We start from the raw sequence: 55,788 nt of genomic DNA, 5'->3' as shown, positions 1-55,788 counted from the left end.
GCGCCCATTCGGTGGCCAGCGCAGGCTCGAAGGCGCCGGTGACGTCACGGATGATGAGCGGCTCGTACATCTGGTGGCGGATGGTATGCGTCGGCCCCTCGTTCTGGGCGTGCGGATCGAGCGTGAGCGCGTCGCCCGCGCGGGCCCAGCGCAGAGTTTCTGCCGAGGCGAGCGTCGTCGTCGACAAGAGCGCCGCGAGCGCCAGAAGGCCTTTCGAATTGGTCATGGATATCTCCCTGGTTGTCATTCTCCCCTCCGTTCACGCGGGGGTGATGTGGCAGCACATCATGTGCCCGCCCCTGTGCCAAGTCCCTTCACGGAAAAACTATGCAGCGGGCGGTGGCTGACGTCGCGGCGGCTTGGGTGTATCCGCGCAATCTGGCCCGGAGGAACGGGTCAGGGGCCTAGCGCAGGCTGTCGCGCGCAATGGCCACAACAAGGCGGCCTGTTGCAGCGGTCCGGGCGGAGGCGATGCTGGCAGCGGTCGGCGCGCCAACGATCGGCGCCTCAACGGCAAAGCCGCGGGCAACTTCGCGGCCGGCCTCCTCGGGCGCCACGTAATACTGCCCGGCAATGCGGAAGGTGCCGCGCTGCGTGGCGTGGAAGTCTTCCACCCGCACGTCCACCCGCGCATCTGCCCGGTCACGGAAGGGCCAGGGCTCGGGCGCCACGATCCGGCTCGTCACCACGCCCAGCTCGCGCGCAAGCTGGAGCGTCATCGCCCGCGCCGGCTCGTCCGACCAGAGCGCCCCGATCGGCACCACCGTGCCATCCGCCGCGGCAATCACGATCTCTTCCGTGGTGGCATAGGTGGGCATGGTCACCAGCGCCACCTCGACGCTGCGATAGCGGATACTCACGCGCTCGGTGGGCGCGGTGGGTGCGGCCACACCGGCAGGGGCCACGCGAATATCGGCCCCCGAGCAGGCGGCGAGGGCAACAGCGGCCAGCAGAATGGCAAGCAAACGGGTCATGTGTCAGCGTCCGATCAGAATGGAATTCGGGTTTCGCGAAATCTGCCGCGCCAGCCGCTCCAGCGCCGCCGCCGCCGCCTCGATCTGGCGCAGGGTGGCCGAAAGCTCGCGTCCGGCATCGCCATCGCGGGAAAAGTTGTCAACCGCCGCGCCAGCCTGTCCGGCCAGCCGGTTCAGCCGCGCCGAAAGCTCGGGCAGGGATTCGGTGGCTTTCGACACCGCCTCGGCGGCCCCGCGAGCGGAGGCCAGCGTGGCATTCGCGTTTTCCACCAGGCCGCCTTCGCGCAGACTGGCGAGCGTGCTGCGCAACTCGGTCAGGGTTGCGTTCAGCTCCTCGGGCAGCGCGCGGGCGCTGTCCTGGTTGAGCACCGCCTCGGCGGCCGAGATCAGCTCTTCGGCGCGGGTGGCCAGATCCTGCAACGAGAGCTTTTCGGCCTCGCTCAGAACCGAACTCGCCTGTTTGGCCAGCCCCGGCACGGTATCGGCTGCGGCCCCCACGGCGGCGATGGTCTCGGTCAGCTGCGCGACGAGCGCCTTTTCCTCGATATCGGCCACGATGGCGTTGATCCGGTTGGCGGTGTCCTGAAGGCTGGCCGAAAGCGCCGCGATCTCGCCGGGAAGCGCACCGATTTCCTCGGATTCCACCAGCGCGCGGGTGCTGGCGACCGTCTTGCGCAACTCGGCGAGGGTTTCGGCGACCTCGCCGGGAATGGCCTGTGTTTCCTCGCTGGACACCAGCGTGGTGGAAGCATCGAGAAAGTCGATAACGCTCGCCATCACCTCTTCCACCGGCAAATCGTCGATCCGTTGGAGCAAGTCCTGCACGGTCGTCGTCACATCCGTCACGTTCGGCGCGGTGGTGGGGATCTGGGGGAACGGGTCGGCACTTCTGTCAAGCGCCGCCGGGTCCGCATCCGGGGCCAGGAAGAGATCGACCTGAAGCTCGTTGGTCAGCAGCGCCACATTGGCGAGCCGCGCCCTGAGGCCCTCGTTCACCCGGCGCTCGATGAAGTCGACGAAGGCCGCATCGTCTTCCGCATCGTCGCCTCCATTGAACCCGATCCGACTGGGCACCAACCGCAGGGTTGTCAGCAGGCGCACCCGGCCATCGCCAAAGCGGGCCTCATCGGTGACCCCGGCGATGGTTGTCACCTCGCCGATCTGCAACCCACCCAGCTGAACCGCCGAACCAACCCGCAGGCCGGGCAGGTTCTGGTCGAAGATGGCAAGAAACTCGACACCGCCGGTTTCATTGTCGATCAGGAAGCTTTGCCGGGCCGCCTGCTCATCGGCAAAAAGCGAAAACTCGCGCCCATCCTCGATCGACACGCCCCCCGATCCGAGCGTCTCGAAGGCGACGCCGCCGGCAAGCAGCGAGGCCAGCGAAGAGAAATCCACAGTCGCACCTGCAGCCCCGAGCGAGAAACTGATGCCGGACACGTCCCAGAACCGCGTGGTCGAAGAAATCAGCTGATCGTGCGGAGAGAAGATCACCGCGTCAGCCACGATGGTTTGCCCGTCCCCACCGATGGTGGCCTCGCCGATCTGCCCGACCCTGACGCCCCGAAACAGGATCGGCGTGGCCGTGGGTGGCAGGCCTGTGCTGGAGCTGAGCTTGATGATTGTGCCCTTCTGGCCGCCCGAAAGCAGAGGGGCTTTGGCCAGGGCCTCGAACTGCGAGGCCGGCACACCGGCCTCTCCGTCCCAGTCGCCCTCGATGTAGACCCCGGAGAGCACCGTATCGAGGCCGGTGACACCCTGCGTGGTCACCTCCGGGCGCACCAGCCAGAACTGCGCCTGCTGATCCACGAAGGGCGCAATCTCCTGATCCACCCGGATGCTGACGATCACCTGGTCCAGCGCATCGGAAAACCGCACCTCCTCCACCTGTCCCACGGCGATATCGCGGTAGCGCAGCTCGGTTTCATCGGCATGCACGCCGTTGGCGCTGGGGAAGGCCACCTCGATGAGCACGCCCTGATTGGCGTAGTTCTGCCACGCCACGCCCACGGCGATCAGCAGCGCCAGAACGGGCACCATCCAGACAAACGACAGCCTGCGCGCCCCGCCGCCGGGCTGCACCTGCAATTCGCTGAAGCCGTCGGTCATGAGGCGCCCTGCCCTGCCCGGCTGGGCAGATAATCCCAGATCAGCCGAGGGTCGAAGGATTTTGCAGAGAACATCGTAAAGATCACCGAGAGTGCAAACGCGAGGGCCGCCGGGCCGGGTTGAATGGAGGCCACCACGGAGAGTTGCACCAGCGCACTCAGAATCGCAACCACGAACACGTCGATCATGGACCAGCGCCCAATAAATTCAATGACTTCAAACAAGTGCATCCGCGCCACGGGTGTCTTCTGCGATCGCATACGCACCGACAGGGCAAGGTAGCCGATGGCGATGAACTTGATGACAGGGATGAAGACGGAGGCAATGAGCACGATCAGGGCGATGCCGAGATCGCCGTGCCGGGCGATCTCGATGGCGCCGCCGATGATGGTGTCATCCGAGCGGCTGGTGAGCGTTTCGGTGACAAGCATCGGGTAGAGGTTGGCCGGGATGTAGCAGACAAGCCCGGCCAGCCACCACGCCCAGACCCTCTGAAGGCTCATCGGCTCGCGCGACGTCAGCGGCATGCCGCAGCGCCCGCAGCTTTCCGTCTGCATCGGCCAGACCCGGGCACAGGTGCGGCATGTCACGAGGCCTGCCTGGCGTGCGGTTGTCATGGCCGCACCGTCGGTGCGGGCGCGGTCCCGCGTCCCGGTTCTTGCTCGGCCTCATCCAGCGCCGCCCAGATCGACCAGCTGCACAGCGAGCGATCGACCAGCAGCACGAAAGCCGAGAGCACGATGAACATCCAGAACGCGGGGCCGAAATTGAGCCGCGCAAGATCGGCCACCTTCACCAGGGCCACCGCGCAGCCGATGGCAAAGATCTCCGTCATCGCCCAGGGCTTCATCTGCTGCGTCACCCGAAAGGCCCAGCGGGCCCCCGGATAGGCCCGGTGCTGCAAGGCGAGCGGCGCGAGGGCGTAGGCCAGGAAGACGGCGCGCAACAGCGGCACCAGCAGGATCATCGCAACCGAGGTGACGGAAACGACAACAAGCGCCCCCGACCCGAAGCTGGTTGCCACGTCGAGCAGCGAGACGCGGTTGACGATCCCGGCGGCGTGGATTTCGAGGAAGGGATGAAACACCGCCGCCACCACGAGGATCAGGTTGGCCACCGAGAGCGCCAGCGCGCGATTGTAGGCAGCCGCACGCGGCGCGATCAGCACGGTATGGCACCGGCTGCAAATCGCCCGCTCCCCATCCGCAACGTGCTTTGCATGATGAAGCAGGTCGCAGTTGGGGCAACCGATCAACTCGGCGCGGGGAACGTCTTGTGGGCTGGCCATTCGGCTACGGGGCCTTCCTGAAGGTGCACCCGACGGTAGCCCCCGCGCCCGGGGGTCACAAGGCCTGTCGCGCCGCATCGTGGCACCCCGAACGGCATCGCCACCTCAGAAATCCCAGTCTTCATCCTCGGTCGCCACCGTCTTGCCGATCACGTAGCTGGAGCCGGAGCCGGAAAAGAAATCGTGGTTCTCGTCCGAGCCGGGCGACAGCGCGGCCATGATGGCGGGGTTCACCCGGCAGGCCTCGTCGGGGAAGAGCGCCTCGAAACCGAGATTTTGCAGCGCCTTGTTGGCGTTGTAGTGCAAGAACGCCTTCACATCCTCGGTCAGCCCCAGCCCGTCGTAGAGCTGCTCGGTGTAGCGGGCCTCGATGTCGTAAAGGTCGAAGAGCAGGGCAAAGGCAAAGTCCTTCAGCTCGGTGCGCTCCGCCTCGGGCAGCCGCTCCATCGCCCGCTGGAACTTGTAGCCGATGTAATAGCCGTGGATCGCCTCGTCGCGGATGATGAGGCGAATGAGGTCGGCGGTGTTGGTCAGCCGCGCGCGGGACGACCAGTGCATCGGCAGGTAGAAGCCGGAGTAGAAGAGGAAGCTCTCGAGGAAGACCGAGGCGATCTTCTTGCGCAGCGGGTTTGAGGCAGCGTCATACTCGTCGAGGATCAGCCGCGACTTGGCTTGCAGGTGCTCGTTTTCCGCCGACCAGCGAAACGCCTCGTCCACTTCCGATGTCTGGCACAGGGTCGAGAACACTGACGAATAGGACCGCGCATGGACCGCCTCCATGAAGGCGATGTTGGTCAGCACCGCCTCTTCGTGCGGGGTTTGCGCATCGGGCATCAGCGCGGGCGCGCCCACGGTGTTCTGGATCGTATCCAGCAGGGTGAGGCCGGTGAACACGCGGATGGTGAGTTGCCGCTCTTCATCGGTGAGTTGCGACCAGCTCTGGATGTCGTTCGAGAGTGGCACCTTCTCGGGAAGCCAGAAATTGGCGGTGAGCCGGTTCCAGATTTCCAAATCCTTGTCGTCCTGCAGCCGGTTCCAGTTGATCGCGGCGGGCACGGGGCGGGCGGTGGTGACGGTGTCTTTCATGGCGGCGGTCCTTTGGCGGAACGTTGATCGTTGGAGAAGAATTTTCACGAAAATTCTTCGGGCCCGAAAAATCTTTGTGAAGATTTTTCCTCCTCAGAGGGTGCAAGACACGCAGCCCTCGACTTCGGTGCCCTCCAGCGCGGCCTGGCGCAGGCGGATGTAGTAAATCGTCTTGATCCCCTTCTTCCAGGCGTAGATCTGGGCGCGGTTGATATCGCGCGTGCTGGCCTCGGCGGGGAAGAACAGCGTGAGCGAAAGCCCCTGATCCACATGCTCGGTGGCCGCGGCATAGGTGTCGATGATCGCCTCGGGGCCGATCTCATAGGCATCGCGGTAGAACTCCAGGTTCTCCCCGGTCATGTAGGGCGCGGGGTAGTAGACCCGGCCAATCTTGCCCTCCTTGCGGATCTCCACCTTCGCGGTGATCGGGTGGATCGAAGAGGTGGCGTAGTTGATGTAGCTGATCGAGCCGGTGGGCGGCACGGCCTGAAGGTTGCGGTTGTAGAGCCCGTGCTCCATCACGTCCGCCTTCAGCGCGGCCCAATCCTTCTTGGTGGGCAGGGTGATGCCGAACTTCTTGAACAGCTCCTTCACCTCGGCGCTCTCGGGCCGCCAGCTCCGCGAAGTATACTTCGCGAAGAAGCTGCCATCGGCATAGGTCGTTTTATCAAAGCCCTTGAACCGGCTGCCCTTTTCCTGCGCCAGCGCGCAGGAGGCAGAGAGCGCGTGGTAGAGCACGGCGGCAAAATAGACGGAGGTGAACTCCACGCCCCCGGGCGAACCGTAGTGAATGCGCTCGCGGGCGAGGAAGCCGTGCAGGTTCATTTGCCCGAGGCCAATGGCATGGCCCTCGTCGTTGCCCTTGCGGATCGAGGGCACGGAATCGATGGCGCTCATCTCGCTCACCGCATTCAGCGCCCGGATCGCGGTGCCGACCGAGGCACCAAGGTCGCCGCCGTCCATCGCCCGGGCGATGTTCATCGAGCCGAGGTTGCAGGAAATATCGGTGCCCATCTGCGCATAGCTCAGATCGTCGTTGAACGCCGAGGGTTCGTTGACCTGAAGGATCTCGGAGCAGAGGTTCGACATGGCGATGCGGCCCGCGATCGGATTGGCCTTGTTCACCGTGTCCTCGAACATGATGTAGGGGTAGCCGCTCTCAAACTGGATCTCGGCCAGCGTCTGGAAGAAGGCGCGGGCGTTGATCTTCTTCTTCCGGATCTTCGGGTTGTCGACCATCTCCTCGTATTTCTCCGTGACGGAAATCTCGGAGAAGGCGCAGCCATAGACGCGCTCCACGTCATGGGGCGAGAAGAGGTACATGTCCTCGTTCTTCTTCGCCAGTTCGAAGGTCACATCGGGGATGACCACGCCGAGGCTGAGCGTCTTGATCCGGATCTTCTCGTCGGCGTTCTCGCGCTTGGTGTCGAGAAAGCGCAGGATGTCGGGGTGGTGTGCGTTTAGATACACCGCCCCCGCCCCCTGCCGCGCGCCGAGCTGGTTGGCATAGCTGAAGGAATCCTCCAGCAGCTTCATCACCGGGATCACGCCCGACGACTGGTTCTCGATGCCCTTGATCGGGGCGCCGTACTCGCGGATGTTGGTCAGCATCAGTGCCACGCCACCGCCACGCTTGGAGAGTTGCAGCGCCGAGTTGATGCCACGCCCGATGCTCTCCATGTTGTCTTCAAGCCGCAGCAGGAAGCAAGAAACGAACTCGCCCCGCGCTTTCTTGCCCGCGTTCAGAAAGGTCGGCGTGGCGGGCTGGAAGCGGCCCGAGAGGATCTCTTCCATCAGCTGCATCGCCAGCGCCTCATCGCCGCGGGCCAGCGCCAGCGCGTTCATCACCACACGGTCCTCGTAGCGCTCGAGATAACGCTGCCCGTCCCGCGTTTTCAGCGTGTAGGAGGTGTAATATTTGAACGCGCCGAGAAAGGTCGGGAAGCGGAACTTATTGGCAAAGGCCGCATCCCATATCGCCCGCTGGAAGTTCTTTGAATACTGGTCCAGCACGCCCGCTTCGTAATAGCCCTCGTCCACCAGGTAGCCCAGCTTCTCGTCGAGCGAGTGGAAGAACACCGTATTCTGGTTGACGTGCTGCAAGAAATACTGCCGCGCCGCCATCCGGTCGGCCTCGAACTGGATGTTCCCCTGCGCGTCGTAGAGGTTCAGCATCGCGTTCAGCGCGTGGTAGTCGAGGCCCTGCGTCAGGCTGGCGTCAAGCATTGTGTTCCCCAGAATTTTCCAAGCCCGGCGCGGATGCGGGCGATGTCGGTTTCGGTGCCTGCCAGCTCGAAACGGTAGAGCAGCGGCACGTTGCACTTGGCGGCAATCACCTCGCCCGCGCGGGCGAAGGTGGCGCCGAAATTGCGGTTGCCCCCGGCGATCACGCCGCGCAGGAGCGCCCGGTTCTCAGCCCGGTTCAAGAAGGCGATGACCGGCTTGGCCACCGCGCCCCGGCCTTCGCCGTCGGCATAGGTCGGGGTGATGAGCACGAAGGGTGCGGTGATCTCAGGCACCGGCGCCGTCGCGCTCAGGGGCAGGCGCGTGGCGGGGAGGCCCAGCTTTTCCACCAGCCGGGCGGTGTTGCCCGACCCGCTGGAGAAATAAACCAGATGCCCCCGCGCCGCGCCCATCGGCTCAGGAGAGCCGGCCGATCATGTCGGGACGGAACCCGGCCCAATGGTCGTCACCGGCGACGACGACGGGGGCCTGCCGGTAGCCGAGGCCCTGCACCATCTCCATCGCGTCGTCATCTTCGGTGAGGTCGATCACATCGAAGGGCAGGCCGCGGGCCTCCAGCGCGCGGGTGGTTGCGGTGCACTGCACGCAGGCGGGTTTGGAATAGACGGTGATGGTCATGGTTTTTTTGTCCCCATTGGTTTTGCCTGTTGTCTGGCGAAGGGGACACGAAGACGGGGCTCTGCCTGATGCCCGCCTGCGCGCCCGGGCCCTCCGCCGCGGTCGTCGTTCTTGCTTCGGCAGGTCTCCTGACTTCGCGGCTCGAGCGTCGGCGGTTCGCCTTCCCGGTGTTGCCTCACACCAGTGGCCTGAACCCTGACTTGCCGCTTACAGTTGCGGGGGCAGTGCCGGATTTGCACCGGCTTCCCTCTTCGCCCCCGAGTCACCCCTGGGGAACCAAAGCACCCCCATATAGGGCAGCGGGCCGGGAGGGTGTCAATATGTAGTAGAAGCTTGCCAAAAATTTTCTGTGGATGAGTCCTCAGCGCGGCCTTTTTGCCGCCCCCTCTGCAACGCCCGCAAGTTGCACCGCCCCAATGGCCGGTCGTGCGCGGCATCGCTTGTCGGGCCTTGCGTAACGGGCAAAACAGGGGCCGCCCGGACCCAGCCATACCGCACTCTGCGACCTAGGTAGAATGGGCGCGGCGCGTGCCGCTGGCTAGGCTCCGCGCATGGGAGGATCAGCCGCACTCAGGGCCGTTGCGCTGCTGCTGGCAGCGGTCATCACCGCCGTGGCCGCACGGGCGGAGCCGCTGGCGCGCGACGAGATCGTGGCCATGGTGGCACCCCCGATGGAGCTGGGCGAGCAACTCAACGACAAGGGCGTGTGGCAATTGCTCAACTCCGGCGGCGCCGAGGCCGGCTATGTCTTCGAGACCGAGCCGATGGCCCCCCTGCCCGGCTTCTCAGGCGCGCCGATCAACATGCTGGTCGTGCTCGACCTCGAGGGCACCTACCTCGACGTGCGGCTGATCTCGCACAACGAGCCGATCTTCGTGAGCGGGCTGGGCGAAGCGCCCTTCCGCAAGTTCTTCGAGCAGTATCGCGGCCTCTCGATCTCCGACACCCTCGTGGTCGGCACCCCCTACGGCGAGGGCAGCGACGGTTCGGCGCTGGTCTATCTCGACGGGGTGACGAAGGCGACGGCCTCGGTGCGCATCGCCCACGAAAGCCTGCTGGCCGCCGTCCATCAGGTCGCCCGCGAGAAGATGCAGGGCGTGGCCGCCGCCCCCGCGGGCTACCCCGACCCCTCCGTGCAGGAAGACCTGAGCTGGGATGACCTCATGGCCGAGGGGCTGGTGACGCGCCTCACGGTGACGAACAGCGAGGTCGACGCCGCCTTTGCCGGCACCATCTGGGCCACCGATGACCCCGAAGCCCAGGCCAACCCCGATGGCATCTACCTCGACCTCTGGCTGGTGGACCTTGGCCCCCCCTCGGTGGCTGCCGCCGTGCTCGACGAAAGCTCGCAGGCGGCGTTGGCCGAGTTTCTCACGATCTCCGACAACGACGAGCCGATCCTCGTGGTCGACACCGGGCGGCACGGGCTGGTCTCGGAAGAGTTCGTCCGCAACACCGCCCCCGACTGGCTGTCGGCCACCCAAGACGGGCTGCCTGTGGCGCTGCGCGACAGCGACCTCTTCTTCAGCCTCGCCGAAGATGTGCCCGAAGAGGTGAAGGACGGCGCGCAGATGATCCTGCGGACCGACCGCCGCGTGGGCTTCGATCCGTCGCGCCCCTGGCAGATGGAGGTGAAGTCCACCCGCGCCCACGGCGTGTTCCGCCCCGAGATCGGCAGCCAGACGCTGGTGGCCGAGGTCACGCCGGTGGAGCGATTCTTCACACGGCCCACGCCGCCCGTCCAACGTTCCCCCTTCCGCATCGCCGTCGACAATCGGCTGACGGACCTTGCCCTGCTCGGTGCCTTCCTCGCCGCGCTCTTCTTCCTGCTCGGCCCCGGCATGCGCCGCTTCGCGGGCTGGCGCTGGTTCACCCCGGCCCGGCTCGCAATCCTCGCCCTCGTCACCGGCTTCATCGGCTGGTGGGGGCAGGGGCAGCTCTCCATCGTCACCGTGCTGGGCGTCATCCGCACGGCGTGGGAGGGCGGCAGCTATGTCTTCCTGGCCTATGACCCCTTCGGTCTCGCCGTCTGGGCCGCCGCGATCCTCGGCTTCTTCTTCTGGGGCCGGGGCCTGTTCTGCGGTTGGCTCTGCCCCTTCGGCGCGCTTCAGGAGTTCGCCGCACACCTCGGCCGCGCCCTGCGCCTGCCCCAGATCGAACCCTCGGCCCGATGGGACGCGCGGCTGAAATGGCTGAAATACGCCGTGCTCGCCGGGCTGGTGACCCTCGTCTTCCTCGCCCCCGCCCATGTGGAGACGGCGGCAGAGGTGGAGCCGTTCAAGACCGCCATCACCACCTTCTTCCTGCGCGAATGGTATTACGTCGCCTATGCGGTCGGGCTGCTGCTGCTCTCCATGGTGCTCTTCAAGGGCTTTTGCCGCTACCTCTGCCCGCTCGGCGCCGTCATGGCCATCGGCGGGCTGCTGCGCAGGCGCGACTGGATCGCGCGGCGCGCCGAATGCGGCTCCCCCTGCCAGCTCTGCCGGGTGAAATGCCGCTACGGCTCGATCAAGAAGAGCGGCGCAATCGACTATTCCGAGTGTTTCCAGTGCCTCGACTGCGTCGCCATCCATGACGACCCGGCGCAATGCGTGCCCCTGGTGCTGGCAGGCCGCGCGGGTAAGCGGGGGGAGTTCAAGCTGCCCAAGGGAGTGCCTGCCAAATGACCCGCCCCCTGACCCGCCGCCGCTTTATCGCCCTCAGCGCCGCCGCCCTTGCCGCGCCGCAGGGGGCCAGCGCCGAAACATGGCGCGGCATCGCGATGGGCGCGCAGGCCGAGATCACGCTCTCCGGGCCGGGGCCACAGGTGCGGGCGGCCCTGGCAGAGGTGCGCGGCCTGATCCGCGCCGTGGAAGCCGCCTTCAACCTGCATGACCCCGCCTCAGAACTATCGCGCCTCAACGCGCGCGGCCACCTCTCCCCCAGCCCGCTCTTCGCTGCGCTCATCGCTTGGACAAGCCGGCTCCACGCCGCCACCGGCGGGCTGTTCGACCCGTCCGTTCAGCCGCTCTGGCGGGCGCGCTTCGAGGGGCGCGCGGGCGAGGCGGAGGCCGTGGGCTGGCAGCGCGTGCAGACCGGCCCCGAGATCCGCCTCGCCCCCGGCCAGGCGCTCACCTTCAACGGCATCGCGCAGGGCTACGCCACCGACCTCGCGGCGCAGGCGCTGAAGGCGCGGGGGTTTAGAGAGGTGCTGGTGAACATCGGCGAATTCGCCGCCCTCGGCAGCGGCTGGCACATCGGCATCGCCGACCCCGCCCACGGCCTGCTGGCCCAGCGCCGCCTGTCCGACAGCGCGCTGGCCACCTCCAGCCCCGCCGCAATGCCGATGACGGGCGGGCATATCCTTGGGCCCGGGGGCCAAGCGCCGCGCTGGTCCACCGTATCGGTCGAGGCCGAGAGCGCCACGCTGGCCGACGGGCTTTCCACAGCGCTCTGCCTCGCTGGTGAGAGACAGATCGCCCGCATCCGCGCGCGGCTTTCGGGCGTGCGCCGGGTGGTGGTGGTGGATGGGGACGGAAGCCTGAAAACGCTTTAGCGCTCGGGCTTCACCAGCGTCATCCCGTAGCGCGCGTAGATCGCCTCGATCCGCCCGTCCTCCAGCCCGGCGTAGATCGCATCATCCACCGCATAGCCCAGCGGGCGATAGGCGAAATGCACGCCCACGCCCAGGGTCCAGGTGCCAACGGCAAACCCCGGCAGGGGCGGCGCGTGAATGGCCATGCCTTCGCCCACGCCATGCTCAAGCTGTCCGAGCGGCCCCATAACCGCAGCCACCTCGCCCGCCGCCAGCGCCTCCAGCGCGGCGCCGGTCGTGGCGAAATGCCGGATGTTGCCCGCCAGTTGGCCGCCCGCGAAGCCGGACAGGTAGAAATCGGAGATCGAATCATTCTCCACCCCCACCGGGTCGAAGCGGAAGTAGGGCACGGTCGGGCCCTCGTCGGGGTAAACGGAGGTGGAATAGGCGATGGCGATGCTCTCCTCGGCGTATTGCCCGGTGAACACCACCTGCTCCACCCGGCACTTGAAGGCCGAGTTGTAGGGCACCCGCAGCATCACGTTGGAGATGCGCCCGCCGATCACCGCGCCCTTCCACAGGGTATTGCGCAGATCGGCCTGAAGGTTCTCGCCCGCGGTGAAAAAATCGAACCGCGGTTCGACGCCCAGCTCTTCCGCGATGAGCCGGGCAATCTCCACGTCCACACCGCGCGGGGTGCTGCCGTCTTTCCAGGAGTAGGGCGGATTGTCGGCATAGAGCGCGAAGGTGATGAATCCGCGCTCGATGATCGTGTCGAGATCCTGCCCCACCACGTCGCGGCCCGTGTTCTGCGGCTTGGGCTGGGGGATGTAATCGGCGCAGGGGTCCTCGGCCCGGGCTGGCAGGGGGGCCGCCAGCCCGGCGAGGAGGAACGCACCAAGAAGCAGACGCCATTGCATGGCGCGCCGCCTCAGTGCGCTGCCGAGAGACCGATGGTCAGCACCTCTGCGGCCTGACCATAGGCCTCGGGGTTGGCGGCGAGAATGTTGGCCGCGCGCCAGGCCACGCTGTCGGCCACCGGCGCGCCGGAGAGGGTTTCAATCCCAGCCGCGATCTCGGCCAGCCGCGCCTGAACCGGCGCGCTGTCGGCGCCATCGGGGTTCTCCTCCCAGCCGGCGAGCTGGTCACGAATGCCCTTCAGCTCGTCACTTGCCTCGGCCATGCCCTCATCGTCGGGACGGGTTTCGATGTAGGTCCGGATGGCCCAGCCGGCCTTCTGGCCCAGCACCTCCTCGAAGGCGGGCATCTTGGTGGTGCCGTTCTGGGTGTAGCCCAGCCGGAACCGCTCCATGTACCACTCGTCGCCGTATTCCTCGGCCTCCAAGAAGCGCAGGTCGGGGGCGAGCCCGCCCGACACCACCTCCAGCCCGTGGCAGCGGGCGCAATTCTGGTTGTAGCCCGAGGCGCCGATCTCGATGGCCTTGGCCCAGGCCTCGTCGCCCACCTTGTCGGCGCGGTAGGGGTTTTCGATCAGCCACTCCTCGCCCACATCGGGCAGGGCATCGGTGTTGACCGGCTGCGGCGCAACATCGCCATGGGCCAGCGCGGTGCCGGCGGTGAGAATGACGGCAAGCGCCGTGGCAAGGCTCGATCTGAATGGCATGTGGTCCTCCCTTTTCGTCGCCTTGGGTGTAGAGCCACCCCGCCGCCGGGCGGTATTGGACTTTGGTTCAAGACCCCCCGATTTTGCGACCAATGTCCTACATCGAAGCCCCCGTGTGCCCGCTAACGTCTGCCCCGGGAGGACATCATGCGCGCATTTCTGGCACTTCTCGCCGGGCTCTGGGCCACGGCAGCCACCGCCACCGAGGCCAATACGCTCAGCGTTCAGGTCAACTACCTGCGGGTTGAAAGGCCCGCGCCGCCGACGCTGTCGAACCTCGAACCGATCCCGGACGATCTCGGCATCGCGGGTGCGCAGCTTGGCCTCGCGGACAATACCACCACCGGCAGTTTCCTCGGTCAGACCTATGCGCTCGATGTCGTGTCGGTGCCGGAGGGGGAAAGCCCGCTGGAGGCCGCACGCAGCGCGCTCGCCGCCTCGCCCTACCTGGTGCTCGACGCGCCAGCCGAGGCGCTCACCGCCATCGCCGACATGCCCGAAGCGCAGGGCGCGCTTCTGTTCAACGCCACGGCGGAAGACAATTCGCTGCGCAGCGAGGGCTGCCGCGCCAACCTGCTGCACACCGCCGCTTCGCTCTCGATGCGCAGCGATGCGCTGATGCAGTTCTTCGCCAGCCGCCGCTGGGCCACCCTCGCGCTGGTCGAGGGGCCGCGCCCCGAAGATGCCGCCTTCGCCGCCGCGCTGCGCGCATCGGCCACAAAATTCGGGCTGCGGATCGAAGCCGAGAAAAGCTGGGCCTTCGATGCCGACATGCGCCGCAACGCGAGCGCCGAGGTGCCGCTCTTCACCCAGGAACTGGGCGAGCATGACGCACTACTGGTGGCCGACGAAACCCACGACTTTGGCCGCTACATCGCCTTCAACACCTGGCTGCCCCGCCCCGTCGCGGGCTCCGAGGGGCTGGTGCCGCTAGCGTGGTCGCCGGTGATCGAGCAATGGGGCGCGGCACAGCTGCAATCACGCTTCACCGAGGCCGCCGGGCGTCCGATGGCCTCCGAGGACTATGCCGCCTGGGCCGCGATCCGCACGCTGGGCGAAGCCGTCACCCGCACCGGCAGCGCCGATCCGGCCACGCTCCGCAGCTACGTTCTGGGAGACAACTTCGAGCTGGCCGGGTTCAAGGGCCGGCCCATGTCGTTCCGCCCGTGGAACGGCCAGCTGCGCCAGCCCATCGCCCTCGCCCAGCCCCGCGCGCTGGTGGCCTCCGCGCCGCTGGAGGGCTTTCTGCATCAAGTCAACGAGCTGGACACGCTGGGCATCGACGCCCCCGAGTCCGCCTGCACCGCTTTTGGAGAATAACCCATGCTGCGCCTCGCCCTCGCCCTCTCGCTCCTGCCCGCCGCCGCCCAGGCAGCCGAAATCTGGGTGACCAACGAGAAGGATGACACCATCAGCGTGATCGACATCGACACGCTCGAAGTCACCCGCACCATCCCCACTGGTGAGCGCCCGCGCGGGATCACCTTCAGCCACGATTACTCGGTGGTCTACATCTGCGCCTCCGACAGCGATTCGGTGCAGGTGATGGACCCGGAGACAGGCGAGATCCTGCATGATCTGCCCTCGGGCGAAGACCCCGAGCAATTCGTGCTGCACCCCGACAACAAGCACCTCTACATCGCCAACGAGGATGACGCGATCACCACCGTGGTCGACGTGGAAAGCCGCAGCGTCGTGGCCCAGATCAACGTAGGCATCGAGCCCGAGGGCATGGCCGTCTCGCCTGACGGGGCGCTGGCCATCACCACCTCCGAAACCACCAACATGGCCCATTGGATCGACACCGAAACCCGCGAGATCGTGGCCAACACGCTGGTCGACAGCCGCCCGCGCCACGCCGAATTCACCGAGGACGGCGCAGAGCTTTGGGTGAGCGCCGAGATCGGCGGCACGGTCACGATCTTCGATGTGGAGAGCAAGGCCGAGAAGGCCAAGATCGACTTCGAGATCAAGGGCGTCCACCCCGACAAGGTGCAGCCCGTGGGCTTTGAGTTTGCCGAGGGCGATACCCACGCCTTCGTCGCGCTGGGGCCCGCCAACCATGTGGCCGTGGTGAACATGGAGACCTACGAGGTGGAAGAGTACATCCTCGTGGGCCGCCGCGTGTGGCACATGGCCTTTTCGCCCGACAAGTCGCAGCTCTTCACCACCAATGGCGTCTCCGGCGACGTGACGGTGATCGACGTGGCCTCCCGCGAAGCCATCAAGTCCATCAAGGTAGGCCGTTACCCCTGGGGCGCGGCCCTACGACCATAGCGCTAGTGACGCCCCCCGGCGCCGAAGGTATCCTGACCCCATGAAACATCTCCTGATCGCCGCCACCCTTCTCGCCGCCACGCCTGCGCTGGCCGATGAAAGCCATGGCACGCTGAACCCTGATGAGATGACGTGGCAGCGCTTTCTGGAGCGCGCCGACGAGGGCGAAACCGGCATGGTGCTCTGCTCCATGGGCTACGCGCTCACCAAGTCGGGTGATCACGCCTCGGCCCGTAAGCTCTTCGAGAACTGCGCCGCCGCCGGATACACCGGCGCGATGACATGGATGAGCCAGCTCGACAACAACGGCCTTGGCGCGCCCGAAAACCCCGACGCCGCCGCCGAGTGGGACAGGCAGGCCGCAGAGGCGGGCGACCCGGTGGGCCAGTTCAACTACGGGTTGGACCTGATCCGAGGCCACGGCGTGGCCCGTGACGAGGCCCGGGGCCGGGCGCTGGTGGACGAGGCCGCCGAGGCCGGGCTCGACGTGGCGCGGCAATTGCAGCAGGGCGGATACGACCCCCGCACGGTGACGCCCGACGCCGACGAATGGAAATACGCGCCGCTCTTCTGAGCCCGCGCCGACAGCACGATTGCCCCGCCCCGCCGCGCCCCCCGCGCGAGCGGCGCGATGTGCGTTAAGTTCCTGTTTTTACGTCGCAATCCTACGACCATTGTGCAATTTCGGGCGCCCCTCGCTTAGAGAATACTCCGGCCAGCACCCTCCCGCAGGAGGCGGGATGGCGGCTCGTGAACATCGCGACAGGGAGGATTTCGATGAACCGATTCTTGATGACGGCGGCCATGGTCAGCCTGCTGGCCGGCGCAGGCAGCGCCACGGCCCAGGTGACCGAGGAAGATCTCGCCAATGACCAGGCCAGCACCAGCGACGTGCTCACCAATGGAATGGGGCGGCACCTTCAGCGCTACTCGCCCCTCGACATCCTCAACAAGGACAACGTGAAAAACCTGCAACCCGCCTGGGCCTTCTCGCTCGGCGGCGAAAAGCAGCGCGGCCAGGAGACCCAGCCGCTCGTGCATGACGGGATCATGTATATCACCGGCTCCTACAGCCGCCTCTACGCGATCGACCTGAAGACAGGCTCCGAGCTCTGGCAATACGACGCCCGCCTGCCCGAGGGCATCCTGCCCTGCTGCGACGTCATCAACCGTGGCGCCGCGATCTATGGCGACAACGTCTATTTCGGCACGCTGGATGCCCGCCTCGTAGCGCTGAACGCCAAGACGGGCGACGTTGTGTGGAACAAGAAGATCGCCGACTACAAGGCGGGCTACAGCTACACCGCCGCGCCGCTGATCGTCCACGGCAAGGTCATCGTCGGCAACTCCGGTGGCGAGTTCGGCATCGTCGGCACGGTCTATGCCTATGACGCCGAGAACGGCGACCTGATCTGGACGCGCCCCACCATCGAAGGCCATATGGGCACGCTGAACGGCGAAGAAAGCACCATGACCGGTGAGCTGAACGCCTCCTGGCCCGGCGACATGTGGAAGACCGGCGGCGGCGCCACCTGGCTCGGCGGCTCCTATGACGCCGATACCAACACCCTCGTGTTCGGCGCGGGCAATCCGGCGCCGTGGAACTCCTGGCTGCGCAACGCGGGCCAGAACAACGACGGCTCGGGCGACAACCTCTATGCCGCCAGCCGCATCGGCATCGACCCGGACACCGGCGAGATCAAGTGGCACTTCCAGACCACGCCGCGCGAAGGCTGGGATTATGACGGCGTGAACGAGGTGGTCGCCTACGAGGACCGCGAAGGCAACAAGCGCTTCGCCACGGCCGACCGCAACGGCTTCTTCTACGTGCTGAACCGCGAAGACGGGGCGTTTGTCTCCGCCGTGCCCTTCGTGAAAGACATCTCCTGGGCCGAGGGCATCGACGAGAACGGTCGCCCGATCTTCGTTGAAGAGAACCGCCCGGGCGATCCCTCCAAGGCTGCAGACGGCGCAAAAGGCGAGGTCGTCTTTGCCTCCCCGTCCTTCCTCGGCGGCAAGAACTGGATGCCGATGGCCTTCTCCCAGAAGACCGGCAACTTCTACGTCCCCTCCAACGAGTGGGGCATGGACATCTGGAACGAGCCGATCACCTACAAGAAAGGCGCGGCCTACCTCGGCTCCGGCTTCACCATCAAGCCGAACTACGAGGATCACATCGGCTCGCTCAAAGCGATCGATCCCGACACCGGCGAGATCAAGTGGGAGTTCAAGAACGACGCACCTCTCTGGGGCGGCGTGATGACCACCGCCGGGGGCCTCGTGTTCACCGGCACCCCCGAGGGCCGCTTCATCGCCTTCGACGACGAGACCGGCGAAGAGCTGTGGTCGTTCCAGACCGGCTCCGGCATCGTCGGCCAGCCGATCACCTGGGAAACCGATGGCGAGCAATATGTCTCGATCATCTCCGGCTGGGGCGGCGCGGTGCCGCTCTGGGGCGGCGAGGTGGCCAAGAAGGTCAACTACCTCAACCAGGGTGGCCTGCTGTGGACCTTCCGCCTGCCGAAGGAACTGGCATCGGCCGAGTAAGCCGGCTTGATCCGATACCCAGTGGAAGCACCCGTCCCCCAAGGCGGGTGTTTTCTTTCGTGCAGTGGCCGTATGCGGGGCGTATCCCTTTGAAAGCCCCGCGCTCTGCCGCTACACCGGATCAAGCAATTGACAGGTGAGGAGCAGGCCATGGCCAAGCAGCTACTTTTCTACGAAACGCCCATGGCGGTAAACGCGGCGCGCCACGGCAAGATGAGCGTCGACATCGCCGGGGATTACGGCTTTGCCCGCGAGGTGAACTCCGTGCCAATCGCCGCCGCCGAATTTGCCCTCTGCGCCGCCGAGTATCCCATCGTCTTCGCCGGGGAGGCCTCTGCGCCCGTGCCCTCGGTCATCCTCGGGCTCGACGGCTCCAAGAACGCCTTCGTCGGGGCGGATGGCAAGTGGCTGGGCACCTACCTGCCCGCCTACATCCGCCGCTACCCCTTCGCACTGTCGCACCAGGACGACGCGGGCACGCAAACGCTGCACGTTGACGAGGGCTTTTCCGGGCTCAACGACAAGGGCAAGGGCGAGGCGCTCTTCGACGGCGACAAGCCCTCGGCCTATCTCGAGAACGTGCTGAAGTTTCAGCAGGAGTATCACACCCAGCACCAGCGCACCCAGGCCTATGCCAAACGCCTGGCCGAGCTGGAGCTGCTCAAGCCGATGCAGGCCAATTACACCACGCCCGAGGGGGAGAAGCGCACGCTTCAGGGCTTCTTCACCGTCGACCGCGAGAAGCTGAAGGCGCTGGGGAATGAGGCCGTGATGCAGATGTTCGCCAGTGACGAGCTGGAGTGCACCTACCTCCACCTCCACTCCGCCCGCAACTTCGCAGATATCGCGCGGCGGGCAGGCGATGCGGCCCGCGCCGCCTGACACACCAGCCCGGCCCGCCGCTCAGGGCCGGGCGTAGCGCACGTAGGCAAACCGGCGGGCAACGGGCGACCAGGACGGCACATTGATCGTCCCCTGCCCGCCGTAGAAGCTGGCGAGCGTTTCCGCCGCGCCGCCTTCCGCAGGCATCAACCGCAACTCCACGTCGCGGCCAAAGGGGTGGCCCTCGGTGCCCGGCGGATAGGCGAGGTAGAGCACGTGCTGCCCATCCGGCGAGGGGTGCGGAAACCAGTCCACACTGTCGCCGCCCGTCATCTCCTCCGGCTCCGCGCCATTGGCCCGCATCCGCCAGAGGTTCATCGCCCCCTCCCGGTCGGAGTTGAACCAGATGTGCCGCCCGTCGGGCGTGTAATCCGGCCCATCATAGTGCCCGCCGCCCGCGATCAGCACGCGCTCCTCGCCCTCCTCCACCGCGATGGAGGCAATGCCGAAAACCCCGTCGCGGCGGCAGGTATAAGCTAACTCCGAGCCATCGGGCGACCAGCCGTGCCACCAGCTCGGGGTTTCCGCCGTTACCCGCCGCGGCGTGCCGCCCTGCGCGGGCATCACGTAGATGCAGGAGCCTTCGGTGAGCGTGCTGTCAGACAGCGCATACCATCCGCCATCGGGCGAAAGGCCGTGGTCGTTGTTCAGCCCGGTCAGCGGCCCGGTGTCGATCCGCTCCAGTGCGGGCGCATCCAGCGGCACCCGAAAGAGCTGCCCCTCGGCATTGACGATCAGCGCGCCATCCGCCGCCCAGTTGGGGGCTTCGATGTGGCGCTCGGTTTCCAGCAGCGTTTCGGTTTCGCCGGTGTCGAGGTTGAAGATTTCCAGCGCGGCGAACATCAGGTGGGGTCGTAGCTGAAGCGGGTGAAATCCGCCGTTCGCCCGCGGCCGGTGATGTCAAAGCAGCACATCCCGACGAAGGCCCCGGTGAACGATCCATGTTCGCCGCGCCCGCCTTCGTCGGAAATCACCGAGGCGTCCAGCTCCGGCCCGAAAGGCTGCCAGTTGCCGCCACCCTGCCGGTAGATGAACTGCTGCTTGGCGTGGTCCACCTCCACCCCCAGCTCCACCGGCCCCACGGCCAGCGGCACCGGCGCGGCGGGAAACTGCATCCGCCCGTCGGGCCAGTCGCCCGGGCAGGACATCAGCATCAGGCGGCGCCCCTGCTCCTCCGTCCATGAAACGGCGGCGAAGTGGAATTTGTTGCGGTTGTAATAGGTCGTCAGCCCGGCGGCCTGCTGGTAGGTCGTGGGCTCAAACACCTCCAGCGTCGTCGTCGCGCGATACTTCAGATGCTCCTGCCGCCGCGCCACGAGGCTCTGCTCGAACCAGCTGCCGATGCTCTCCCGCCCGATCAGCCGCAGCGCACTGCCGGTAAGGGTGAAGATCCGCTCCGGCTTCGGCGTGCGCAGCCATTGGAACTCGGCAGGCAACGAATTTTCGTCGAAAATTCGGTTCACCGCCCCCGGCGCCCGCTGCTCCACGTCAAACGGCGCGGGCACCTCCAGATGCGCCAGCGTGCCGCCGCCCTCGACATAGAGCCAGTCGTCGTCCCGCCACTCGCATTTCTCGATCCCCGTCTCCCGCCCCAGCGGCGAGAACCGCCCCGGCAGGGGGCGAGAGCAGAGGAAGGTGTGGTAGGTATCGCCCTGCGGGGTTTCCACGATCTGCCCGTGGCCGGTGCGTTGCAACGGCGCGTCGGGGTCATCCTTGGCGGTCAGCAGATGGGTGTTCGGGTGCAGCTCGTAGGGGCCGAAGACATCGCGGCTGCGCGCCATGGTGACGGCATGCTTGTAGCCGGTGCCCCCCTCGGCGACGGTGAGGTAATACCACCCGTTGCGCTTGGAGAGGTGCGGGCCTTCAGTGAGGCCGAGCGCCGAGCCATTGGAAATCACCTTGATCTCGCCCTTCAGCCCCTCCTCGGGGTGCCACTCCTGGCAGAGGATACCGTCGAAGGCGCTGGACTTCGGCTTGCCGCCGATGCTCTCGCTGATGTGGTTCCACTGGAGCACCAGCCAGTATTTCTTGCCGTCTTCGTCATGAAACAGCGAGGGGTCGAAGCCGTGGCTGCTCACATACACCGGGTCGCTCCACGGCCCTTCGATGCTGGGCGCAGTGACAATGTAATTGTGCGCGTCCTTGAAGTTGCCGTCATACCGCTTCACGTCAGTATAGACGAGCCAGAACAGCCCGTCGGCATAGCTGAGGCAGGGCGCCCAGATGCCGCAACTGTCGGGGTCGCCCCGCATGTCGAGCTGCGCCGCGCGGGACAGAGGCCGACAGGCGAGATCCCAGTTTACCAGATCCTTCGAGCGGTGGATCTGCACGCCCGGGTACCACTCGAAGGTGGAGGTGGCGATGAAGTATTCGTCGCCCACGCGGCAGATCGAGGGGTCTGGGTTGAAACCGGGCAGGATCGGGTTGCGGATCATCGCTGCGCGGCTCCCTTGGTCTGCTCCGCCGACTGGGCCCAAAGGTTGATGGCCTCCTCGTCGGCGTATTCGTCAATCTCGGCCAGTTCGGCTTCGGTGAAGTCGAGGTTGCCCACCGCGCCCGCGCAATCGACCACCTGGGAGGGTTTGGAAGCCCCGATCAGCGCCGTGGTGATCCCACCGCCCCGCAGCACCCAGGCAATCGCCATCTGCGCCAGCGTCTGCCCGCGTCGCTCGGCGATGTCGTTCAGCTTGCGGATGTTCTCGATGGCGCGGTCGGAGAGCATCTCCGAGCGCAGCGATTTGCCCTGCGTTGCCCGGCTGCCTTCGGGGATGCCGCCGAGGTATTTCTTCGTCAGCATGCCTTGCGCCAGAGGGGTGAAGGCGATGGAGCCGATGCCGAGCTCCGCCAGCGTCTCCTTCAATCCGTCCCGCTCGACCCAGCGGTTGATCATGTTGTAACTCGGCTGGTGTATCAGGCAGGGGGTGCCCAAGTCCTTCAGGATCGCCACCGCCTCGCGGGTGCGCTCGGAGTTGTAGCTGGAAATCCCGGCGTAGAGGGCGCGGCCCGAGCGCACGATATGGTCGAGCGCACCCATCGTCTCTTCCAGCGGCGTGTCGGGATCGAAGCGGTGGGAGTAGAAGATATCGACGTAGTCGAGGCCCAGCCGCTTCAGCGACTGGTCGCAGCTCGCCACCAGATACTTGCGGCTGCCCCACTCGCCGTAGGGGCCGGGCCACATGCCGTATCCGGCCTTGGACGAGATGATGAGTTCGTCGCGGTAGGGCGAAAAATCCGTCCGCAATATCTCGCCAAATGCCGCCTCCGCCGCGCCCGGCCTCGGGCCGTAGTTGTTGGCGAGGTCGAAATGGGTGATGCCGTGGTCAAAGGCCGTCTGGCAGATTTGCCGCTTGGTCTCATGGGGCGCGTCGTCGCCGAAGTTGTGCCAGAGGCCGAGCGAGACGGCAGGCAGCTTGAGGCCAGACTTGCCGCAGCGGCGATAGACCATCCGCTCATAGCGGTCTTCGGCGGCGGCATAGACGCTCATGCCAGCAACGCCCGCGCTGCATCCGGCCCCAGCGCCTCAGGCCGCTCGCAGGTGGTGGCGATGTCGAGCGCCCGCCCCTCTTCGCCTGCCTTCAGGATCGAGGTCATCACGTCCACGACATGTGTGGCAAACGCGTCCGAGCAGCGATGCGGGCGGCCTTGGAGGATCGCCTGCGCCATATCCGCCAGCCCGGCGGTGCGGTAGTTGGCCCGCGTGCCCTCGTTGGACTTGCCGAAGGGGTGCTGCCATTCGCCGGAAATGTTGGTGAAGGCGCCCTTCTCGGTTGCCCGCACCTCGCCACCGAAGAAGTTCGGGTCCGGCACATGCAGCGTGCCCTCGGTGCCGTAGAGCTCCATGTTCGAATGGCCGTGCTGCCAGACGTCCCAGCTTGCGATGAAGGTCACCTGCGCGCCGGACGCAAACTGAAGGATCGAGTGGATCGTCGTCGGCGTCTCCACCTTGATCTTCTCGCCGTGGCGGGGCTGCGAGGTGATGGTGCGGTATTCGTTCGCGCTCGAACTCATAGCCACCACCCGCTTCACCGGCCCCAGCAGTTGCACGAGGTTGCTGACGTAGTAAGGCCCGATGTCCAGCACCGGGCCGGCGCCGGGCTGGAAGAAGAAATCGGGGTTGGGGTGCCACATCTCCATGCCCGCGCTCTGCACGAAGCAGGTGCCCGAGGTGATCCGGCCCACCGCCTCGCTGTCCACCAGATGCCGCGCCAGCTGATGCGCGCCGCCGAGGAAGGTATCGGGCGCCGAGCCAACCCGCAGGCCCTTCTCGCCCGCGATCTTTTTGAGCGCCTCGCCCTCTTCCAGCGTCAGCACGAAGGGCTTTTCGGAATACACATGCTTGCCCGCCTCCAGCACACGTTTCGACACCTCGAAATGCGCATTCGGCACGGTCAGGTTCACCACCACATCCACATCATCGGCGGCCAGCAGCCCGTCGATGCTTTCGGCGCGCAGGCCGAACTCATCGGCCCGCGCCTTTGCGGCCTCTTCGCTCAGGTCGGCGCAGGCGCGCATTTCGATGCCCTTGAAAAGCGGCGCAAGCCGCATGTAGGCGGCGGAGATGTTGCCGCAGCCGATGACGCCGATTCCGAGTGTGTCAGCCATGGTTCAGAGCCCTTTCACAGCTTCGATGGAGCGGGTGGCGAAGCGCTTGGCGTCATTCGGCTTGTCGTGCTCCATCACAAAAAGGTCCACGCCCGCGCCCTTCAGCGCCGCCATGAGGGCGGGCCAATCCATGGTGCCGTGGCCCACATCGGCCCAGCCGTCCTCATCGGCGCAGTCGCCGTCCGGGGCGATGTCTTTCACATGGGCGGTGGTGATCCGGTCCTTGTGGTCGGCAATCCATTTCAGGGGGTCCGCGCCGCCGCGCACCACCCAGGCCACATCCATCTCCCACTCGATCTGGGGGGCGAGGTCGAGGATCACCTGCATCGGCACCGTGCCATCCTCCAGCGGCATGAACTCCCAATGGTGGTTGTGCCAGCCAAAGCGCAGCCCGGCGCCCTGCACGCGCTTGCCCGCCTCGTTCAGCCGGTTAGCGAGCTGCTTCCACGCGCCAAGATCGGCCCCGTTGCGATACTCGTCCGTTGGCGCAGGGCAGAAGACACGCTCCATCTCCAGCACCTTGGCCGCTGTCATGCTCTTCTCGAAGTCTTCCTCGAAGCTGCCCAGCGGAAAGAAGTGCCCGGAAGGCATGGCCAGCCCGTTCTCGTCGAGCAGCGCCTTGAAGGCATGCGGATCGGCGTAGACGCCGCCGAAGCCTTCCACTTGCGTATAGCCGAGGCCGGACAGCAGTTTGAGCGTGTCTTCCCATGCCCCGGCGTCGCGGGACGAATAGAGTTGATAAGATATATCCATGGTCAGTCCTGTGAGTTCCGGCTCAGAGCCGGGCTTCGGTTGTCTTGTCAAAGAGGTGGCAGCGCTCGGGCGAAAGGCCGAGCGGCAGCGGGTCGCCCGGGGCGATCTCGACTTGCCCGTCGAGCCGCACCCAAATGTGCCGCCCGCCAACATCGCAGCGCACCAGCGTATCGGAGCCGAGCGGCTCCACCAGCTCTACAGTGCTGTCAAAGCGGAACGGCTTGCCCTCGGCGATCTCGCTATAGGCTACGTGCTCGGGGCGGATGCCCAGCATCGCCGCCCCGTCGCGCGGGCCGCCCTCCCAGGTATAGCCCTCAAGCGGAATCTCCAACTCGGCGGAGTGAAAGACCCCGCCGCGCAGCTCACCGTCGAGGAAGTTCATGGTCGGTGAGCCAATGAACTGCGCCACGTAGAGGTTGGCCGGGCGGTTGTAGATTTCATTCGGGGTGTCGAGTTGCAGGACCATCCCCGATTTCATGATGGCAATGCGGTCGGCGAGCGTCATCGCCTCGATCTGATCATGGGTGACGTAGATCATGGTGTTGCCCAGCGTCTGGTGCAGCTGCTTTATCTCCACCCGCAAGTCGGCACGCAGCTTGGCGTCGAGGTTGGAGAGCGGCTCGTCGAACAGAAACACATCGACATCGCGCACCAGGGCCCGCCCAATCGCCACCCGCTGCCGCTGCCCGCCCGAAAGGGCTGAGGGCTTGCGGTCCAGCAGCGGCTCGATCTGAAGCACCTGCGCCGCCCGGTCAACGCGCTGCGCAATCTCCGCCTTGCTCACGCCCGCGTTCTTCAGGCCAAAGCTCAGGTTCCCCCGCACCGTCATCTGCGGGTAGAGCGCATAACTCTGAAACACCATGCCGATGCCGCGCTTGGAGGGCTCTTCCCAGGTCACGTTGTTGCCGCCGATCCAGATTTGCCCATCGGTCGCATCCAGCAGGCCGGCGATACAGTTCAGAAGGGTGGATTTGCCGCAGCCCGACGAGCCCAGCAGCACGAGAAATTCGCCATCCACCACGTCGAGGTTCAGATCCTTCAGCACCTTCACGGCGCCGAACGAGAGGTCGAGGTTTTTTATTTCGATCGAGTGTTCCATGCCTCAGCCTTTGACCGCGCCGGCGGCAATGCCGCGCACGAAGAGTTTTCCGGAGATGAAGTAGATGACCAGCGGCACCAGCCCGGTGAGAAGGGTCGCCGCCATGTTGACGTTGTATTCCTTCACCCCCTGCACCGAGTTGACGATGTTGTTGAGCTGCACCGTCATCGGGTAGAGGTCCGGCTTGGTGTAGACGACGCCGAAGAGGAAGTCGTTCCAGATGCCCGTGACCTGAAGGATCATCGCGACCACGAAGATCGGCAGACTCATCGGCAGCATGATCTGGAAATAGATCTGCCAGAACCCGGCCCCGTCGACCCGCGCCGCCTTGAACAGCTCTTCGGGCAGCGAGGTGAAGTAGTTGCGGAACAGAAGCGTCAAAATCGGCATGCCGAAGACCGAATGCACCAGCACCAGGCCCGTGAGCGAGCCGTAGAGGCCGATCTCGCGCAGGATGATGACGATGGGGTAGAGCATCACCTGATAGGGGATGAAGGCCCCGAAGATCAGGATGGTGAAGAAGATATCCGCGCCCTTGAAGCGCCAGTTCGCCAGCGCGTAGCCGTTCACGCTGGCGATAAGGATCGAGAGGAAGACGGAGGGCACGGTGATCCGCACAGAGTTCCAGAAGCCCCGGCTCAGCCCGTCGCAGTTCAGCCCCGTGCAGGCCTCCGCCCAGGCCTTCACCCAGGGCTGAAAGGTCACCTCCACCGGCGGGGCAAAGATGTTGCCGAGCCGAATTTCCGGCATGCCCTTCAGCGAGGTCACCACCATCACCCAGAGCGGCAGCAGATAGTAGAGCGCCACCACGATGAGCGTGCCGTAGATGAAGATGTTGCGGCGCGAGAAGCGGCGGCGCGGCTTGGGTCCGCGCGGGCCGGAAAGCGCGGGCGCAGCGGCATCGGCCCCGGCGACGGTGGCTGAGAGGGTTGCGGGGTTAGACACGCTTCTTCCCTCCGAATTCGAGATAGGCCCAGGGGATGATCACCACGAGCACGGCAAGCAGCATCATGGTGGAGGCGGCAAAGCCCTGCCCGAGGTTCTGGCCCTGGAACATGTAGTCATAGACGTATTTCGCAGGCACATCCGAGGCGATGCCGGGGCCGCCCCCCGTTTGCGCCACGATCAGGTCGTAGAGCCGCACGATGCCCGAGGCAATGATGACGAGGGTGGTGATGAAGACCGGGCGCATCATCGGGATGACGATGAAGATATAGGTCTTCCACATCGGAATGCCGTCCACCCGCGCGGCCTTCCAGATTTCCTGATCGATGCCGCGCAGCCCGGCGAGCATCAGGCACATCACAAGGCCGGTGCCCTGCCAAAGACCGGCGATGAGCACGCCGTAGATCACAATGTCGGCGTTGTAGAGTGGGTCGAAATCGAAGCTCTCCCAACCCATCGCCTGAATGACCGACTGGATGCCGAAATCGGGGTTGAGCAGCCATTGCCAGACAAGGCCGGTCACGATGAACGACAAAGCAAAGGGGTAGAGCAGGATGGTGCGGAAAGTGTTCTCGAAGCGGATCTTCTGGTCGAGCAGCGCGGCTAGCACGAAGCCGATCACGAGGCTGAAGACCACCATGCAGGCGCCGTAGATCAGCAGGTTTTCAATCGCCACATTCCAGCGCTCGGTGCCCCAGAGCCGCTCGTATTGCTGCAAGCCCACCCATTTCTCACGGGGCAGCAGCTTGGAGTTGGTGAAAGAGTAAACAACCGTCCAGATCGTGCCGCCGGTGAAGACGACAAGCGCCGTCAGCACCATCGGAATGGCGGCGATCTTGGCGTTGATGTTTCGAAAGAGCCTCATCGGGCGGGCCGCGGCCATCACGCTCCCCTCTGCGCTGGTCGGGTGGGTCAGGGCCGGGCCGCCCGCTCAGGCAGCCCGGCCCGGTTCAACGCGTTTGCGTCAGTCTTTGTTGGCGACGATGTCGACGAAGCGCGCCTGCGCGTCCTCGGCACTGATCGAAGGATCCTGGAAGAACTGCACGAAAAGGTCGTTCAGCTGGTTGTTGGTGTCCTCGGTGTTCAGCATGTTCACGTCAGGCATGGTCTTGCCGTCTGCGAGCAGCTGGAGGCCCTTCTTCATGCAGTCGTTGGCGCTGGCGAGATCCACATCACCCCGGATCGGCAGCGAGCCCTTCTTGAGGTTGAAGGCCACCTGGGTTTCGGGCTTCAGCAGGGTCGCGGCCAGCGCGTCCTGTGCTGCCTCGATCTCGGCATCGCCGGTCTCGGGGAAGTAGAAGGCGTCGCCCCCGGTCGAGAGCACTTCGATCACGCCGAGGCCCGGCAGGCAGGTGTAATCCTCGCCCGCGACCTCGCCGGCCACTGCAAATTCGCCCTGCGCCCAGTCACCCATGATCTGGCCGCCTGCGGCATCGGTGATGACAAGGTTGGTCGCCTGGTTCCAGTCCTGCACGTTGGAGCCCTGCACCATCTCGCGCATGTCGGCAGCGGCCTGGAACACGCGGCCCAGCTCTTCGCCTGCCGCCATTTCGGCATCGCCGTCGCCGTAAACCTGTTGCAGCACATCCGGCCCGGCCAGCGTGGCCATCAGCACGTTGAACGCGCCCGAAGATTGCCAGGGCTGCCCGCCCAGCGCCATCGGCTGGATACCGGCCTCCTTCAGAGCGGGGGCGGCGGCCACGAACTCGTCCCAGTTGGCTGGAACCTCGAGGCCCGCTTTCTCGAACGCCCCGTTTGAGAGCCACAGCCACTGCCAGGAGTGGATGTTGACCGGCGCGCAGTAGATTTTTCCATCCACCGTGCAGGCCTCAAGCAGGCTCGGCGGGTTCACGATATCGGTCCAGCCCTCGGCCTCGGCCACATGGGTCATGTCGCGCAGAAGGCCTGCCTCGATCAGTTCTTCGGCCTGCCGGCCGTGGTTGAACTGGAAGGCGCCCATCGGGTCGCCGCCGATGATCCGGCTCACCATCACCGGGCGCGCGGTGCCGCCGCCGCCGGCGATCGCGCCGTCGATCCACTTGTGTTCGGTCTGGCCCTCGAATTCGGTAGCGAACTGCTGCACGGCAGCCGCCTCGCCGCCCGAGGTCCACCAATGGGTGACTTCAAGGTCGGCAGCTGAAAGAGCGGAACCCGCGCAAAGCGCCGTGCCCGCCATCAGGATCGTGCGAAACGTCATCTTATTTATTCCTCCCTGTGGGCCGCGTCCTCCCGCAGCCCATGTCTGTCACGCGCCGTCCTCTCCGGCGCCTGTAATCGTTTACAAGTTCAGGACTACGTCGCCCCTGCTTGCATGTAAACGATTACATGGATAGTTTCTTTCAGGGCCGCCCTTGTCAAGCGCGGGGTTATCGCTAACGACTGCGGCGCGAGGGATTTAATTCGATGGCTCAAAAAACTATCAGAATTCGGGATGTTGCGCGCGCGGCCGGGGTGTCGACGGCCACTGTCAGCCGGGCACTTTCCAACCCCGATTTGCTCACCGAGAGCACACGCAAGGCGGTGGAAGATGCCGTCCGAATCACCGGGTACCGGGTAAACCACGCCGCGCGGAACCTGCGTATGCAGCGGGCGGGCGCGGTGCTGGTGCTGGTGCCCAACCTCGGCAACCCGTTTTTCAGTACCATTCTCGCCGCCATCTCCGAAAGCTTCACTGGCAGCGACACCTCCGTGCTCATCGCCGATACCGCCAGCGGAGAAACCGGCGGGCGGGAACTTGCCGGGTACTTCCTCGACGGACGTATCGACGGGATGATCTCGCTCGATGGCGGGCTGGCCAAGACCGATCTCGCGGCCTTCGATGCCGCAGGCGTGGCCGACCGGATCGTGTTTGCCTGTGAATGGGTCGATGGCGCCACCCTGCCTTCCGTCCGCTCCGACAACGAGGCAGGCGCGCGGCTCGCGGTGCAGCACCTCTACGAGCTCGGCCACCGTGACATTGCCCATGTCACCGGCCCGGCCGGCAACGTGCTCACCAAGGCGCGCAGGGCGGGCATGCTGGCCGAGCGGGCCCGACTTGGGCTGCCAAGCCGGGACGACTGGATCATTCGGGGCGATTTCTCGCTGACCTCGGGCCGGGATGCCGCCCAGCGGATCATCGCCATGAAAGAGCGCCCCACAGCCGTGTTCTGCGCGTCCGACCAGGTGGCCTTCGCGGTGATGTCCACGTTGATGGCCGCCGGGGTGCGGGTGCCCGAGGATATCTCAGTTGTCGGCTTCGACGATATCGACCTTTCCAAGGTCTACACCCCCGCCCTCACAACCATTCGGCAGGATCGCCACGCGCTGGGACGCGAGGCCGCGCGCCTGCTGCTGGAGCGGATCGCGGCCTCAAACGACCCTCTCGCCACCCAGGAGGGCGCTTGCATAGAAATGGTCGGCGTTGAGTTGGTCGCCCGACAGAGCACCGCCGCCCCCGGAGCCGCCTGAGCCGCCCGGCCAGGCTCAGGCCTCGGCCATCGCCCGGGGGGTCAACCTTGTTGCTGGACCCGGCGACAGCAGGCGCCGCTGCTCTTGTCGCAGGCTGTGAATGTCGAGGTCATCCACGATCTCCACGTCATCGAGGCTCACGACCTGATCGCGGCTCACAGAGCGCCTGAGCCGCACATGGTGCGCCAGCCCGATTGGCAGGGCATTGAGCGCCACGGACTCGCTCGCCGGTATCGCCTTGGCCCACACCTTGTAACCGCCCTCGCCGTCCAGATACTCGCCCGAGTCGAACTCGCCTTTCGCCGCTGCCACCGCATCGGCGCGGAACAGCCGCGAAGCGCCGGTCGGCTCACGCCGCAGGCAGGCCGACAGCACCGAGACGGCGGTTTCCAGCCCGATCAGGTGGAAGGGCCGCCACATCGAGCCATACCAGCCGCTCTTGTCGGTCATCAGCCCGTATTGGTTGAAGCACTGGCGGGTGTATTCGTTCGGCGCCTTGAAGGTCACGAACATGCCGTATTGGATGTTGTTCAGCACGGTACGCCCGTCGGGCTCGCGGGAGGCGGCAATGTCGACGATCCCGGCCTTCTCCAGCCGCCCGCCCTCGCTCGCGGGCTTGAACACCTCTGCAAGGTCGTGCAGCCCGGCGGGGTGGAAGGCGAGGCCGTCCTTCGGGCAGTCCAGCCCGGTCGCGTTGGCCACCGCCGCCATCTCGATCGCCGCCTTGGTGCCATCGGTGAAGGAGTTGTACATCTTCGGGTTGAAGTCGCCCGAGGCCACCTGCTGCGGCGTGAAATCGAAGTAATCCCACACCGTGTCGGGCGTCGAATAGCGGTAGGAGGGGCAGAAGTTCATGCCCTTGCCCGAGGCAACCAGCTCGAAGCCGCAGCTCTTCACCCAGTCCACCAGCTCGCACATCGCCGCCGGCTGGTCGCCATAGGCCATGGAGTAGACAACCCCGGCGGCGCGGGCCTTCTCGGCCAGCAGTGCACCCACCATCACATCGGCCTCGACGTTGACCATGACCACATGCTTGCCCGCCGCGATCGCTGCCAGCGCGTGCCGCGTGCCCGCCAGCGGGTGGCCGGTCGCCTCGATGATGCACTCGATCTCGTCGCAGGCCATCAGCGCGGCGGCGTCTTCGGTGATCCATGTCCGGCCGCTTTGCAGAGCGTCTTCCGCCGACGTGGCCCCGAATTGCTCTCGGGGCCAATGCACCCGCCCGAAAGAGCCGCGCGCCTTCTGCACATCGAGATCGGCCACGCCGACCACGTGCAACCCCTCGATGTGCCGGGCCTGGGCGAGGATCATCGAGCCGAATTTTCCGGCCCCGATCAGCCCCACGCGGACCGGCTTTCCTTCAGCGACCCGGGCCGCCAGCATGCTCGAAAGGTTCATGTCCCACTCCCTTGTGTCGGCGTCAAAATAGGCCCGGCCGCGCAGGCCCATCCATCAAATTCTCCTATGGGATGATTAAGCCAGGCTTCACCACACTTTAAGAATACGCCGTTGTTTGAAGCCGACCGCCCTGCCAGAACTGGCCTCCGAGGACTGTTGCGCAGGGGAGGAGAGGCCGCATGGAACACCCGGCAGGATCAAACGTGAGCCTTGCCCGCCGCGCCTGGTCGATCCGACGGCTCGCGCTGCGGATGGGCGAGGTGCAGGGGCAGGGATATATCGGGCAGGCGCTGGGTGTGGCCGACGTCCTGGCGGTGTCCTACTTCCACGCGCTGCGCTATCGCCCGGGCGATCCCGACTGGGAAGGGCGGGATCGCTTTCTTCTTTCCATCGGCCACTACGCCATCGCGCTTTACGCCGCGATGGTCGAGGCCGGGATCCTCCCGGAAGACGAGATTGAAACCTACGGCATGGATGACAGCCGCCTGCCGATGAGCGGCATGGCCGCCTATACGCCGGGCATGGAGATCACCGGCGGAAGCCTCGGCCACGGCCTCGGCATTGCCGTGGGCATGGCGCTCGGGTTGAAGCGCAAGAAGAACGGCGCCTTTGTTTACAACATGTTGAGTGATGGCGAGCTGGGTGAGGGTTCGACGTGGGAGGCGGTGATGGGTGCCGCCGCGTGGAAGCTGGATAACCTCATTGCCATCGTCGACTTCAACAACCAGCAGGCCGACGGGCCGACCACGGAGGCGCTCGCCACCGGGCCGGGCACCGAGGCGGCCAAGTGGCAGGCCTTCGGCTGGCATGCCGAGGAGGTGGACGGCAACGACATCGAAGCCGTAGTGGCGGCGTTCGATCGCGCCCGTAACCTCACCGAGCCGAAGCCCCGCGCCATCATCTGCAACACCAAGATGTGCAAGGGCGTTCCCTTTCTGGAGGATCGCGAGATCACTCATTTCGTCCGCGTCGAGCCGGAGGAATGGGCCAAGGCGCTCGACCACCTGGACGGGGAGATGCCCGCATGACCATAGGCCCAAATTCCCGCCGCACCCCCGCTCACATCGCCCGGCCCAAACCGGCGGCTGGCGGGGCGCGCACCTCTGCCATGATTGCCTCGCTGGATGCCGAGGGCCGCAGCACCGTGCCTGCCCCCTTCGGCAATGCGCTGGTGGAGCTGGCCAAGAGCCGGGACGATATCGTCGGCCTCACCGCCGACCTCTCCAAATACACCGACCTGCACGTCTTCGCCAAAGCCTACCCCGACCGTTTCTACCAGATGGGCATGGCCGAGGCGCTTCTGATGTCCACCGCAGCCGGCATGGCCCGCGAAGGCTTCACGCCTTTTGCCACCACCTACGCCGTCTTCGCCTCGCGCCGCGCCTACGACTTCATCGTCATGGCCATCGCGGAAGAGAACCTGCCGGTGAAGATCGTCTGCGCCCTCCCGGGCCTCACCACCGGCTACGGGCCCTCGCATCAGGCGACGGAAGACCTCGCCATCATGCGTGGGATGCCGAACCTCACGGTGGTGGACCCTTGCGATGCCACCGAGATCACCCAGGCCACCCAGGCCATCGCCGCCTCGCCCGGCCCGGTCTACATGCGCCTCCTGCGCGGGCAAGTGCCCGACGTGCTGGGCGAATACGGCTATGAGTTCGAGTTGGGGAAGGCCAAGGAAATCCGGGGCGGGAGCGACGTGCTCTTCATCTCCTCGGGTTTCATGACCATGCGCTGCCTCGATGCAGCGGCGGCTCTGGAGAAAGACGGGGTAAGCTGCGCCGTGCTCCACTCGCCCACCATCAAGCCGCTCGACGAGGCCACCATCTGTGCCGAGGCCGCCAAGGGCGGGCGGCTGGTGGTGACGGCCGAAAACCATTCTGTCACCGGCGGGCTCGGCGAGGCCGTGGCCGGGGCGCTGGCCCGGAATCAGGTGCATGTGCCCTTCCGGCAGGTCGCCCTGCCCGACGAGTTCCTCGACGCAGGTGCGCTGCCTTCGCTTCACGACCAATACGGGCTATCCGTGTCCAGCATCACCACACGGGTAAAGGGCTGGCTGAGTGACTGAAAACAGTGGAACGGCAATCATCGGCCTCGGCGTCATGGGCCGGGGCATGGCAAAGAACATCCTTGCGGCGGGCATTCCGCTCACCGGGTATGACATCTTTGAACCCGCCCGCGAGGCCCTCAAGGCCATGGGCGGCACCCCCGCCGGGTCTGCCGCCGAAGCCGCCTCCGGGGCATCCCTGCTCGTTCTGATGGTGGTCAACGCCGCCCAGGCGCGCGCCGCGCTGTTTGAGGACGGTGCCGCCGCCGCGCTCTCGCCCGGTGCGACAGTCATGCTCTCGTCCACAGTTGCCCCCTCTGCCGCCCGCGCCATGGGCGACGAGCTGGCCGCAATGGGGCTGCATTTGCTCGACGCGCCGGTCTCTGGCGGTCAGGTCGGCGCCGAGGCGGGGACGCTGACGATCATGGCCAGCGGCTCTGCGCAGGCCTTCGCCCGCGCCGAGAAGGTGTTGGAGGCCACCGCCGGAACGCTCCACCGCCTCGGCGACGCGCCGGGCATGGGCGCCACCTACAAGGTCGTGCACCAGCTTGCCGCCGGCGTCCACATCGCCGCCGCCGCCGAGCTGATGAGCTTCGGCACCAAGGCGGGCTGCGATCCGGCCAAGCTGCACGAGATCGTCATGGCCTCTGCCGGGGCAAGCTGGATGCTGGGAAACCGCGGCCCCCGGATGATGGAGGCCGACCCGGAGGTGACCTCCACTGTCGAGATCTTCATCAAGGATCTCGGGCTGGTCGAGGAAACCGCCAAGGAGGCCGAGGCCCCTGTGCCGCTCGCCGCCCTCTCGCTGCAACTCTTCTCCGCCGCCCGTGCCCTCGGCCACGGCAAGGATGATGACGCGCTCGTCATCCGCGCCTACGAGGCACTCACCGGCAAACCCGTTCACGAAAGCTGACAGACATGCCCGATCTTCTCACCGGAAAGACCGCCATCATCACCGGCGCCGCCAGCCCCCGTGGCCTGGGCAAGGCCACCGCCCGGCTCTTCGCCGAGCACGGCTGCCGCATCGCGGTGCTCGACCTCGACGCCGATGCAGCAGCAGCGGCGGCAGCGGACCTGCCCGGCGAGGGCCACATCGGGCTGGCCTGCAACGTCACCGACAAGGAGGCCTGCGACGCCGCATTTGCCGCCGCGCTCGACGCCTTCGGGCAGGTCGACATTCTGGTGAACAACGCCGGTATCACCCAGCCGCTGAAGTTCATGGAAATCGCGCCCGAAAACTACGACGCCGTGCTCGACGTCAACCTGCGCGGCACCCTCTACATGAGCCAGGCCGCTCTGCCCCACATGCGCGGGCGCAAGCAGGGCTCCATCGTCAACATGAGCTCCGTCTCCGCTCAGCGCGGCGGCGGCATCTTCGGCGGCCCGCATTACTCGGCGGCCAAGGCCGGCGTGCTCGGCCTGACCAAGGCCATGGCCCGTGAAGCCGCGCCCGACAACGTGCGCGCCAACGCCATCTGCCCCGGCTTCATCGCCACCGACATCACGGCGGGCAAGCTGACCAACGAGATGAAGGCGGCGGTGCTTGATGGCATCCCTATGGGCCGGGCAGGCGAAGCCTCCGACGTTGCAGGCTGCGCCCTCTTCCTCGCCTCTGACCTCGCCGCCTATGTCACCGGCTCCGAGGTGGACGTGAACGGCGGATCGCTGATCCACTAGGGCTGCAGGGCGGCGGCTCATCCACCGCTTCGCGGTCTCTTCGCCTCGGCGCGACCGCCGCGAGGACGCCTCGAAGGGCGGACGAGCGCTCGGGCTACCCCGTCAGCTCCGTCACGCTCTCGAAGCGCTCCACCGTGAGCCCGTGCCGCGCCACGATCGCCGCCACCTCCGCCTCGTGCCGCCCCGCCTCCTCGGTGATCCAGTCGAGGAAGATCTGCACCGCCTTCCGGTTCAGATATCGGCTCGGGCAAATCGCCCAATGGGCCGGAAAGCGCGGCACCGGCAGCTCCGGCGTGACCGGAACCAGCCGCCCGGCCGCAACCTCGGCGCTCGCCACCGCGAGCGATTCCAACACGATCCCCACCCCGTCGAGCGCCAGTTGCAGCGCCATGGAGGAGCGGTCGATCAGCAGGGTCTTGCGGTTGGCCGCGGTCTCGATCCCGTTTCGCAACAGCCATGTGTCCCAGTTGCAGAGGTTGCGCGCGCTGTCGATGAACCGCGCCATGTTCAGCACATCGCCGCCCAAACCGGCGAGATACTCAGGCGTCGCAAGCGGCAGAATGTGATCGTCCACCACGGGTTCCACATGCATCCCGCGCCAGTCGCCCGTGCCGTAACGGATGTCGAGGTCCATCACTTCGCGGTCAAAGTCGGTCGGATCAGGCGCGGCATCTACCCGCAGCTCCCACTCGGGGTGCTTCCCGACGAACCGGCTCAACCTCGGCCCCAGCCACAGGACGCCGAAGCTCGGCGCCACCCGAAGGTTCAGCCGTCGGGTCTCGCGGCTCCGCCCGAGGTTACGCCGCGCATCCTTCAGCATCCTCAGCGCCGTGCCCGCCGACTGGTAAAGCTGCTCGCCCTCCAGCGTCAGCGACAGCTGCCGCCCCTCTCGGCGAAACAGCTTTACCCCGAGCTGCTGCTCCAGAAGCTTGATCTGCTGGCTGACGGCGGAGGGCGAAACCGTCAGTTCCTCGGCAGCGCGGGAGAGCGTGCCCCGCCGCGCCACCGTCTCGAAGTAGAGGATGGCATTGAGGTTTTCCGGTCTCGCCATCCCCTTGCCCCCTTACTTCGCCGCCACGGTCTCCTGCCGCTGGCGCCCGAGGCCTTCAACCTCGATCTCCATCACGTCGCCGGGCCTCAGAAACCGCTGCGGCTTCATGCCCATGCCCACGCCCGAGGGCGTGCCGGTGGCGATGATGTCACCGGGCTGAAGCTGCATGAAACGGCTCATGTAGCTGATGATTTCGGCCACGCTGAATATCATGTCATCTGTATTGGAATTCTGAACCGTCTCGCCGTTGAGGTCGAGGCTCACGCGCAGCTTCTGCGGGTCGGGCACCTCGTCGGCGGTCACCAGGTAGGGGCCGGTCGGGCCGAAGGTGGGGGCGGATTTGCCCTTGATCCACTGGCCGCCCTTCTCGATCTGAAACTCGCGCTCGCTCACGTCGTTGATGGTGCAATAACCCGCCACGTAATCCAGTGCATCGGCCTCGCTGACGTAAAGCGCCTCGCGCCCGATCACCACGCCAAGCTCCACTTCCCAGTCGCCTTTGACGCTGTCACGCGGGATGATGACCGGGTCGAACGGGCCGCTAAGCGCACTGGACGCCTTGGAGAAGATGATCGGCTCCTTCGGCGGCTCAGCCCCGGTCTCTTCGGCGTGCTTGGTGTAGTTCAGCCCGATGCAGAAGAAATTGGGAACGGAGGCCACGCAGCTGCCAATCCGGCCCGGTTCTTCGACCACCGGCAGGCTCGCCACGTCGATTGCCCGGATCGCGTCCAGCGCCTCCAGCGACACGCCGCTCCCGGCCAGCTCGCCCACCTTTCCGGAGAGGTCGCGGACCTTGCCGTCGCTGTCGAGAATGCCGGGCTTTTCCGCACCTGCGGGGCCAAAACGCAAGAGTTTCATGAAGTGTGTTTTCCTTTGATTGCAGGTCAGGGGCCGGGGCCGTCACTTGGCGTTTGGAACGGGCTCCGGAGTGATTTCCACCGCGCCGGGCTGAAGCGCGCCGACGCGGGTGTTGGTGTCGAAATGCCGCCGGATCTGGCGGCGCAGCGCATCAAGGTGGGTCGAGATCGTGCTCTTCACCTTGCGTTTGTCGCGGTTGCGCAGGCCTTCGATGATGCCGTTGTGCTCATCGAACACGCGCTGTTGGCTGCGCCCGATGCGACTGCCCAGAAACCGCGCGCGCCAGAGCTTGGCGAGGTAGGTGCCGTGGGTTTCCGACAGCGCCGAGTTGCCCGAAGCTCGGACGATGGCGCTGTGAAACTGCATGTCGATCTCGAACAGGTCGATCTCGTCGGTCGTCGGGGCGAGTGCCTCCATCCGCGCCTGAACGGCGGCGGCGGCATCGATGTCGGCCTCGGTAGCATGGGCCACGGCCAGCTCGCCCGAGAGCAGCTCCAGCGCCTTGAGTACCTCCAGATTGTCGACGACTTCCTTCCATGTCGGGTCGGCCACGATGGGGCTCCGCGAAGGACGCAACTCCACCAGACCTTCCAGCGACAGGATGCGAATCGCCTCACGCATGGGCGTGCGGCTCACACCCAGCTCGGCGGCATTGTCGCGTTCCTTGATAGAAGCACCGGGCCGCAGCGTGCCCCGCAGAATTTCCCTTCGCAGACGCTTCGCGATCTGCTCCGGCAGCAGTTTGTCCGCCATATTGCGCCTCGTGTTGGCGATTCCCTCCCAGGCACTCGCGAAATACGGGCAATGACCCCGAAATCAACCGCAAAAAAGTGCCTCTCCGGCGATTTTGGTATACCAAAACCCGTTGATTGTCGACATGGCTTCCGATAGTTTCCGCCCGGATGGTATGCCATCTTTCGCCGCGCGTTGGAGGACGCGCAGTATGAAAAGCGGTGCCGCCCGGGGAGGGTAAGGGCCGCGCAGGGAGGTAACTCTATGAAACTTTCGACCGTTCTTTCGACGGCCGCAGCCGCTGCCCTTGTGGCCGGTGCCGCCATGGCTGATCCGATCACCCTTCGGATCCAGACCCACTACGCAACCGAGCATCCGACCGGTCAGGCTCTGGCCACCTGGATCGACGACGTCCAGACCATGTCCGGCGGCGACATCACCATCGAGATGTTCTACTCCTCGTCCGTCGTGGCGACCACCGAGACCTTCGACGCCGCCATCAACGGCATCGTCGACTGCGACGCCACCGGCGGCGCCTACCAGACCGGCAAGAACCCCGCGTTCCAGTTCGTCGGCGACATCATGGGCGGCTACGATACCCCCTGGCAGCAGTACTCCTGGCTCTACTACGGTGACGGCTATGCCGCCGCTCAGGAACTCTACAACGCTCAGGGCATGCAGCTCGTCGGCTGGTCCATCTACGGCCAGGAGTCGCTGTCTTCGTCCAAGCCGATCCGTGGCTTCGAAGACCTGAAGGGCTGGAAATTCCGTTCGCCCCCGGGCATGGAAACCGAGATCTTCGAAGAGCTGGGCGCCTCGCCCATCGTGATGGACTTCACCGAGATCTTCACCGCGCTCGAAACCGGCATCATCGACGGTGCTGACGCCTCTGGCCTCGCCAACAACGTGGGCCTCGGTCTCTACGACATCGTGAAGCACGCCACCTACCCGGGCTTCCACTCCATGCCCTCCGACCACCTCGCCTGCAACAAGGACGTGTGGGACGGCATGACCGAGCAGCAGCGTCGCATCATCGACACTGCCTGGCAGAAGCTCTCCTTCCAGATTGCCCTGTCGAACGAGAAGGCCAACGCTGAAGCCGCCGCTGAGCTGACCGCCGCTGGCGTGACCCTCTACGACTGGTCGCCCGAAGATCGTGCCGCCTTCCGTAAGGCCGCTCAGACCGCTTGGGACGACTGGGGCACCCGTTCGCCCGAGGCCGGCGCGATCCTCGCCAGCCACAAGACCTACCTCAAGCAGCTCGGCCTGATCGAGTAAGCATGAGGCATCAGCCTTCATAACATCGATGAGCCCCGCACGCCGGGGCTCATCCGTCTTCGGGCAGAAGAAATAATCACACAACACACAGCATGACCGCTTGGGGAGGTGCGCCATGTCGGAAATTCTCGAAAAGGAAAGTGTGTGGCTCGGAGGGCTGCGAAAGCCTGTCCGTACAGCCGCCATCGTGTTCACCGGCATCGCCGTGCTCGTCTGGGCCTGGCTGGTGCTCAACCTGCTGATCTCCGACGACGCCTACGGCATGCACGAGATGATCCGCCCGCAGGGCAAGCCGATCGTCTACCTGATGCTGGGCTCGGCCTTGCTATCCATCGTGTTCACCTCGATCTACCTGTCCGACTTCATCGGCGCGATCGAGGACAAGCCGGAAGGCTTCTTCGACATTCTGTCGCTGATCACGTCGCGGATGGCGATGATCATGATCGGGCTGATCGTGATCGTCATGTTCTACGAGGTGGTCTCGCGCTACGTCTTCTCGCGCCCCACGCTCTGGGCCAACGAGCTATCGCTCTGGATCGCGGGCGTAGTCTTCCTGTTCGCCGGGCAGTACGCCATGCAGCAGCGCAGCCACATCCGCATCTACGTGATCTATGACGTGATGCCCCGCTGGGCCCAAAAGACCGCCGACTGCATTTCTGTCGGCCTGATCGTCGGCTTTACCTTCGCCCTCGTCTGGGGCGGCTACGCCGACGCCAAAACCCGCCTCCTGCGGATGGAAACCTTCGGCACCGCGTGGGATCCGCCCATTCCGGGCACCATGAAGGCCGCCATTCTCTTCATCATCTGCCTCGTCGCCGTGCAGGCCGTCTCCAACCTCATCGCAGATTGGAACAAGGCCCCCGAGCACCACACCGACGAGATGGACGAGCAAGAGATCGAAAACATCCGCAAGACGCTGGAGGACTGATCAATGGTCGATATCGGCACCCTCAGCCTGCTGGTTCTTGCAGGCATGTTCATCCTGCTTGCCATCGGCATGCCCCTCGGTTTCGCCTCCGCCTTCCTCGCGGTGGTGACCCTGATCCTCAAGTTCGACGTGGATATCCTCTTCCGCGACTTCGGCAAGGGCCCGTTCTCGGTGCTCGGTCAGGCCGTTTACCGGCAGATGACGAACTACGTCCTGATCTCGATACCCTTGTTCATATTCATGGCGGCGCTGCTCGAACGAACGGGCATCGCCAAGGACATGTACAACTCGCTGAACGTCTGGCTCAGCCGGATGCGCGGCGGCATCGCCATCGTGACCTCGATCATGGCCGTCATCATGGCCGCCATGTCGGGCATCATCGGCGGCGAGGTCGTTCTGCTGGGCCTCATCGCCCTGCCGCAGATGCTCCGCCTTGGGTACAACCAGAACCTCGCCATCGGCACCATCTGTGCCTCTGGCTCGCTCGGCACCATGATCCCGCCGTCCATCGTGCTCATCTTCTACGGGCTGGTGACGGAAACCTCGATCAAGGCCCTCTTCACCGCCTCGTTCCTGCCGGGCTTCATGCTGGCGTCCTTCTTCATCGTCTACATCCTGATCCGCACCAACCTGAACCCCTCGCTGGCCCCGCTGCCTCCAGAGGAGCCGGGCGCAGTGGAAGGCCGCGAAAAGGGCATGCGCTTCCTCGGTTTCCTCGCCTACTTCGGTCTCTGGATCACCGGTGTGCTGTTCCTGCGGGCGGTGTTCTTCTGGGCAACCGGTGAAGGCTACGTGCAGGAAGGCGTCGACCCGATCGCGCTTGGCATGGTCTATCACATGCCCTGGATCGCAGGCGCCTTCGCGCTCTGCCTTGCTGCCGTGTTCCTTGTGGGCAAGGAGCGCACCGCAGAGGGCTGGCAGATGGGCAAGGGCCTCGTCGCGCCCGTGATCGTGATCGGCGTGGTGCTGGGCTCCATCTACATGGGCATCACCGGCATCACCGAGGCCGCCGGTATGGGCGTGGTGGCCGTGTTCACCATCTCCGTCCTGCGCCGCGAGATGACCTTCGACATCGTCTGGGACAGCCTGATGCGCACGCTCAAGTCCACCGGAACGATCATCTGGGTGACCATCGGTGCGGCGGCACTCGCTGCGGCCTACACCCTCGCGGGCGGCCCGACGTATGTGGCCAACCTGATCGTCGCCGCCGACCTGCCCACCATGGGCATCATCCTCGTGATGATGCTGATCTTCCTCATCATGGGGATGTTCATGGATTGGGTCGGCATCGTGCTGCTGATCATGCCGGTGTTCCTGCCGATCGTGCTCAAGCTGCCGGTCGAGGAGCTGGGCTTCATCGGCGGGTTGGAGCCACGCCACGTGGCGATCTGGTTCGGCGTGGTATTCTGTATGAACATGCAGGTCAGTTTCCTGTCGCCCCCCTTCGGCCCCGCGGCCTTCTACCTGAAGTCCGTGGCCCCGCCGCACATCACCCTCACGGCGATCTTCCGGGGTTTCCTGCCCTTCATCTGCCTCCAGCTCTGCGCCCTTGCGGTGCTGCTGATCTGGCCGCCGATCGTCTCGGTCTTCCTCTGAGGCGCTGACATTTCGCCGGGGCGGCCCGCCCGCCCCGGCACGCATTCTTCCAGGCCGCAAGGAGCTTGAAATTCCATGGCCACCATCAGCCACATACAGGCCGATCATTACATCATCCCTTTGCCCCAGGTGCTCGAAGACTCGATGCACGGCGCGATGGAGAATTTCGAGGTCATAACTGCCCGCGTCACCGACTCCGACGGGGCCGAGGGCATGGGCTACACCTACACCTGCGGCGTGAACGGCGGCGCGATTGCCGATATCCTCACCCGCGAGATGGCCCCCCGCGTGGCCGGGCGCGACGCCGATCTGATCGAGGCGATCTGGAAAGACCTCTGGTGGGCCACCCACTACGGCGGGCGCGGCGGGCCCACCGTCATGGCCCTCTCCGCGCTCGACATGGCGCTGTGGGATTTGAAGGCCAAGCGCGCCGGTCTGCCGCTCTGGCGGCTGCTCGGTGGCTATGACGCCCGTGTGCCCTGTTACATGGGCGGGGTCGATCTGCACCTGTCGCCGGAAGAACTGGTCGAGCAGACGCACCGCAACTTCGAGGCCGGCCACCGCCACATCAAGATCAAATGCGGCCGTGATGCGCTGCGCGAGGACGTGGCCCGGATGGCGGCGATGCGCGAGGCCTTCGGCCCCGACATGCCGCTGATGACAGACGCCAACATGAAATTCACGGTTGATGGCGCCATCCGTGCCGCCCGCGCCTTCCGCGAGTTTGACCTGACGTGGTTCGAAGAGCCGATCCCGCCAGACGATCCGGCAGGCCACGCCCGCATTCTCTCCGAAGGGGGCATACCATTGGCCACGGGTGAAAACCTGCGCACGCTCTGGGAGTTCAAGACGCTGATCGACAGCAAGGGCGTCAGCTACCCTGAGCCGGATGTAACAGGCTGCGGCGGCGTCACCGGCTTCATGAAGATCGCCGCGCTGGCCGAGGCCCACCACCTGCCCGTCACCAGCCACGGCGCGCATGACGTGACAGTGCACCTGCTCGCCGCCGCGCCCAACCGCAGCTACCTGGAGATGCACAGCTTCGGCCTGAACGACTACATCGAAACCCCGCTCACCGTGGTCGAAGGCCACGTCACCGCGCCCGAAACCCCGGGCCACGGCGTCGCCTTCGACTGGGAAAAGCTGGAAACCTGCCGCGCCTAAGGAGGAGACGCCAATGCTCACGCAAAGCCAGATCGACACTTTCAACACCGAAGGCGTGCTCGTTGTCGACAACGTGCTCCCGGCGCCCGTGCTGGAGGCGGTAAAGGCCGAATACACCGCCCTGCTCGATGCGATGTATGCCCGCTGGCACGCCGAAGGCCGCGTGCCGCCCCCCGGTGACATGGACTTCTACCAGAAGCTGCTGGTGAGCTACGAGGCAGGCTGCGAGTGGTTTCAGCCGATGGACATCACCCTGCCCGGAAGCGAGATTTCGGCGGACACGCCCATGCACCAGGGCCCGGCGGTGTTCGACATGCTCCGCTGTCCGCGCCTGCTCGACCTCGTCGAATGCCTGATCGGCCCCGAGATCACCTCCAATCCCATCCAGCACGTCCGCCTCAAGCCCCCCGCGCGTACCCTGCGCGAGGGCGAGAGCACGGCGCATATCCAGCGAACCGACTGGCACCAGGACCGCGCCGTGGCCCACGCCGAGGGCGATGATACGCAAATCGTCACCGTCTGGCTCGCCATCTCCGACGCCACGCTGGAGAACGGCTGCCTGCAAGTGGTGCCCGGCAAGCCGCAGATGTATCCGCACTGCCCCCAGCGCCAAACCTCCATCGCCCCGGGCCTGCTGGACGAGTCGAAAGCCCGCCCCCTGCCCGTGAAGGCCGGCGGCGCGGTGCTCTTCCACCCGCTGACACCCCACGCCTCGCTCGATAACGTCTCCGACGCCTTCCGCTGGTCCTTCGACATCCGCTACAACGTCACCGGCCAGCCCACGGGGCGCGCCCACTTCCCCGATTTCGTGGCCCGTTCCCGCGCCAACCGCGACACCGAGCTGAAGGATTGGCGCCTCTGGAAGCAGATGTGGGAAGACTGCCGCACCCGCCTCGCCCCCAAGCCGCACATCCCGATCCACCGCTGGGACGGCAACGCCCCCGTCTGCGCCTGATCGCCCACGAATTTTCGTACGAAAATTCGTAACCACGGAGCCACCATGAGCCAAACAGTCCGCCTCTCTCCCGCCGACAACGTCGTCACCGCCATTACCCCGCTCGAGGTGGGCAACGAGGGCGCCACCCAACTCATCCCGCGCGGCCACAAGATGGCCGCAGAGGACATCGCCAAGGGCGCGCCCGTGCGCAAATACGCCCAAGTGATCGGCTACGCGGCAGAAGACATTCCGGCGGGCGCCCACGTGCATTCCCACAACCTCGAATTCCGAAACGTGGATGCGGCGTACGAGTTCTCGACCAACCTGCACCCCGTCGAACCGGCGGCCACCAAAGACACCTTCATGGGCTACCGCCGCGCCAGCGGAAAGGTCGGCACCCGCAACTACATCGCCGTGCTCACCTCGGTGAACTGCTCCGCCACCGCCGCCCGGATGATCGCCGCGCATTTCACCCCCGAAAGGCTCGCCGCCTACCCCAACGTCGATGGCGTGGTGGCCTTCGTCCATGGAACGGGGTGCGGCATGGCGGGCGACGGCGACGGCTTCGAGGCGCTCCAGCGCGTCATGTGGGGTTACGCCCGCAACCCCAACATCGGCGCAACCCTGATGGCGGGCCTGGGCTGCGAGATGAACCAGATCGACTGGCTGATCGAGGCCTATGGCCTCACACCCGGCCCGCTGTTCCAGACCATGAACATCCAGGACGTCGGCGGGCTGCGCAAAACCGTCGAGCTGGGCATCAAGAAGATCGAGGCCATGCTCCCCGTCGTCAACGACGTCCAGCGCGAGCCCTGCCCCGCCTCCGACCTCACCGTTGCCCTGCAATGCGGCGGCTCCGATGCATGGTCGGGCGTCACCGCCAACCCCGCCGTCGGCTACGCCTGCGACTTGCTCGTGGCGCAGGGCGGCACCGGCGTTCTGGCCGAAACCCCCGAGATCTACGGCGCCGAGCACTTGCTCACCGCCCGCGCGGTGAGCCGCGAGGTGGGTGAAAAGCTCATCGGCCTCATCAAGTGGTGGGAGGATTACACCGCTCGCAACAAGGGCTCGATGGACAACAACCCGAGCCCCGGCAACAAGAAGGGCGGCCTCACCACGATCCTCGAAAAATCCCTCGGCGCGGCGGCCAAGGGCGGCACCACGCCGCTCACAGGCGTCTACAAATATGCCGAGGAGGTGACGGCCAAGGGCTTCACCTTCATGGATTCCCCCGGCTATGACCCGGCCTCCGTCACCGGCCAGATCGCGTCGGGCTGCAACCTCGTCTGCTTCACCACCGGCCGCGGCTCCGCCTTCGGCGCCAAGCCCAGCCCGTCGATGAAGGTCGCCACCAACACCGAGATGTTCAACCGGATGACCGAAGACATGGACGTGAACGCAGGCCGCATCCTCACCGGCGGCGCCACCGTCGAGGAGGTTGGCCGCGAGATCTACGAGATGTGGCTGCGCATGGCCTCGGGCGAGCAGAGCAAATCCGAAGCGCAGGGGCTGGGCGATTACGAGTTTGTGCCCTGGCAGATCGGGGCGGTGATGTGAGGCCGCTACTCGACGATGAACACCCCTTCCACCATCTGCGGCGGCTCGGAATGGTCGCGCACGAGGAAGTCGTAGCTGCCCGCCCGCATCGGGTGAAAGCTGAACTTCACCGTCCCCGGCTCGTCGCATTCCAGCGCCCGAAAGCCGAGGCCCTGCATGTAGATTTCCATGTCCCCCACGGAGACGACGCGGACATGGGCGTTGGTCATCAGGCCGATGGATTCGAAGTGAAACCCGGTTTCGTCATCCACCGCGTCGGGGCAGGTGAAGTTGAACCGGTAGTAGCCCCCCAGCGCGAGCCTGAACTCGGTCGCCGACACCTCGGGCGCGCCGCCTTCACCTGTCGTTACGACCATCTCGATATCTTCCGGCGGAAAGCCCCCGACCTCGCCAGAGGTTTGCTGCGCACTGGCCGCACCGGGCAGCGTGGCAAGGGCAAGTGCCCCGATCATAGGGTTGAACATGTTGTAATCTCCTCCTGTTCGCCTTCCGAGTGTAGGGATCGGTGCCGGGCTGACAGGCCCGACCTTCGGATGCCCCGGCAGACGGCCGCCGCATGACCGCGCCGCTGCCCCTCTGCATCATCGGCGCGGGCTCCATCGGCATGCGCCATGTCGAAGTCGCCACCGCCTCGCCCCACGTCGATATCACCGCCGTGGTCGAGCCCCACGCCCCCCGCCGCGCCGAACTTGCCGCGCAGGGCCTCACCGCCGTCACCACGCTCGATGAGGTGCCCGCCGAAACCCGCGCCGCCGTCATCGCCACGCCGACGAACGACCATGCCGCCAGCGCACAGGCCTGCCACTCCCGCGGCATGGCGGTGCTGGTCGAAAAGCCCGCCGCCGCTACGCTGGACGAGGCTCGCGCGCTGGTGGCCGAGGCCGAAGCCACGGGCCTTCCCCTCTTCACCGGCCATCACCGCCGCTGCCACCCGTTTTCCATCGCCGCCCGCGAGGCCCTCTCAGAGGTCGGCGACCTCGTCGGCGTGCAGGGCCTCTGGTCCCTCCGCAAGCACGACACCTATTTCAACACCCCCTGGCGCCGCGCCCCCGGCGCCGGGCCGCTGCTGACCAACCTCACCCATGAGATCGACCTGCTGCGCTTCTTCGTCGGCGACATGACAGAGGCCACCGCCCTTCTCTCCTCCGCCCGCCGCGGCTTCGTGATCGAAGACACCGCAGCCCTCGCCTTTCGCTTCGCGGGCGGCGCGCTCGGCTCGTTCCTGATCTCCGATGCCGGCGCCTCGCCGTGGTCCTTCGAGGCGGCCAGCCACGAAAACCCCGCCATCGCAGGCTCGGGCGAGGATTACCTGCGCATCGTGGGCACGACAGGCGCGCTGGCCTTCCCCTCGCTCACCCGCTGGGGCCGCTCCGGGCCGGGCGAGATCGAATGGTCCAGGCCGCTCGCCCGCACCCCCGGCCCTGCCTTCGAGCGCATCGACCCGCTGCTTGCCCAGATCGGCCGGTTCGCCCACGTCGCCAACGGGGGCGAAGACAGTGTGCTTTGCACCGGGGCCGACGGGATCGCCGCGATGGAAATGACCCTTGCCGCCGCCCTCTCGGGCAAGAGCGGCAAACCGATCACCCCGGCAGAGGTGCCGGGCGACTACACAGGAGTATGAGATGAGCAAAGAAACCATCGGCTTCATCGGCCTTGGCCTCATGGGCCGCGCCATGGTGGGCTGCCTTCAGGCGGCGGGCCACCCGGTTGTCGCACTCGGCAACCGTGACCGGAGCGGCATAGAAGAGGCCATCGCGCGCGGCGGCTCCGAAGCCGAAACGGCGCGCGCGCTGACCGAAGCCGCCGACATCGTGATGCTCTGCATGGGCACCTCCGAGCAGGTCGAAGGGCGTATCTACGGCGAAGGTGGCGTGCTCGCGGGCGCCAAGCCCGGCCAGGTGGTGATTGATTTCGGCACCTCGCTGCCCGCCTCCACCCAGAAGATCGCCGCCGACCTTGCCGAGAAGGGTGCAGTCTACCTCGACGCGCCCCTTGGCCGCACCCCGGCCCATGCCGAGAAGGGCGAACTGAACATCATGTGCGCCGGCGACAAGGCGGGCTATGACAAGGTGAAGCCGGTGCTCGACACGCTGGGCGAGAACGTCTTTCACCTCGGGAAGTCCGGCAACGGCCACACCATCAAGCTCATCAACAATTTCTATGCGATGACAACCGCTTCCGCCATGTCCGAGGCCTTCGCCATGGCCGATGCAGCGGGCATCGAGCGCGGCGCGCTCTACGATGTGATGGCCGCGGGCCCCAACCACTCGGGCATGATGGACTTCATCAAGAACTACGCCATGAATGGCCAGATCGACCTCGCCTTCTCCGTCGCCAACGGCGCCAAGGACGTGGGCTATTACCGCCAGATGGCGGGCGACCTCGGCCTGCATTCGCGCATGTCCACCGCCGCCGACGCCACGCTGAAAGAGGCAAAGGCCAGCGGGGATGGAGAGATCATGGTGCCCGAACTGGTCGACTGGATGGGCAGGAACCTCGGAAAGGAGCCGCAATGAGACTCGCAGGCAAAACGGCCTTCATCACCGCCGCAGGCCAGGGCATCGGGCGGGCCATCGCGGAGACTTTCGCCCGCGAAGGCGCCACCGTCACCGCAACCGACCTCAACGGCGATCTGCTGAAAGGCCTCGACGCCGAAACCCTCGCCCTCGACGTGACAGACCGCGCCGCCCTCACCGCCGCCGTGCAGGCCGCCGCGCCTGACGTACTGGTCAACTGCGCAGGCGTCGTCCACGCAGGCACCATCGAAGAGGCCACCGACGCTGACCTCGACTTTGCGATCAACCTCAACGTCCGCTCGCAGATGCACGCCATCCAGGCGGTGCTTCCCATCCTGCGCGGCAAGGGCGGCGGCGCGATCGTCAACATCGCTTCCGTCGCCTCCTCGATCATGGGCGTGCCCAACCGCTTCGTCTACGGCACCTCCAAGGCCGCCGTGCTGGGCCTCACCAAATCCGTCGCCGCCGATTGCATCACCGACGGCATCCGCTGCAACGCCATCTGCCCCGGCACGGTCGACAGCCCCTCGCTGCACGAGCGCCTGCGCGCCACCGGCGATTACGAGTCCGCGATGAAGGCGTTTATCGCCCGCCAGCCGATGGGCCGCATCGGAAAACCCGAGGAAATTGCCGACCTTGCGCTTTACCTCGCCAGCGACGAAAGTCGTTACATGACAGGCCAATGCATCGCCATCGACGGCGGCATGTCGAACTGAGGCCGTTTCCTTGAGCGATCCGTTACCGAGAGAAGACCGCACAACGGCGGGCGTGGCCACCATGCTGCTCGCCGTGGTGTTCTTCATCTGCATCGACACCTCCGCCAAGTGGCTCACCCTCTCCGGGCTGCCGGTGCTGATGGTGGTCTTCGCGCGCTACTTCGGGCACTTCGTCTATGCCTGCGTGGTCTACCTGCCGCAGGAGGGCCTGGGCTGCTTCCGCTCCCGCGCGCCGCTGCGGCAATTCCTGCGCTCCACCTTCCTCTTCGGTTCCACGGTGCTCAACTTCTTCGCGCTGAAATACCTGCCGATCACGGTGACCACGACGATCATGTTCGCCGGTCCCATCGTGGTGACGCTTCTGGCCATCCCGATCCTGGGCGAAACCGTGGGCCTGCGCCGTTTTCTCGCCGTGGCCACGGGCTTTCTCGGCGTGCTGGTGGTGATCCAGCCCTGGGGGGCCGAGTGGCACCCGGCGATGTTCTTCTCGCTCGGCGCGCTCTGCATGGCCTCGATGTATTTCGTGATGACCCGGCTGCTCGCAGGGATCGAAACCAACGCCACGCAGCAGGTCTGGTCGGCGGGGATTGCAAGCGTCGTGCTCGCGCCCTTCGCTGTCTCCGCATGGACCATGCCGGAAAGCACCACCCAATGGGTCGTGCTCTTCGCCATCGGCTTTTTCGGCATGTTCGGCCATATCCTGGCCACCACGGCCCACCGCTGGGCCGATGCCTCGATCCTCGCCCCGATGGTCTATTCCCAGATCTTCCTCGCCGCGGTCTCCGGTATCCTCGTCTTCAACCAGTGGCCGACAATCTGGACGCTGGCAGGCGGGCTCATCATCATCGGCGCCGGGCTTTACATCTGGCAGCGAGAGCGAATCGTCCGCAAGCGCCAGCTGATGAAGGCGGCCCACCCGAAATACTGAGGCCCGCGCCCGGTCATCCTCGGGCCTGACCCGAGGATCTCCCACCCACCGGCGCGCGCGCGATGTCTCCAACCCGACGGTTCAGATAATCTCATCCTCGTCGAACATCGGATCATCGGCGAGCTGCGCCGAGTGCCCCTCCGCCAGGCTCTCCGCCTTCTTCACCGAGCCGCCGACCCGCGCGAGGTGAAACACCGCGTCACCCTCGTTCACCACCGGCAGCACCGCGCGCCCGATGATGATGCCGTCAAACGGCGCCACGATCTCGCTGTCCTGCTCGCCGAACGGGTCCGACACCGCGCCCAGCAGAGCGCCCTCCTCCACGAGGTCGCCGTCGGTGCGGTAGCTGCGAAACATGCCGCCCACCGGTGCGCGCAGCCATTTGCTCGACGGGCAGAACTGCGACGGCGTCTTGGTGGCCGACACGCCCCGCCGCCCGACCATGCCCAGCGCATGCATTACCCGCAGCACACCCGCATGGCCCGCCCGCACCGAGAACTCGTCAAACCGAAGCCCCTCACCGCCCTCGTAAACGATCATGTCCACCCCCGCCTCCTGCGCCGCTTCGCGCAGCGAGCCGTCGCGGATCGAGGATTCCATCATGATCGGCGCGCCGAACACCTCGGCCAGCTCCCGCACCCGCGGCAGGCCCGGCGACACGCGGGTTTGCGGGTAGTTGGTGCGATGCACGGCTGCCGAATGCAGATCAATGCCCACATTTGCGCGGCTCACCACCTCGGTGAGGAACAGATGCGCCAGCCGCGACGCCATCGAGCCCTCTTCCCCGCCGGGAAAACAGCGGTTCAGGTCACGCCGGTCGGGCAGGTAGCGCGAGCGGTTATGAAAGCCGAAGGCATTCACGATGGGCACCACCAGCAGCGTGCCTTTCATGCCTTTCAGGTTGGTCCCCTTCAGAAGCCGCCGGACGATCTCGATGCCGATCACCTCGTCGCCATGCACGCCTGCGCTCACGCAAAGCGTCGGCCCCTCCGTCTTGCCATGCACCACATGCACCGAAAGCGTCACCGGCGTGTGATCCGACAGCCAGCTCACCGGCAGGTCCACCGTGCGCCGCGTGCCAGGGGCCACCTCCTCTCCACCGATGGAAAAGGGCGCGCGCCGCGTGGTGCGGGCGCGCTTCGCGGTCGGGTCGTCTTTCATCGGCGTCAGGTCCGTTCAGGGCGCGTTGCCCCCTTCTTACGCCGCGCGCCGCGCCAAGTGTAGGGCGGGCCGGTTCAGCCGCGCCCGATATAGGGCATGTTGGTCGCCATCACGGTCATGAACTGCACATTGGCCTCCAGCGGCAGCTCCGCCATATGCAGCACCGAGCTGCCCACGTGGCTCACGTCCATCACCGGCTCCACCTCGATGGAGCCATCGGCCTGCGGCACGCCCTTTTGCATCTTGGCGGCCATCGGGGTGAGTGCGTTGCCGATGTCGATCTGCCCGCAGGCGATGTTGAAGGGGCGGCCATCGAGCGAGATGGAGCGGGTCAGCCCGGTGACGGCATGCTTGCTCGCCGTATAGGGCGCCGAACCCCAGCGCGGCACATAGGCGCTGACAGAACCGTTGTTGATGATCCGCCCGCCCTGCGGCTCCTGCCGCCGCATCACGCCAAAGGCTGCGCGCGCCACGATGAAGCTGCCGGTCACGTTCACGTCGATCAGCTTGCGCCAGTCGGCCACATCAATCTCGTCGATCGGCGCGCCGCCGAGCGAAACGCCCGCGTTGTTGAACACCGCATCCACCCGGCCCCAGGCCTTTGACGCCTCCGCAAAGGCCGCATCTACCGCCGCCGCATCGGTCACGTCACAGGGCAGCACCAGCGCCTCGCGCCCGTTGGCCGTTTCCTCCAGCGCCTCACGCCGCCGCCCGATCAGGCCAACCTTCCAGCCCGCCTCAAAGAATGCCTCCGCCGTCGCCCGCCCCACGCCCGAGCCGCCGCCCGTGATGATGATGCTCTTGGTCATGAATCCCTCCCGTAGGGTGGGCAATCTGCCCACCGCTCCTTCCGTTCGTCAGTGATTGTCCCGCGGCAGCGCCTCGCGCACCCGCTGGTAGGCCGTCGCCAGCTCAAGGCAGCCGCCCTGAGCAAGCTGGCCCACATGGGTACGGTAGATCTCCTGCCAGGGTGTCTGATGTTCCAGCTTCGGCGGGCTCCAGGCCTCTTTGCGCGCGGCCCACTCGGCGTCATCCACCACCGCGTCCATCCGGCTTGCGCCCAGATCGAGGCGCACGGTGTCACCGGTTTCCAGGTAGGCCAGCCCGCCGCCGACCACCGCTTCGGGCGAAGCATTCAGGATCGACGGGCTCTCGCTCGTCCCGCTCTGACGCCCGTCGCCCACCGTGGGCAGGTGGTTGACGCCCGCTTTCAGCATTGCGTCGGGGGGCTGCATGTTCACCACCTCGGCAGAGCCGGGATAGCCCACGCAGCCGACACCGCGGATGAAGAGGATACAGTGCTCGTCGATCTTCAGGTCGGGGTCATTGATCCTGTCGTGATAATCCTCGGGGCCTTCGAACACGATGGCCCGCGCCTCCAGAATACCTTCCTTGCCGGGCTCGCTGAGGAAGCGCCGCTGGAAGTCTTCCGAGATCACGCTGGTTTTCATGAGCGCCGAGTCGAAAAGGTTGCCCGACAGCACCTTGAAGCCCGCCTGCTCGCGCATCGGCTCGGCGCATGTCTTGATGACCCGTGTATCCACGCTCTCGATGCCCGCAAGGTTCACCCCCATGGTGTTGCCCGTCGCGGTCATCGCGCCCTCGTGGATGCGGCCAGCCTTCATCAGCTCGCCCATCACCGCCGGCACGCCCCCGGCGCGGAAAAAGCTTTCGCCAAGGTATTCGCCCGCAGGCTGCATGTTGACCAGCAGCGGCGCGTCAAAGCCGACGGTTTCCCAATCCTTCACATCCAGCTCGACGCCCGCGTGCCGGGCAATCGCCTGAAGGTGCGGCGGCGCATTGGTGGAGCCGCCAATGGCGGTGCAGACCATGATCGCGTTTTCGAAGGCCTCGCGGCTGAGGATGTCGGAGGGCTTCAGATCATCCAGCACCATCTGCACGATCCGCTTGCCTGTTTCATAGGCCATCGCCATGCGCTCGCGGAACGGCGCGGGGATCGCGGAGTTGCCGGTGAGGCTCATGCCCAGCGCCTCGGCCATCGCATTCATGGTGGAGGCGGTGCCCATCGAGTTGCAATGGCCCAGCGACGGCGCAGAGGCGCAGACCCGGCCCATGTATTCATCGTAGTCGATCTTGCCCTCGGCCAGCAGGCGGCGGCTCTCCCAGATGATCGTGCCCGAACCCGCCAGCTTGCCCCTCCACCAGCCATCCAGCATCGGCCCGCCGTTGAGCGCGATGGCCGGAATGTCCATGGTCGCCGCGCCCATCAGCATGGCGGGCGTGGTCTTGTCGCAGCCGGTGGTCAGCACCACGCCGTCAATCGGGTAGCCGTGCAGCACCTCGACGAGGCCGAGGTAGCTCAGGTTCCGGTCCAGCGCGGCGGTGGGGCGCTTGCCGGTTTCCTGAATCGGATGCACAGGGAATTCCATCGGAATGCCCCCGCCGTCGCGGATGCCTGCCTTGATCCGGTCCATCAGGAAGACGTGGATCTTGTTGCAAGGCGCGAGGTCGCTGCCGGTCTGGGCAATGCCGATGATCGGGCGTTCGCCCTGAATCTCTTCGCGGGTGAAGGCCTGGTTCTGGTAACGCTCCACGTAGAGCGCCGTCATCCCCGGGTTGTTGGGGTTGTCGAACCACTCCTGGCTGCGGAATCGCTTGTTGGCGCGCGTGTCACTCATGGCTGGGGCCTCCCTTGCGTTCAGGGCCTCCCCGCCCTGCGACTTGCTTGCGGCAACTTCACGGTTTGGTATACCAAATGCAAGGGCATTCTCGGCCCGAGGGAGGAACTCGTGACCATTCGCACCGCCACACGCGCGGCCCTGCTGCTGTGCGGCCTCGCCGCGCCTCAGGCGCAAGCCGCCAGCGCCGACCTGTCGCTCGACGCGCTGATCGACTGCGCCCACGGCCCTGTTTCGTCTGGCGTGATGTGCATCTCGGAGGCGCTCGAACCCTGTGATGCCGTGGTGCCCGAAACCCCTGCCGTCGCAGCCCTGTGCTACCAGGAGGCGCGGCAAACCTTCGAAGCCGATTTTCCCGCCGCGCTCGACGCCGTCGAGGCCAAGGAAGGCGAAGCCACTGGGGCCGAAGCCCGCATCGTCGTGCGCTACGAGGTGCTGACCCGCGCCCTGCTGTGCGACCGGGATATGGAACTGCTGGCGCTCAAGGGCGGGACCGAGGGCGAGATCACACGGCAAAAAGCCCGCTGCATGGCCCTCGTCACCGGCGACACCTGGCTCCGGCTCAGGCTGACAACCGCGCCCCGCCCCAAGCCATGACGCCCACCCGAGCCTTCTGGCGCGGCTACCTCGACTGCGCCCCCTTCATCCTGATCGTGGTGCCCTACTCGATGATGTTCGGCGTGGTCGCCCGCGATGCCGGGCTCGACGTGCTGCAAACCTTCGCCATGTCCGCCATCGTCATCGCCGGGGCCTCGCAGTTCACCGCCCTGGCGCTGCTGCAGGATCAGGCGCCGGTGTTCATCGCCCTTCTGGCAGCGCTGGCGGTGAACCTGCGAATGGCGATGTATTCCGCCGCGCTGGTGCCCCACATCGGCCATGCGCCGCTGGGGCTGCGGGCGCTGGCGGCCTACCTGATGGTCGATCAGGCCTTCGCCGTCGCCGTGCGCACCTACGAGGAGCGCCCCGACATGCCGAAACCCGCCAAACTGGCCTATTACTTCGGCTGCATGGCCCTGATCTGCCCCTTCTGGTACGGCTCCACACTGGCCGGGGCGCTGCTGCGCGAGGCGATCCCGGCCTCGTGGTCGCTCGATTTCGCGGTGCCGGTCTGCTTCATCGCCCTCGTCGCGCCGCTGCTGCGCTCCGCGCCCCACCTCGTCGCCGCCTTCGCCGCCTGTGCAGGCTCCATCGCCTTCGCAGGCCTGCCCTGGTCGCTCGGCATCTTCGCCGCCGCCCTGCTCGGGATCGCCGCAGGCGCGCAGACGGAACTGGCGCTGAAGCGGAGGGCCGAAGCATGATCTCCGACACCGCCTTCTGGACCCTCACCGCCCTGCTCGGCATCGGCACCTTCCTGATCCGCTTCTCCTTTCTCGGCTGGCTCGGCGGGCGCGAACTGCCGCCCTGGGCCCTGCTCCACCTCAAATACGTCGGCGCCGCCGTCTTCCCCGCACTCATCACCCCCCTGCTGCTCTGGCCGGATGCGACAGGCGGGCAGACCGACCCGATCCGCCTGCTCGCCGCCGTGGCCGCCTTCGCCGCCGGCATCCGCTTCGGCGTGGTGCCCGCGATCGTGGCGGGGATGGGCAGCCTCTACCTTCTGCAATTCATCACTGGAGCCTGAACATGATCGAAGAGCCCCCCATCCTGCGCATCCGCCGCAGTTTCCCCCGCCCCACCGCCGCGCAGGTGGCAAAGTTCAAGGACATGCCCACCGGCTTCATCTGCGACGCGATGAACGGCAAGGGCGCGCTCGCCACCGCGATCTCCCCGCTCGACCTCGCCCAGCCCGCCATCTGCGGCCCGGCGCTGGTGGCCCAGAACGGACCGGAAGAAATTCTGGCCACCATCGCCGCGCTGAACCTGATCGAAAAGGGCGATGTGGTCATCTCCTCTGTCGACGGCTGGCAGGGCGGCTCGGCGGCGGGGGACCAGATCTCGGGCATGATGAAGAACGCGGGTGCCGCGGGCTTCGTCACCGACGGCCCGATGCGCGACCGTGAGGGCGTGCTCGCCACCGGCCTGCCCTGCTGGTGCACCGGGCTGAACCCCAACTCGCCCTACGGCAAAGGCCCGGGCGCGGTGGGATATGGCGCCGTGGTCGGCGGTACGCAGGTGATGAGCGGCGACATCATCGTGGCCGACGAGAACGGCGTGGTGGTGGTGCCCTTCGCCCGGATCGACGAGGTGGCGGGCAAGCTGGCCGAGGTCAAGGCCGCCGAAGACACGCTTGAAGCCGAGGTCAAGGCCGGCAAGACAACGATCCTCGACCTCGACGAGATGGCGAAGGAAGGCAAGGTCGTCTTCGACGATTGACTGCCGGTGGCCCCTGCGGGGCGCCGCGCCTCCGCGCCTCGCTGCGCTCGGGCTTTCGGTGGCCTCGCTGCGCTCGGCGGTGGCGGCCCCTTCGGGGCCGCTTCCAGCGTCTCATTGCTCCTCGAATATCCCCGCCGGAGGCACAAATCGCTTTGGGACGACCAGAAGAGATCGAAGCCTCCGGCGGGGATATTTCACGAGCAATGAGACCTGTAAGCGCAGCCGCGCCGGTTTCGCGAAACAGGTCACCCCGCGCCGCGCGTGGCGGGGCGGGGTGGGCGGG

At 66.0% G+C, this 55,788-nt stretch carries 54 protein-coding genes and 1 riboswitch (1 of these 55 only partly in view); of the genes, 26 read left to right on the top strand and 28 right to left on the bottom strand.

Going from position 1 to position 55,788, the window contains the following annotated elements:
- The 9 genes from DYI42_RS02760 to nrdH all read right to left on the bottom strand — a co-directional run.
- Window positions 1-226: the 5' portion of an ABC transporter substrate-binding protein gene (locus tag DYI42_RS02760; protein ID WP_213544391.1), read on the bottom strand. The gene continues 1,355 nt to the left of window position 1, outside the view; the window shows 226 of its 1,581 coding nt (coding positions 1-226); it begins with the start codon at window positions 224-226; its stop codon lies beyond the left edge, outside the window.
- Window positions 227-404: 178 nt separating this feature from the next.
- On the bottom strand, window positions 405-974 hold the full coding sequence (locus tag DYI42_RS02755) for a PqiC family protein (protein WP_213544390.1): 570 nt from the start codon (window positions 972-974) through the stop codon (window positions 405-407).
- A 3-nt stretch (window positions 975-977) separates the two neighbouring features.
- A complete protein-coding gene (locus tag DYI42_RS02750) occupies window positions 978-3,083 on the bottom strand; it encodes an MlaD family protein (RefSeq protein WP_213544389.1) in 2,106 nt (701 codons plus the stop codon).
- Window positions 3,080-3,700 carry a paraquat-inducible protein A gene (locus tag DYI42_RS02745; protein ID WP_213544388.1) on the bottom strand — a complete coding sequence of 207 codons (621 nt, stop codon included), beginning with the start codon at window positions 3,698-3,700 and terminating at the stop codon, window positions 3,080-3,082. The genes DYI42_RS02750 and DYI42_RS02745 overlap by 4 nt, the downstream gene beginning before the upstream one ends.
- Window positions 3,697-4,371 (bottom strand): paraquat-inducible protein A, encoded by a 675-nt coding sequence (locus DYI42_RS02740; protein ID WP_213544387.1) that lies wholly within the window; start codon window positions 4,369-4,371, stop codon window positions 3,697-3,699. Before DYI42_RS02740 ends, DYI42_RS02745 begins: the two co-directional genes overlap by 4 nt.
- A gap of 105 nt (window positions 4,372-4,476) precedes the next feature.
- A complete protein-coding gene (gene nrdF, locus DYI42_RS02735) occupies window positions 4,477-5,457 on the bottom strand; it encodes a class 1b ribonucleoside-diphosphate reductase subunit beta (RefSeq protein WP_213544386.1) in 981 nt (326 codons plus the stop codon).
- Window positions 5,458-5,550: 93 nt separating this feature from the next.
- Entirely contained in the window at window positions 5,551-7,683 is a 2,133-nt protein-coding gene (nrdE, locus tag DYI42_RS02730; RefSeq protein WP_213544385.1) for a class 1b ribonucleoside-diphosphate reductase subunit alpha, read from the bottom strand.
- Window positions 7,665-8,093 carry a class Ib ribonucleoside-diphosphate reductase assembly flavoprotein NrdI gene (gene nrdI / locus DYI42_RS02725; RefSeq protein ID WP_213544384.1) on the bottom strand — a complete coding sequence of 143 codons (429 nt, stop codon included), beginning with the start codon at window positions 8,091-8,093 and terminating at the stop codon, window positions 7,665-7,667. Before nrdI ends, nrdE begins: the two co-directional genes overlap by 19 nt.
- Window positions 8,094-8,097: 4 nt before the next feature.
- The gene (nrdH, locus tag DYI42_RS02720; protein WP_213544383.1) at window positions 8,098-8,319 is read right to left on the bottom strand and encodes a glutaredoxin-like protein NrdH; all 222 of its coding nucleotides are present in this window, start codon (window positions 8,317-8,319) and stop codon (window positions 8,098-8,100) included.
- Window positions 8,320-8,420: 101 nt separating this feature from the next.
- A riboswitch (cobalamin riboswitch) is annotated at window positions 8,421-8,615 on the bottom strand.
- A 255-nt stretch (window positions 8,616-8,870) separates the two neighbouring features.
- Between nrdH and DYI42_RS02715 the strand changes: the two genes are divergently transcribed.
- Window positions 8,871-10,985, top strand: a complete 2,115-nt coding sequence (locus tag DYI42_RS02715) for a 4Fe-4S binding protein (RefSeq protein ID WP_213544382.1) — start codon at window positions 8,871-8,873, stop codon at window positions 10,983-10,985.
- Window positions 10,982-11,854, top strand: coding sequence for an FAD:protein FMN transferase (locus DYI42_RS02710; protein WP_213544381.1), 873 nt, complete (start codon window positions 10,982-10,984; stop codon window positions 11,852-11,854). The genes DYI42_RS02715 and DYI42_RS02710 overlap by 4 nt, the downstream gene beginning before the upstream one ends.
- Here DYI42_RS02710 and DYI42_RS02705 read toward each other — a convergent pair.
- Window positions 11,851-12,753, bottom strand: a complete 903-nt coding sequence (locus DYI42_RS02705) for a substrate-binding periplasmic protein (RefSeq protein ID WP_213544380.1) — start codon at window positions 12,751-12,753, stop codon at window positions 11,851-11,853. The two genes, DYI42_RS02710 and DYI42_RS02705, sit on opposite strands and share 4 nt — an antisense overlap.
- Window positions 12,754-12,764: 11 nt before the next feature.
- The gene (gene pedF / locus DYI42_RS02700) at window positions 12,765-13,457 is read right to left on the bottom strand and encodes a cytochrome c-550 PedF (protein ID WP_213544379.1); all 693 of its coding nucleotides are present in this window, start codon (window positions 13,455-13,457) and stop codon (window positions 12,765-12,767) included.
- Window positions 13,458-13,604: 147 nt separating this feature from the next.
- Here pedF and DYI42_RS02695 point away from each other — a divergent pair, with 147 nt between their 5' ends.
- From DYI42_RS02695 to DYI42_RS02675, 5 genes are all read left to right on the top strand, one after another.
- Complete coding sequence (locus DYI42_RS02695; protein ID WP_213544378.1) at window positions 13,605-14,777, top strand: ABC transporter substrate-binding protein; 1,173 nt, start codon at window positions 13,605-13,607, stop codon at window positions 14,775-14,777.
- A 3-nt stretch (window positions 14,778-14,780) separates the two neighbouring features.
- Entirely contained in the window at window positions 14,781-15,734 is a 954-nt protein-coding gene (locus DYI42_RS02690; protein WP_213544377.1) for a YVTN family beta-propeller repeat protein, read from the top strand.
- A 40-nt stretch (window positions 15,735-15,774) separates the two neighbouring features.
- Complete coding sequence (locus DYI42_RS02685) at window positions 15,775-16,308, top strand: tetratricopeptide repeat protein (protein WP_213544376.1); 534 nt, start codon at window positions 15,775-15,777, stop codon at window positions 16,306-16,308.
- Between the two features lie 203 nt (window positions 16,309-16,511).
- The gene (locus DYI42_RS02680) at window positions 16,512-18,281 is read left to right on the top strand and encodes a PQQ-dependent methanol/ethanol family dehydrogenase (protein WP_213544375.1); all 1,770 of its coding nucleotides are present in this window, start codon (window positions 16,512-16,514) and stop codon (window positions 18,279-18,281) included.
- Between the two features lie 150 nt (window positions 18,282-18,431).
- Window positions 18,432-19,163: a SapC family protein gene (locus DYI42_RS02675; protein ID WP_213544374.1), complete on the top strand. Its 732-nt coding sequence runs from the start codon at window positions 18,432-18,434 to the stop codon at window positions 19,161-19,163.
- A gap of 21 nt (window positions 19,164-19,184) precedes the next feature.
- Here the strand turns inward: DYI42_RS02675 and DYI42_RS02670 are convergent, their stop codons facing one another.
- The 9 genes from DYI42_RS02670 to DYI42_RS02630 all read right to left on the bottom strand — a co-directional run bounded on the left by DYI42_RS02670 (window position 19,185) and on the right by DYI42_RS02630 (window position 28,759).
- The gene (locus DYI42_RS02670) at window positions 19,185-20,006 is read right to left on the bottom strand and encodes a TolB family protein (RefSeq protein ID WP_213544373.1); all 822 of its coding nucleotides are present in this window, start codon (window positions 20,004-20,006) and stop codon (window positions 19,185-19,187) included.
- Window positions 20,006-21,598, bottom strand: coding sequence for a glycoside hydrolase family 43 protein (locus DYI42_RS02665; RefSeq protein ID WP_213544372.1), 1,593 nt, complete (start codon window positions 21,596-21,598; stop codon window positions 20,006-20,008). The genes DYI42_RS02670 and DYI42_RS02665 overlap by 1 nt, the downstream gene beginning before the upstream one ends.
- Complete coding sequence (mgrA, locus tag DYI42_RS02660; RefSeq protein WP_213544371.1) at window positions 21,595-22,647, bottom strand: L-glyceraldehyde 3-phosphate reductase; 1,053 nt, start codon at window positions 22,645-22,647, stop codon at window positions 21,595-21,597. Before mgrA ends, DYI42_RS02665 begins: the two co-directional genes overlap by 4 nt.
- Window positions 22,644-23,765 (bottom strand): Gfo/Idh/MocA family protein, encoded by a 1,122-nt coding sequence (locus DYI42_RS02655; protein WP_213544370.1) that lies wholly within the window; start codon window positions 23,763-23,765, stop codon window positions 22,644-22,646. Before DYI42_RS02655 ends, mgrA begins: the two co-directional genes overlap by 4 nt.
- A 3-nt stretch (window positions 23,766-23,768) precedes the next feature.
- Window positions 23,769-24,518, bottom strand: coding sequence for a sugar phosphate isomerase/epimerase family protein (locus DYI42_RS02650; RefSeq protein WP_213544369.1), 750 nt, complete (start codon window positions 24,516-24,518; stop codon window positions 23,769-23,771).
- A 22-nt stretch (window positions 24,519-24,540) separates the two neighbouring features.
- Window positions 24,541-25,617: an ABC transporter ATP-binding protein gene (locus DYI42_RS02645; RefSeq protein WP_213544368.1), complete on the bottom strand. Its 1,077-nt coding sequence runs from the start codon at window positions 25,615-25,617 to the stop codon at window positions 24,541-24,543.
- A 3-nt stretch (window positions 25,618-25,620) separates the two neighbouring features.
- Complete coding sequence (locus DYI42_RS02640) at window positions 25,621-26,562, bottom strand: carbohydrate ABC transporter permease (protein ID WP_213544367.1); 942 nt, start codon at window positions 26,560-26,562, stop codon at window positions 25,621-25,623.
- Complete coding sequence (locus tag DYI42_RS02635; protein ID WP_213544366.1) at window positions 26,555-27,445, bottom strand: carbohydrate ABC transporter permease; 891 nt, start codon at window positions 27,443-27,445, stop codon at window positions 26,555-26,557. Before DYI42_RS02635 ends, DYI42_RS02640 begins: the two co-directional genes overlap by 8 nt.
- An 81-nt stretch (window positions 27,446-27,526) precedes the next feature.
- Complete coding sequence (locus DYI42_RS02630; RefSeq protein ID WP_244867447.1) at window positions 27,527-28,759, bottom strand: ABC transporter substrate-binding protein; 1,233 nt, start codon at window positions 28,757-28,759, stop codon at window positions 27,527-27,529.
- Window positions 28,760-28,965: 206 nt separating this feature from the next.
- On the opposite strand from DYI42_RS02630, the gene DYI42_RS02625 reads away from it, so the two are divergent.
- Window positions 28,966-30,009, top strand: a complete 1,044-nt coding sequence (locus tag DYI42_RS02625) for a LacI family DNA-binding transcriptional regulator (protein ID WP_213544365.1) — start codon at window positions 28,966-28,968, stop codon at window positions 30,007-30,009.
- Window positions 30,010-30,024: 15 nt separating this feature from the next.
- Here the strand turns inward: DYI42_RS02625 and DYI42_RS02620 are convergent, their stop codons facing one another.
- Window positions 30,025-31,458: an NAD(P)H-dependent oxidoreductase gene (locus tag DYI42_RS02620; RefSeq protein ID WP_244867445.1), complete on the bottom strand. Its 1,434-nt coding sequence runs from the start codon at window positions 31,456-31,458 to the stop codon at window positions 30,025-30,027.
- Window positions 31,459-31,586: 128 nt separating this feature from the next.
- Between DYI42_RS02620 and DYI42_RS02615 the strand changes: the two genes are divergently transcribed.
- The 4 genes from DYI42_RS02615 to DYI42_RS02600 are packed head-to-tail and all read left to right on the top strand — an operon-like array spanning window position 31,587 to window position 35,131.
- Complete coding sequence (locus DYI42_RS02615; protein ID WP_213544364.1) at window positions 31,587-32,435, top strand: transketolase; 849 nt, start codon at window positions 31,587-31,589, stop codon at window positions 32,433-32,435.
- Window positions 32,432-33,475 (top strand): transketolase family protein, encoded by a 1,044-nt coding sequence (locus tag DYI42_RS02610; RefSeq protein ID WP_213544363.1) that lies wholly within the window; start codon window positions 32,432-32,434, stop codon window positions 33,473-33,475. The genes DYI42_RS02615 and DYI42_RS02610 overlap by 4 nt, the downstream gene beginning before the upstream one ends.
- Window positions 33,468-34,367, top strand: a complete 900-nt coding sequence (locus DYI42_RS24565) for an NAD(P)-dependent oxidoreductase (protein WP_213544362.1) — start codon at window positions 33,468-33,470, stop codon at window positions 34,365-34,367. Before DYI42_RS02610 ends, DYI42_RS24565 begins: the two co-directional genes overlap by 8 nt.
- 5 nt (window positions 34,368-34,372) lie before the next feature.
- A complete protein-coding gene (locus DYI42_RS02600; protein WP_213544361.1) occupies window positions 34,373-35,131 on the top strand; it encodes an SDR family NAD(P)-dependent oxidoreductase in 759 nt (252 codons plus the stop codon).
- A 94-nt stretch (window positions 35,132-35,225) separates the two neighbouring features.
- Here DYI42_RS02600 and DYI42_RS02595 read toward each other — a convergent pair whose 3' ends face one another.
- Genes DYI42_RS02595 through DYI42_RS02585 form a run of 3 tightly spaced genes read right to left on the bottom strand, consistent with a single transcriptional unit; the run spans window position 35,226 to window position 37,793 of the window.
- The gene (locus DYI42_RS02595; RefSeq protein WP_213544360.1) at window positions 35,226-36,182 is read right to left on the bottom strand and encodes a LysR substrate-binding domain-containing protein; all 957 of its coding nucleotides are present in this window, start codon (window positions 36,180-36,182) and stop codon (window positions 35,226-35,228) included.
- Window positions 36,183-36,194: 12 nt separating this feature from the next.
- A complete protein-coding gene (locus DYI42_RS02590) occupies window positions 36,195-37,040 on the bottom strand; it encodes a fumarylacetoacetate hydrolase family protein (RefSeq protein ID WP_213544359.1) in 846 nt (281 codons plus the stop codon).
- A gap of 42 nt (window positions 37,041-37,082) precedes the next feature.
- The gene (locus tag DYI42_RS02585) at window positions 37,083-37,793 is read right to left on the bottom strand and encodes a GntR family transcriptional regulator (protein ID WP_213544358.1); all 711 of its coding nucleotides are present in this window, start codon (window positions 37,791-37,793) and stop codon (window positions 37,083-37,085) included.
- A 243-nt stretch (window positions 37,794-38,036) separates the two neighbouring features.
- Here DYI42_RS02585 and DYI42_RS02580 point away from each other — a divergent pair, with 243 nt between their 5' ends.
- The 6 genes from DYI42_RS02580 to DYI42_RS02555 all read left to right on the top strand — a co-directional run bounded on the left by DYI42_RS02580 (window position 38,037) and on the right by DYI42_RS02555 (window position 45,232).
- Window positions 38,037-39,050 (top strand): TRAP transporter substrate-binding protein, encoded by a 1,014-nt coding sequence (locus DYI42_RS02580; RefSeq protein WP_213544357.1) that lies wholly within the window; start codon window positions 38,037-38,039, stop codon window positions 39,048-39,050.
- Window positions 39,051-39,165: 115 nt separating this feature from the next.
- On the top strand, window positions 39,166-39,978 hold the full coding sequence (locus DYI42_RS02575) for a TRAP transporter small permease subunit (protein WP_213544356.1): 813 nt from the start codon (window positions 39,166-39,168) through the stop codon (window positions 39,976-39,978).
- A 3-nt stretch (window positions 39,979-39,981) separates the two neighbouring features.
- Entirely contained in the window at window positions 39,982-41,574 is a 1,593-nt protein-coding gene (locus DYI42_RS02570) for a TRAP transporter large permease (protein WP_213544355.1), read from the top strand.
- A 75-nt stretch (window positions 41,575-41,649) separates the two neighbouring features.
- The gene (locus DYI42_RS02565) at window positions 41,650-42,738 is read left to right on the top strand and encodes a mandelate racemase/muconate lactonizing enzyme family protein (RefSeq protein WP_213544354.1); all 1,089 of its coding nucleotides are present in this window, start codon (window positions 41,650-41,652) and stop codon (window positions 42,736-42,738) included.
- Between the two features lie 13 nt (window positions 42,739-42,751).
- Window positions 42,752-43,693: a phytanoyl-CoA dioxygenase family protein gene (locus tag DYI42_RS02560; RefSeq protein WP_213544353.1), complete on the top strand. Its 942-nt coding sequence runs from the start codon at window positions 42,752-42,754 to the stop codon at window positions 43,691-43,693.
- 45 nt (window positions 43,694-43,738) lie between these two features.
- A complete protein-coding gene (locus DYI42_RS02555) occupies window positions 43,739-45,232 on the top strand; it encodes a UxaA family hydrolase (RefSeq protein WP_213544352.1) in 1,494 nt (497 codons plus the stop codon).
- Between the two features lie 5 nt (window positions 45,233-45,237).
- On the opposite strand, the gene DYI42_RS02550 is transcribed toward DYI42_RS02555, so the two are convergent.
- Window positions 45,238-45,696, bottom strand: a complete 459-nt coding sequence (locus DYI42_RS02550) for a hypothetical protein (protein ID WP_213544351.1) — start codon at window positions 45,694-45,696, stop codon at window positions 45,238-45,240.
- A 92-nt stretch (window positions 45,697-45,788) separates the two neighbouring features.
- Here DYI42_RS02550 and DYI42_RS02545 point away from each other — a divergent pair, with 92 nt between their 5' ends.
- Genes DYI42_RS02545 through DYI42_RS02530 form a run of 4 tightly spaced genes read left to right on the top strand, consistent with a single transcriptional unit; the run spans window position 45,789 to window position 49,392 of the window.
- The gene (locus DYI42_RS02545; protein ID WP_213544350.1) at window positions 45,789-46,853 is read left to right on the top strand and encodes a Gfo/Idh/MocA family protein; all 1,065 of its coding nucleotides are present in this window, start codon (window positions 45,789-45,791) and stop codon (window positions 46,851-46,853) included.
- A 1-nt stretch (window position 46,854) separates the two neighbouring features.
- On the top strand, window positions 46,855-47,748 hold the full coding sequence (locus DYI42_RS02540) for an NAD(P)-dependent oxidoreductase (protein ID WP_213544349.1): 894 nt from the start codon (window positions 46,855-46,857) through the stop codon (window positions 47,746-47,748).
- A complete protein-coding gene (locus tag DYI42_RS02535) occupies window positions 47,745-48,464 on the top strand; it encodes an SDR family oxidoreductase (RefSeq protein ID WP_213544348.1) in 720 nt (239 codons plus the stop codon). Before DYI42_RS02540 ends, DYI42_RS02535 begins: the two co-directional genes overlap by 4 nt.
- A 10-nt stretch (window positions 48,465-48,474) precedes the next feature.
- A complete protein-coding gene (locus DYI42_RS02530; protein ID WP_244867443.1) occupies window positions 48,475-49,392 on the top strand; it encodes a DMT family transporter in 918 nt (305 codons plus the stop codon).
- 81 nt (window positions 49,393-49,473) lie between these two features.
- Here DYI42_RS02530 and DYI42_RS02525 read toward each other — a convergent pair whose 3' ends face one another.
- The 3 genes from DYI42_RS02525 to DYI42_RS02515 all read right to left on the bottom strand — a co-directional run bounded on the left by DYI42_RS02525 (window position 49,474) and on the right by DYI42_RS02515 (window position 53,192).
- The gene (locus DYI42_RS02525) at window positions 49,474-50,553 is read right to left on the bottom strand and encodes a succinylglutamate desuccinylase/aspartoacylase family protein (RefSeq protein WP_213544347.1); all 1,080 of its coding nucleotides are present in this window, start codon (window positions 50,551-50,553) and stop codon (window positions 49,474-49,476) included.
- A gap of 74 nt (window positions 50,554-50,627) precedes the next feature.
- On the bottom strand, window positions 50,628-51,362 hold the full coding sequence (locus DYI42_RS02520) for an SDR family oxidoreductase (protein WP_213544346.1): 735 nt from the start codon (window positions 51,360-51,362) through the stop codon (window positions 50,628-50,630).
- 48 nt (window positions 51,363-51,410) lie between these two features.
- Window positions 51,411-53,192, bottom strand: coding sequence for an IlvD/Edd family dehydratase (locus tag DYI42_RS02515; protein WP_213544345.1), 1,782 nt, complete (start codon window positions 53,190-53,192; stop codon window positions 51,411-51,413).
- Between the two features lie 111 nt (window positions 53,193-53,303).
- Here DYI42_RS02515 and DYI42_RS02510 point away from each other — a divergent pair, with 111 nt between their 5' ends.
- Genes DYI42_RS02510 through DYI42_RS02495 form a run of 4 tightly spaced genes read left to right on the top strand, consistent with a single transcriptional unit; the run spans window position 53,304 to window position 55,505 of the window.
- On the top strand, window positions 53,304-53,789 hold the full coding sequence (locus DYI42_RS02510; RefSeq protein ID WP_213544344.1) for a hypothetical protein: 486 nt from the start codon (window positions 53,304-53,306) through the stop codon (window positions 53,787-53,789).
- Window positions 53,786-54,490 carry an AzlC family ABC transporter permease gene (locus DYI42_RS02505; protein ID WP_213544343.1) on the top strand — a complete coding sequence of 235 codons (705 nt, stop codon included), beginning with the start codon at window positions 53,786-53,788 and terminating at the stop codon, window positions 54,488-54,490. Before DYI42_RS02510 ends, DYI42_RS02505 begins: the two co-directional genes overlap by 4 nt.
- Entirely contained in the window at window positions 54,487-54,813 is a 327-nt protein-coding gene (locus DYI42_RS02500) for an AzlD domain-containing protein (RefSeq protein WP_213544342.1), read from the top strand. The genes DYI42_RS02505 and DYI42_RS02500 overlap by 4 nt, the downstream gene beginning before the upstream one ends.
- A 2-nt stretch (window positions 54,814-54,815) precedes the next feature.
- Window positions 54,816-55,505 (top strand): RraA family protein, encoded by a 690-nt coding sequence (locus tag DYI42_RS02495; protein ID WP_213544341.1) that lies wholly within the window; start codon window positions 54,816-54,818, stop codon window positions 55,503-55,505.
- Window positions 55,506-55,788: the final 283 nt, after the last annotated feature.

Source organism: Vannielia litorea (assembly GCF_018424695.1).
In the GTDB taxonomy this organism is placed as follows: domain Bacteria; phylum Pseudomonadota; class Alphaproteobacteria; order Rhodobacterales; family Rhodobacteraceae; genus Vannielia; species Vannielia litorea_A.
Note: the sequence above shows the minus strand (reverse complement) of the source record. Positions and strands in the feature narration are given on the sequence as shown.

Coding starts and splice junctions, on each gene's coding strand:
- DYI42_RS02755 (WP_213544390.1), bottom strand. CDS start 974: ATGACCCGTTTGCTTGCCATTCTGCTGGCCGCTGTTGCCCTCGCCGCC.
- DYI42_RS02750 (WP_213544389.1), bottom strand. CDS start 3,083: ATGACCGACGGCTTCAGCGAATTGCAGGTGCAGCCCGGCGGCGGGGCG.
- DYI42_RS02745 (WP_213544388.1), bottom strand. CDS start 3,700: ATGACAACCGCACGCCAGGCAGGCCTCGTGACATGCCGCACCTGTGCC.
- DYI42_RS02740 (WP_213544387.1), bottom strand. CDS start 4,371: ATGGCCAGCCCACAAGACGTTCCCCGCGCCGAGTTGATCGGTTGCCCC.
- nrdF (WP_213544386.1), bottom strand. CDS start 5,457: ATGAAAGACACCGTCACCACCGCCCGCCCCGTGCCCGCCGCGATCAAC.
- nrdE (WP_213544385.1), bottom strand. CDS start 7,683: ATGCTTGACGCCAGCCTGACGCAGGGCCTCGACTACCACGCGCTGAAC.
- nrdI (WP_213544384.1), bottom strand. CDS start 8,093: ATGGGCGCGGCGCGGGGGCATCTGGTTTATTTCTCCAGCGGGTCGGGC.
- nrdH (WP_213544383.1), bottom strand. CDS start 8,319: ATGACCATCACCGTCTATTCCAAACCCGCCTGCGTGCAGTGCACCGCA.
- DYI42_RS02715 (WP_213544382.1), top strand. CDS start 8,871: ATGGGAGGATCAGCCGCACTCAGGGCCGTTGCGCTGCTGCTGGCAGCG.
- DYI42_RS02710 (WP_213544381.1), top strand. CDS start 10,982: ATGACCCGCCCCCTGACCCGCCGCCGCTTTATCGCCCTCAGCGCCGCC.
- DYI42_RS02705 (WP_213544380.1), bottom strand. CDS start 12,753: ATGCAATGGCGTCTGCTTCTTGGTGCGTTCCTCCTCGCCGGGCTGGCG.
- pedF (WP_213544379.1), bottom strand. CDS start 13,457: ATGCCATTCAGATCGAGCCTTGCCACGGCGCTTGCCGTCATTCTCACC.
- DYI42_RS02695 (WP_213544378.1), top strand. CDS start 13,605: ATGCGCGCATTTCTGGCACTTCTCGCCGGGCTCTGGGCCACGGCAGCC.
- DYI42_RS02690 (WP_213544377.1), top strand. CDS start 14,781: ATGCTGCGCCTCGCCCTCGCCCTCTCGCTCCTGCCCGCCGCCGCCCAG.
- DYI42_RS02685 (WP_213544376.1), top strand. CDS start 15,775: ATGAAACATCTCCTGATCGCCGCCACCCTTCTCGCCGCCACGCCTGCG.
- DYI42_RS02680 (WP_213544375.1), top strand. CDS start 16,512: ATGAACCGATTCTTGATGACGGCGGCCATGGTCAGCCTGCTGGCCGGC.
- DYI42_RS02675 (WP_213544374.1), top strand. CDS start 18,432: ATGGCCAAGCAGCTACTTTTCTACGAAACGCCCATGGCGGTAAACGCG.
- DYI42_RS02670 (WP_213544373.1), bottom strand. CDS start 20,006: ATGTTCGCCGCGCTGGAAATCTTCAACCTCGACACCGGCGAAACCGAA.
- DYI42_RS02665 (WP_213544372.1), bottom strand. CDS start 21,598: ATGATCCGCAACCCGATCCTGCCCGGTTTCAACCCAGACCCCTCGATC.
- mgrA (WP_213544371.1), bottom strand. CDS start 22,647: ATGAGCGTCTATGCCGCCGCCGAAGACCGCTATGAGCGGATGGTCTAT.
- DYI42_RS02655 (WP_213544370.1), bottom strand. CDS start 23,765: ATGGCTGACACACTCGGAATCGGCGTCATCGGCTGCGGCAACATCTCC.
- DYI42_RS02650 (WP_213544369.1), bottom strand. CDS start 24,518: ATGGATATATCTTATCAACTCTATTCGTCCCGCGACGCCGGGGCATGG.
- DYI42_RS02645 (WP_213544368.1), bottom strand. CDS start 25,617: ATGGAACACTCGATCGAAATAAAAAACCTCGACCTCTCGTTCGGCGCC.
- DYI42_RS02635 (WP_213544366.1), bottom strand. CDS start 27,445: ATGGCCGCGGCCCGCCCGATGAGGCTCTTTCGAAACATCAACGCCAAG.
- DYI42_RS02630 (WP_244867447.1), bottom strand. CDS start 28,759: ATGACGTTTCGCACGATCCTGATGGCGGGCACGGCGCTTTGCGCGGGT.
- DYI42_RS02625 (WP_213544365.1), top strand. CDS start 28,966: ATGGCTCAAAAAACTATCAGAATTCGGGATGTTGCGCGCGCGGCCGGG.
- DYI42_RS02620 (WP_244867445.1), bottom strand. CDS start 31,458: ATGGGCCTGCGCGGCCGGGCCTATTTTGACGCCGACACAAGGGAGTGG.
- DYI42_RS02615 (WP_213544364.1), top strand. CDS start 31,587: ATGGAACACCCGGCAGGATCAAACGTGAGCCTTGCCCGCCGCGCCTGG.
- DYI42_RS02610 (WP_213544363.1), top strand. CDS start 32,432: ATGACCATAGGCCCAAATTCCCGCCGCACCCCCGCTCACATCGCCCGG.
- DYI42_RS02600 (WP_213544361.1), top strand. CDS start 34,373: ATGCCCGATCTTCTCACCGGAAAGACCGCCATCATCACCGGCGCCGCC.
- DYI42_RS02595 (WP_213544360.1), bottom strand. CDS start 36,182: ATGGCGAGACCGGAAAACCTCAATGCCATCCTCTACTTCGAGACGGTG.
- DYI42_RS02590 (WP_213544359.1), bottom strand. CDS start 37,040: ATGAAACTCTTGCGTTTTGGCCCCGCAGGTGCGGAAAAGCCCGGCATT.
- DYI42_RS02585 (WP_213544358.1), bottom strand. CDS start 37,793: ATGGCGGACAAACTGCTGCCGGAGCAGATCGCGAAGCGTCTGCGAAGG.
- DYI42_RS02580 (WP_213544357.1), top strand. CDS start 38,037: ATGAAACTTTCGACCGTTCTTTCGACGGCCGCAGCCGCTGCCCTTGTG.
- DYI42_RS02575 (WP_213544356.1), top strand. CDS start 39,166: ATGTCGGAAATTCTCGAAAAGGAAAGTGTGTGGCTCGGAGGGCTGCGA.
- DYI42_RS02570 (WP_213544355.1), top strand. CDS start 39,982: ATGGTCGATATCGGCACCCTCAGCCTGCTGGTTCTTGCAGGCATGTTC.
- DYI42_RS02565 (WP_213544354.1), top strand. CDS start 41,650: ATGGCCACCATCAGCCACATACAGGCCGATCATTACATCATCCCTTTG.
- DYI42_RS02560 (WP_213544353.1), top strand. CDS start 42,752: ATGCTCACGCAAAGCCAGATCGACACTTTCAACACCGAAGGCGTGCTC.
- DYI42_RS02555 (WP_213544352.1), top strand. CDS start 43,739: ATGAGCCAAACAGTCCGCCTCTCTCCCGCCGACAACGTCGTCACCGCC.
- DYI42_RS02550 (WP_213544351.1), bottom strand. CDS start 45,696: ATGTTCAACCCTATGATCGGGGCACTTGCCCTTGCCACGCTGCCCGGT.
- DYI42_RS02545 (WP_213544350.1), top strand. CDS start 45,789: ATGACCGCGCCGCTGCCCCTCTGCATCATCGGCGCGGGCTCCATCGGC.
- DYI42_RS02540 (WP_213544349.1), top strand. CDS start 46,855: ATGAGCAAAGAAACCATCGGCTTCATCGGCCTTGGCCTCATGGGCCGC.
- DYI42_RS02535 (WP_213544348.1), top strand. CDS start 47,745: ATGAGACTCGCAGGCAAAACGGCCTTCATCACCGCCGCAGGCCAGGGC.
- DYI42_RS02525 (WP_213544347.1), bottom strand. CDS start 50,553: ATGAAAGACGACCCGACCGCGAAGCGCGCCCGCACCACGCGGCGCGCG.
- DYI42_RS02520 (WP_213544346.1), bottom strand. CDS start 51,362: ATGACCAAGAGCATCATCATCACGGGCGGCGGCTCGGGCGTGGGGCGG.
- DYI42_RS02515 (WP_213544345.1), bottom strand. CDS start 53,192: ATGAGTGACACGCGCGCCAACAAGCGATTCCGCAGCCAGGAGTGGTTC.
- DYI42_RS02505 (WP_213544343.1), top strand. CDS start 53,786: ATGACGCCCACCCGAGCCTTCTGGCGCGGCTACCTCGACTGCGCCCCC.
- DYI42_RS02500 (WP_213544342.1), top strand. CDS start 54,487: ATGATCTCCGACACCGCCTTCTGGACCCTCACCGCCCTGCTCGGCATC.
- DYI42_RS02495 (WP_213544341.1), top strand. CDS start 54,816: ATGATCGAAGAGCCCCCCATCCTGCGCATCCGCCGCAGTTTCCCCCGC.